The sequence below is a fragment of the Shewanella sp. ISS20 genome, from assembly GCF_056522965.1.
The window spans coordinates 1,556,620-1,614,290 of the sequence record NZ_JAWRZK010000001.1 but is presented as its reverse complement, the minus strand read 5'-3'; the positions used below and the strand labels follow the sequence as shown (position 1 = coordinate 1,614,290).

General features: G+C 41.4%; 55 protein-coding genes and 2 pseudogenes (1 of these 57 running past the window's edge). 52 read left to right on the top strand and 5 right to left on the bottom strand.

Annotated elements, in window-relative coordinates; translation table 11 throughout:
- From fliI to AC1HDP_RS07210, 26 genes are all read left to right on the top strand, one after another.
- Window positions 1–1,185 carry the 3' portion of a flagellar protein export ATPase FliI gene (gene fliI / locus AC1HDP_RS07335; protein ID WP_479638248.1) on the top strand. The gene continues 159 nt to the left of window position 1, outside the view, so only the last 1,185 of its 1,344 coding nucleotides appear in the window; its start codon lies off the left edge, out of view; its stop codon occupies window positions 1,183–1,185.
- Window positions 1,186–1,208: 23 nt separating this feature from the next.
- Window positions 1,209–1,655 carry a flagellar export protein FliJ gene (gene fliJ / locus AC1HDP_RS07330; protein ID WP_479638247.1) on the top strand — a complete coding sequence of 149 codons (447 nt, stop codon included), beginning with the start codon at window positions 1,209–1,211 and terminating at the stop codon, window positions 1,653–1,655.
- Window positions 1,656–1,924: 269 nt separating this feature from the next.
- Window positions 1,925–3,880, top strand: a complete 1,956-nt coding sequence (locus AC1HDP_RS07325; RefSeq protein WP_479638246.1) for a flagellar hook-length control protein FliK — start codon at window positions 1,925–1,927, stop codon at window positions 3,878–3,880.
- 100 nt (window positions 3,881–3,980) lie between these two features.
- Complete coding sequence (gene fliL / locus AC1HDP_RS07320) at window positions 3,981–4,511, top strand: flagellar basal body-associated protein FliL (protein WP_479638245.1); 531 nt, start codon at window positions 3,981–3,983, stop codon at window positions 4,509–4,511.
- An 18-nt stretch (window positions 4,512–4,529) separates the two neighbouring features.
- Complete coding sequence (fliM, locus tag AC1HDP_RS07315) at window positions 4,530–5,564, top strand: flagellar motor switch protein FliM (RefSeq protein WP_479638244.1); 1,035 nt, start codon at window positions 4,530–4,532, stop codon at window positions 5,562–5,564.
- Window positions 5,557–5,934, top strand: a complete 378-nt coding sequence (gene fliN / locus AC1HDP_RS07310) for a flagellar motor switch protein FliN (protein WP_479638243.1) — start codon at window positions 5,557–5,559, stop codon at window positions 5,932–5,934. The genes fliM and fliN overlap by 8 nt, the downstream gene beginning before the upstream one ends.
- Window positions 5,935–5,942: 8 nt before the next feature.
- Window positions 5,943–6,449, top strand: coding sequence for a flagellar biosynthetic protein FliO (gene fliO / locus AC1HDP_RS07305; RefSeq protein ID WP_479638242.1), 507 nt, complete (start codon window positions 5,943–5,945; stop codon window positions 6,447–6,449).
- Window positions 6,446–7,210, top strand: a complete 765-nt coding sequence (gene fliP, locus AC1HDP_RS07300) for a flagellar type III secretion system pore protein FliP (protein ID WP_479638241.1) — start codon at window positions 6,446–6,448, stop codon at window positions 7,208–7,210. Before fliO ends, fliP begins: the two co-directional genes overlap by 4 nt.
- 31 nt (window positions 7,211–7,241) lie before the next feature.
- Complete coding sequence (gene fliQ, locus AC1HDP_RS07295; protein WP_479638240.1) at window positions 7,242–7,511, top strand: flagellar biosynthesis protein FliQ; 270 nt, start codon at window positions 7,242–7,244, stop codon at window positions 7,509–7,511.
- Window positions 7,512–7,531: 20 nt separating this feature from the next.
- Complete coding sequence (gene fliR, locus AC1HDP_RS07290) at window positions 7,532–8,323, top strand: flagellar biosynthetic protein FliR (RefSeq protein WP_479638239.1); 792 nt, start codon at window positions 7,532–7,534, stop codon at window positions 8,321–8,323.
- A gap of 45 nt (window positions 8,324–8,368) precedes the next feature.
- On the top strand, window positions 8,369–9,499 hold the full coding sequence (flhB, locus tag AC1HDP_RS07285; protein ID WP_479638238.1) for a flagellar biosynthesis protein FlhB: 1,131 nt from the start codon (window positions 8,369–8,371) through the stop codon (window positions 9,497–9,499).
- A 130-nt stretch (window positions 9,500–9,629) separates the two neighbouring features.
- Window positions 9,630–11,729, top strand: coding sequence for a flagellar biosynthesis protein FlhA (flhA, locus tag AC1HDP_RS07280; RefSeq protein ID WP_479638237.1), 2,100 nt, complete (start codon window positions 9,630–9,632; stop codon window positions 11,727–11,729).
- 11 nt (window positions 11,730–11,740) lie between these two features.
- Window positions 11,741–13,255: a flagellar biosynthesis protein FlhF gene (gene flhF / locus AC1HDP_RS07275; RefSeq protein ID WP_479638236.1), complete on the top strand. Its 1,515-nt coding sequence runs from the start codon at window positions 11,741–11,743 to the stop codon at window positions 13,253–13,255.
- Window positions 13,256–13,259: 4 nt separating this feature from the next.
- Window positions 13,260–14,141 carry a MinD/ParA family protein gene (locus AC1HDP_RS07270; protein WP_479638235.1) on the top strand — a complete coding sequence of 294 codons (882 nt, stop codon included), beginning with the start codon at window positions 13,260–13,262 and terminating at the stop codon, window positions 14,139–14,141.
- Complete coding sequence (locus AC1HDP_RS07265; protein WP_479638234.1) at window positions 14,134–14,853, top strand: RNA polymerase sigma factor FliA; 720 nt, start codon at window positions 14,134–14,136, stop codon at window positions 14,851–14,853. Before AC1HDP_RS07270 ends, AC1HDP_RS07265 begins: the two co-directional genes overlap by 8 nt.
- A 34-nt stretch (window positions 14,854–14,887) precedes the next feature.
- Window positions 14,888–15,271 carry a chemotaxis response regulator CheY gene (gene cheY / locus AC1HDP_RS07260; protein WP_140933168.1) on the top strand — a complete coding sequence of 128 codons (384 nt, stop codon included), beginning with the start codon at window positions 14,888–14,890 and terminating at the stop codon, window positions 15,269–15,271.
- 14 nt (window positions 15,272–15,285) lie between these two features.
- The gene (locus AC1HDP_RS07255; RefSeq protein WP_479638233.1) at window positions 15,286–16,023 is read left to right on the top strand and encodes a protein phosphatase CheZ; all 738 of its coding nucleotides are present in this window, start codon (window positions 15,286–15,288) and stop codon (window positions 16,021–16,023) included.
- A gap of 15 nt (window positions 16,024–16,038) precedes the next feature.
- Window positions 16,039–18,198 carry a chemotaxis protein CheA gene (locus tag AC1HDP_RS07250; protein WP_479638232.1) on the top strand — a complete coding sequence of 720 codons (2,160 nt, stop codon included), beginning with the start codon at window positions 16,039–16,041 and terminating at the stop codon, window positions 18,196–18,198.
- Window positions 18,199–18,221: 23 nt separating this feature from the next.
- Window positions 18,222–19,430, top strand: coding sequence for a protein-glutamate methylesterase/protein-glutamine glutaminase (locus AC1HDP_RS07245; protein WP_479638231.1), 1,209 nt, complete (start codon window positions 18,222–18,224; stop codon window positions 19,428–19,430).
- Between the two features lie 34 nt (window positions 19,431–19,464).
- Window positions 19,465–19,980: a hypothetical protein gene (locus tag AC1HDP_RS07240; RefSeq protein ID WP_479638230.1), complete on the top strand. Its 516-nt coding sequence runs from the start codon at window positions 19,465–19,467 to the stop codon at window positions 19,978–19,980.
- A 22-nt stretch (window positions 19,981–20,002) separates the two neighbouring features.
- Window positions 20,003–20,794, top strand: a complete 792-nt coding sequence (locus AC1HDP_RS07235) for a ParA family protein (RefSeq protein ID WP_479638229.1) — start codon at window positions 20,003–20,005, stop codon at window positions 20,792–20,794.
- The gene (locus tag AC1HDP_RS07230; RefSeq protein WP_479638228.1) at window positions 20,778–21,779 is read left to right on the top strand and encodes a chemotaxis protein CheW; all 1,002 of its coding nucleotides are present in this window, start codon (window positions 20,778–20,780) and stop codon (window positions 21,777–21,779) included. Before AC1HDP_RS07235 ends, AC1HDP_RS07230 begins: the two co-directional genes overlap by 17 nt.
- A gap of 7 nt (window positions 21,780–21,786) precedes the next feature.
- Window positions 21,787–22,278, top strand: a complete 492-nt coding sequence (locus AC1HDP_RS07225) for a chemotaxis protein CheW (protein WP_140933161.1) — start codon at window positions 21,787–21,789, stop codon at window positions 22,276–22,278.
- A gap of 272 nt (window positions 22,279–22,550) precedes the next feature.
- Window positions 22,551–22,955 carry a DUF2802 domain-containing protein gene (locus tag AC1HDP_RS07220; protein WP_479638227.1) on the top strand — a complete coding sequence of 135 codons (405 nt, stop codon included), beginning with the start codon at window positions 22,551–22,553 and terminating at the stop codon, window positions 22,953–22,955.
- Between the two features lie 269 nt (window positions 22,956–23,224).
- Entirely contained in the window at window positions 23,225–24,004 is a 780-nt protein-coding gene (locus tag AC1HDP_RS07215; protein ID WP_479638226.1) for an MlaA family lipoprotein, read from the top strand.
- Window positions 24,005–24,135: 131 nt separating this feature from the next.
- Complete coding sequence (locus AC1HDP_RS07210) at window positions 24,136–25,224, top strand: response regulator (protein WP_479638225.1); 1,089 nt, start codon at window positions 24,136–24,138, stop codon at window positions 25,222–25,224.
- Between the two features lie 14 nt (window positions 25,225–25,238).
- Here the strand turns inward: AC1HDP_RS07210 and AC1HDP_RS07205 are convergent, their stop codons facing one another.
- On the bottom strand, window positions 25,239–26,744 hold the full coding sequence (locus AC1HDP_RS07205) for a peptide MFS transporter (RefSeq protein WP_479638224.1): 1,506 nt from the start codon (window positions 26,742–26,744) through the stop codon (window positions 25,239–25,241).
- 530 nt (window positions 26,745–27,274) lie between these two features.
- On the opposite strand from AC1HDP_RS07205, the gene AC1HDP_RS07200 reads away from it, so the two are divergent.
- From AC1HDP_RS07200 to galU, 24 genes are all read left to right on the top strand, one after another.
- A complete protein-coding gene (locus AC1HDP_RS07200) occupies window positions 27,275–27,853 on the top strand; it encodes a transcription termination/antitermination NusG family protein (RefSeq protein ID WP_479638223.1) in 579 nt (192 codons plus the stop codon).
- Between the two features lie 705 nt (window positions 27,854–28,558).
- Window positions 28,559–31,342, top strand: a complete 2,784-nt coding sequence (locus tag AC1HDP_RS07195; RefSeq protein WP_479638222.1) for an SLBB domain-containing protein — start codon at window positions 28,559–28,561, stop codon at window positions 31,340–31,342.
- A 279-nt stretch (window positions 31,343–31,621) separates the two neighbouring features.
- Complete coding sequence (locus tag AC1HDP_RS07190) at window positions 31,622–32,593, top strand: Wzz/FepE/Etk N-terminal domain-containing protein (protein WP_479638221.1); 972 nt, start codon at window positions 31,622–31,624, stop codon at window positions 32,591–32,593.
- 124 nt (window positions 32,594–32,717) lie between these two features.
- Window positions 32,718–33,125: a type VII toxin-antitoxin system MntA family adenylyltransferase antitoxin gene (mntA, locus tag AC1HDP_RS07185; RefSeq protein WP_479638220.1), complete on the top strand. Its 408-nt coding sequence runs from the start codon at window positions 32,718–32,720 to the stop codon at window positions 33,123–33,125.
- Between the two features lie 411 nt (window positions 33,126–33,536).
- Window positions 33,537–34,751 carry a GDP-mannose 4,6-dehydratase gene (locus tag AC1HDP_RS07180; protein ID WP_479638219.1) on the top strand — a complete coding sequence of 405 codons (1,215 nt, stop codon included), beginning with the start codon at window positions 33,537–33,539 and terminating at the stop codon, window positions 34,749–34,751.
- Window positions 34,744–35,154, top strand: a complete 411-nt coding sequence (locus tag AC1HDP_RS07175) for a four helix bundle protein (RefSeq protein WP_479638218.1) — start codon at window positions 34,744–34,746, stop codon at window positions 35,152–35,154. Before AC1HDP_RS07180 ends, AC1HDP_RS07175 begins: the two co-directional genes overlap by 8 nt.
- A 4-nt stretch (window positions 35,155–35,158) precedes the next feature.
- On the top strand, window positions 35,159–36,073 hold the full coding sequence (gene rfbA / locus AC1HDP_RS07170; RefSeq protein ID WP_479638217.1) for a glucose-1-phosphate thymidylyltransferase RfbA: 915 nt from the start codon (window positions 35,159–35,161) through the stop codon (window positions 36,071–36,073).
- The gene (gene rfbD / locus AC1HDP_RS07165) at window positions 36,070–36,969 is read left to right on the top strand and encodes a dTDP-4-dehydrorhamnose reductase (protein WP_479638216.1); all 900 of its coding nucleotides are present in this window, start codon (window positions 36,070–36,072) and stop codon (window positions 36,967–36,969) included. The genes rfbA and rfbD overlap by 4 nt, the downstream gene beginning before the upstream one ends.
- A gap of 35 nt (window positions 36,970–37,004) precedes the next feature.
- On the top strand, window positions 37,005–37,562 hold the full coding sequence (rfbC, locus tag AC1HDP_RS07160) for a dTDP-4-dehydrorhamnose 3,5-epimerase (protein ID WP_479638215.1): 558 nt from the start codon (window positions 37,005–37,007) through the stop codon (window positions 37,560–37,562).
- Window positions 37,552–37,971, top strand: a complete 420-nt coding sequence (locus tag AC1HDP_RS07155) for a sugar 3,4-ketoisomerase (protein WP_479638214.1) — start codon at window positions 37,552–37,554, stop codon at window positions 37,969–37,971. The genes rfbC and AC1HDP_RS07155 overlap by 11 nt, the downstream gene beginning before the upstream one ends.
- Window positions 37,949–38,419 carry an acyltransferase gene (locus AC1HDP_RS07150; protein WP_479638213.1) on the top strand — a complete coding sequence of 157 codons (471 nt, stop codon included), beginning with the start codon at window positions 37,949–37,951 and terminating at the stop codon, window positions 38,417–38,419. Before AC1HDP_RS07155 ends, AC1HDP_RS07150 begins: the two co-directional genes overlap by 23 nt.
- Window positions 38,412–39,515 (top strand): DegT/DnrJ/EryC1/StrS family aminotransferase, encoded by a 1,104-nt coding sequence (locus tag AC1HDP_RS07145; protein ID WP_479638212.1) that lies wholly within the window; start codon window positions 38,412–38,414, stop codon window positions 39,513–39,515. Before AC1HDP_RS07150 ends, AC1HDP_RS07145 begins: the two co-directional genes overlap by 8 nt.
- Window positions 39,516–39,528: 13 nt before the next feature.
- Window positions 39,529–40,317, top strand: coding sequence for a glycosyltransferase (locus AC1HDP_RS07140; protein ID WP_479638211.1), 789 nt, complete (start codon window positions 39,529–39,531; stop codon window positions 40,315–40,317).
- A gap of 6 nt (window positions 40,318–40,323) precedes the next feature.
- Window positions 40,324–41,574 carry an MATE family efflux transporter gene (locus AC1HDP_RS07135; RefSeq protein WP_479638210.1) on the top strand — a complete coding sequence of 417 codons (1,251 nt, stop codon included), beginning with the start codon at window positions 40,324–40,326 and terminating at the stop codon, window positions 41,572–41,574.
- Complete coding sequence (locus AC1HDP_RS07130; RefSeq protein ID WP_479638209.1) at window positions 41,558–42,727, top strand: glycosyltransferase; 1,170 nt, start codon at window positions 41,558–41,560, stop codon at window positions 42,725–42,727. The genes AC1HDP_RS07135 and AC1HDP_RS07130 overlap by 17 nt, the downstream gene beginning before the upstream one ends.
- Window positions 42,727–43,602 carry a glycosyltransferase family A protein gene (locus AC1HDP_RS07125; RefSeq protein ID WP_479638208.1) on the top strand — a complete coding sequence of 292 codons (876 nt, stop codon included), beginning with the start codon at window positions 42,727–42,729 and terminating at the stop codon, window positions 43,600–43,602. Before AC1HDP_RS07130 ends, AC1HDP_RS07125 begins: the two co-directional genes overlap by 1 nt.
- A gap of 363 nt (window positions 43,603–43,965) precedes the next feature.
- Window positions 43,966–44,823: a hypothetical protein gene (locus AC1HDP_RS07120; protein ID WP_479638207.1), complete on the top strand. Its 858-nt coding sequence runs from the start codon at window positions 43,966–43,968 to the stop codon at window positions 44,821–44,823.
- Window positions 44,816–45,856 carry an acyltransferase family protein gene (locus AC1HDP_RS07115; protein WP_479638206.1) on the top strand — a complete coding sequence of 347 codons (1,041 nt, stop codon included), beginning with the start codon at window positions 44,816–44,818 and terminating at the stop codon, window positions 45,854–45,856. The genes AC1HDP_RS07120 and AC1HDP_RS07115 overlap by 8 nt, the downstream gene beginning before the upstream one ends.
- Window positions 45,857–45,858: 2 nt before the next feature.
- Window positions 45,859–46,992 (top strand): NAD-dependent epimerase/dehydratase family protein, encoded by a 1,134-nt coding sequence (locus tag AC1HDP_RS07110; RefSeq protein ID WP_479638205.1) that lies wholly within the window; start codon window positions 45,859–45,861, stop codon window positions 46,990–46,992.
- A 17-nt stretch (window positions 46,993–47,009) separates the two neighbouring features.
- Entirely contained in the window at window positions 47,010–48,008 is a 999-nt protein-coding gene (locus AC1HDP_RS07105; protein ID WP_479638204.1) for a WaaS/CpsH family glycosyltransferase, read from the top strand.
- A gap of 3 nt (window positions 48,009–48,011) precedes the next feature.
- A complete protein-coding gene (locus AC1HDP_RS07100; protein ID WP_479638203.1) occupies window positions 48,012–48,965 on the top strand; it encodes an NAD-dependent epimerase/dehydratase family protein in 954 nt (317 codons plus the stop codon).
- Window positions 48,958–49,506 carry a sugar transferase gene (locus AC1HDP_RS07095; protein ID WP_479638202.1) on the top strand — a complete coding sequence of 183 codons (549 nt, stop codon included), beginning with the start codon at window positions 48,958–48,960 and terminating at the stop codon, window positions 49,504–49,506. The genes AC1HDP_RS07100 and AC1HDP_RS07095 overlap by 8 nt, the downstream gene beginning before the upstream one ends.
- Before the next feature lie 253 nt (window positions 49,507–49,759).
- Window positions 49,760–51,694: a polysaccharide biosynthesis protein gene (locus tag AC1HDP_RS07090; RefSeq protein WP_479639845.1), complete on the top strand. Its 1,935-nt coding sequence runs from the start codon at window positions 49,760–49,762 to the stop codon at window positions 51,692–51,694.
- Between the two features lie 44 nt (window positions 51,695–51,738).
- Complete coding sequence (galU, locus tag AC1HDP_RS07085; RefSeq protein ID WP_479638201.1) at window positions 51,739–52,623, top strand: UTP--glucose-1-phosphate uridylyltransferase GalU; 885 nt, start codon at window positions 51,739–51,741, stop codon at window positions 52,621–52,623.
- A gap of 208 nt (window positions 52,624–52,831) precedes the next feature.
- On the opposite strand, the gene AC1HDP_RS07080 is transcribed toward galU, so the two are convergent.
- Window positions 52,832–53,014, bottom strand: coding sequence for a hypothetical protein (locus AC1HDP_RS07080; RefSeq protein WP_479638200.1), 183 nt, complete (start codon window positions 53,012–53,014; stop codon window positions 52,832–52,834).
- Window positions 53,015–53,104: 90 nt separating this feature from the next.
- On the opposite strand from AC1HDP_RS07080, the gene AC1HDP_RS07075 reads away from it, so the two are divergent.
- A complete protein-coding gene (locus AC1HDP_RS07075) occupies window positions 53,105–54,109 on the top strand; it encodes a YecA family protein (RefSeq protein ID WP_479638199.1) in 1,005 nt (334 codons plus the stop codon).
- A gap of 35 nt (window positions 54,110–54,144) precedes the next feature.
- On the opposite strand, the pseudogene AC1HDP_RS07070 reads toward AC1HDP_RS07075, so the two are convergent.
- Window positions 54,145–54,371 (bottom strand): annotated as a pseudogene (locus AC1HDP_RS07070) (IS6 family transposase); the annotation flags it as partial.
- 481 nt (window positions 54,372–54,852) lie between these two features.
- Here AC1HDP_RS07070 and AC1HDP_RS07065 point away from each other — a divergent pair.
- Window positions 54,853–55,631 (top strand): annotated as a pseudogene (locus AC1HDP_RS07065) (IS3 family transposase).
- A 48-nt stretch (window positions 55,632–55,679) separates the two neighbouring features.
- Here the strand turns inward: AC1HDP_RS07065 and AC1HDP_RS07060 are convergent.
- Window positions 55,680–56,234: a hypothetical protein gene (locus tag AC1HDP_RS07060; RefSeq protein WP_479638198.1), complete on the bottom strand. Its 555-nt coding sequence runs from the start codon at window positions 56,232–56,234 to the stop codon at window positions 55,680–55,682.
- Window positions 56,235–56,248: 14 nt separating this feature from the next.
- Window positions 56,249–56,626, bottom strand: coding sequence for a hypothetical protein (locus tag AC1HDP_RS07055; RefSeq protein ID WP_140933116.1), 378 nt, complete (start codon window positions 56,624–56,626; stop codon window positions 56,249–56,251).
- Window positions 56,627–57,671 lie beyond the last annotated feature (1,045 nt).

The window sequence follows — 57,671 nt, the reverse complement described above, 5'->3', positions numbered from 1 at the left end:
GAAACTATGGCAGGCGAAATAGTGGCTGAAGTCGTGGGCTTTGATGATGATATTCTATACCTGATGCCCGTGGATGAACTGCGCGGAGTATTGCCTGGCGCTAGAGTTACCCCCCTTGGCGCCAAAGCGGGTTTACCTGTGGGTATGGCATTACTTGGGCGTGTGCTTGATGGTAGCGGCGAGCCCCTTGATGGACTTGGGCCATTAACCATTGAAAAACGAGTGAGTAGTCACACAGAAGCGATAAATCCGTTATCGCGGCGAGCTATTACTGAGCCACTTGATGTCGGCATTCGAGTCATCAATGCCATGTTAACTGTGGGCGTTGGGCAGCGCATGGGATTATTTGCAGGCTCAGGCGTGGGTAAAAGTGTGCTACTAGGCATGATGACCCGCGGCACTAATGCCGATGTGATTATTGTTGGGCTGGTGGGGGAGCGTGGCCGAGAAGTGAAAGAATTTATTGAAGAAATTCTTGGTGATGAAGGGCGCGCGCGCTCAGTCGTCATCGCCGCGCCTGCTGATACTTCGCCATTAATGCGTCTGCGCGCCTGCGAAACCGCTACCCGTTTGGCTGAATATTATCGAGAGCTAGGTTATAGCGTGTTGTTATTGATGGATAGCTTAACTCGGTACGCGCAGGCGCAGCGGGAAATTGCCTTGGCCGTGGGCGAGCCGCCCGCCACTAAAGGTTATCCGCCTTCCGTATTTGCAAAGTTGCCGCGTCTAGTTGAGCGCGCGGGTAATGGTAATGCCAGCGCTGGTGAAGGCGGGATCACCGCATTTTATACCGTATTAACCGAAGGCGATGATTTGCAAGACCCAATAGCCGATGCGGCTCGCGCCATTTTGGATGGTCACATAGTGCTGTCGCGCACCTTAGCCGATAGCGGTCATTATCCGGCCATAGATGTTGAAGCATCTATTAGTCGCGTGGCACCTATGGTGGTGAGTGAGCAACATCTTGAAGCTATGCGTAAAGTCAAACAAACCTACTCCTTGTACCAGCAAAACCGCGACCTAATATCCATTGGCGCTTATGCCCAAGGCAGCGATCCTAGGCTTGATAATGCCATACGGTTATTGCCGGCCATGAATGCTTTTATGCGCCAAAGCATGCGTCAAAGCGTCAATTTTGCTGATAGTCAATTAATGCTGACCCAATTAGCAGCTCAATGTAAGTAGTGGTCACTCAATAAAGGGAGAGTGTGATGAGTAAAGATCCACTGCTAACAGTGCTAAAACTGGTGACTGAAGCTGAGCAGCAGGCGGCCTTACAATTAAAAAGTGCCCAGCTTGAATGCCAAAAACGCCAACAGCAGTTGGCCTCTCTCAATCAATATCGCCTAGATTACATGCAGCAGTTAAAAAATAAACTCGGGCAAGATATTAGCGCCAATTATTATCATCAATTTCAGCGCTTCATTCGCCAAATCGATGACGCCATCGCTAATCAGCTTAAAACCATTACAGATGCCAATAATATTCGTGAGCATAGGCAGGCACATTGGTTGCAGCGCCAGCAAAAACGTAAATCGGTCGAGCAACTGCTGGATAAAAAAGCCCAGCAAGCTAATGCTAAGGCGCAGCGATTAGAGCAAAAGCAGCAAGATGAGTTTGTGGTTAATCAATACGCTAGACGCACTATTCGCTAATTACCCGACAGGCGAAAGCGTTAGAGTTTGACACGTTAACGCTTGCCGAACCTCATATTGGCTTATCTTGCCGTCGCTATTGTGAACTTGTCTCTTGCAATTCCTAAGTCTCTTAGTTTGTGGCATTGAAATTGCTTATAACTAGGTCAATAGGGAGTGGTTGCCGTTATTGTCACTGTGACTGTCATTGTGATTAAGGTTAACGCTCCCATGGAACTGGCCTGAGTAAATGCGGGTTAAGATTCAATCAAGGCTTGGCGGAGAATAGCATGCAGCAAAATCAATCTGTGTTTTTAGCGCCTGTAGTCACTACGGCAGTCAATGGCAGCTCAACTAACGCCAGTTTAGTCAATAGCGGCTCAGCTAATACGCGCAGTCAAGTGGCATCTAGCCGTGATAGTGATTTCTCCGCCGCGTTAACGGCCGCCGCCAATGCTAGGCAGCAAAGAGCTGAGCAGTTACAGCAAGAAAATACCCAAATGGCGGCTAATAATAAGCTTGCCGCTGCTCAAAGGGCGGCCAATGACAGCCGCAGAGATACCGCTAATCGCGACGCGGCAAGTAGAGATGCAACGCGCGCCCAGCAAACAAGTACTGACACGCCAAGAAATCCAGAGATTAAGCCTGTTAAAAATAGCGATACTAACACCGCATTAACCGATAAAACTAAACCGTTAAATCATGACGTTAATCAAGCTAACAAGCCGGCTGTCAGTCAAGATAAACACTTGCCGCTTGGCAAAAATTTTGGCCGTGACGATTTTATGACGCTGATGTTTAGCCAGTTAGGTATTGATGACTCAGCCCTTGATTCCCTCAATGTCAATCAATTAGCTGGGGCCGATGCTCGTTTAGATGGTGAGCTCAGTTTAGCGGTTGAAGAGCTTGATGCCTTACTGCAAGGCAGCTCTATACCTGAGGCAGAGCTTTCACTAGAGCAGCTATTAGCGCTGTCGTTGGAACATGAACAGCCCACAGACATAGATGCCAAAGTACTCAATGAACTTGCGGCCTTATTAGCTCAGTGGCAGCAAGGCAATGATAAAGAGGCATTACCGCCTGATTTACAGAATTTGCTAACCAATACTTGGGAGCAATTGCAGCAAGGGCAAGCACTTGAGTTATCAAGCAATGAGTTAGCGCAGTTCAAAGAGTGGTTAAGCACGCAAGGGCTGGAGGCTAAGGCATTGGATAAGCTTGATGCTCCTAGTTTGGCTGCCATGCTGCAACAAACCTTAGCCGCCTCTGGTGAGCCTTTGCCAAATACTGAACCTAAATGGCAAGCCGCGAAAGATGCGCTGGCTGCTACGGTTGTCAGTGGTAAGGACGTTAATAGCTTGGTACTGAGTGATGGCGCGAATCATCCTAAAACGGCGCTAACTAATAACGCCAATAGTCAGAAGGGCTATCAAGCTGAGCTATCAGCCAGCGCTACAGCGCAGTTACATGCCAATAGCCATTCAGCACTTAATCAAAGCCCACAAAGTCGCAGTAACATTTTAGGCGAGGGACTAGTGAATAGTGCGCCAAATGCTGGCGTTAATCTTGAGGCTCAATCGCCGCTAAATAGCCAAGGGAGCATGGCTTCACAACTTAGCAAATCACTATTAACGCCGCAAGATGCACCGCTAACCGATAAGCAAATGGCAAGTTTGTTAGCCGATGCAAAATTTCAAGTGGTTGAAAATGATCCTAAAACCATAAATGTATTACCAAGTACAGCTAGCGTAAGCCTGGATGCCACTAAAACCCAAAACGTAAGCCAAGTGCAATTATCGTTACGCCAGCATTTAGATCAGCAGCTGCAACAGCATGAAATGATTGAGCGCTTTGCGCCTGTGATGCGATCACAATTGCTGGCCATGGTGTCTCAAGGGATTGGGCAAGCGGAAATTCGTCTCGATCCGCCTGAACTTGGCAGCCTGTTAGTGCGCATTCAAGTGCAGGGCGAACAAACCCAAGTGCAGTTTGTGGCAGCCTCAGCGCAAACCCGCGACATGCTTGAACAAGCCATGCCGAAATTACGCGACTTACTCAATGATCAGGGCATGCAATTAGCGGACTCACAGGTGTCTGAACAAGGCAAAGAGCAACAGCAGCAAGGTAAGCAAGAAGGCGGCATTGAAGGACAAACCGATATGTTGACTGAACTTAGCAGCGCCGAGCTCGAAACAAGTTCAAATCAGACAACTAGTTATGCTCAGGGTATAGATTATTATGCGTAAACAGGTAATCTGTATTTGGTTATATGATTTAACAACTGATACTTATGCTTTACTTGCGTTAGCTGCTAACTATCAATGAGTGAATGTTAAGGGATTAACCATGGCTGCTGGACTTGAACTTGAAAACAAAGACCAACCTAAGGCAAAAAGTAAACTGCCGTTGATTATCATAGCGGCTGTGGTTGTGCTGTTAGCTATTGGTGGCGGCGCCTTCTTTTTCTTAAGTGGCGGTGAAGAGCCAGCCCCTGAAACCGCCGAAGCCGGCGCGGCGGCAGCCCCTGCAACTGATGCTGCCGCCGCGCCCGCTACAGGTGAAGCCTTTTATGTGCCTATGCCAAGACCCTTCTTATTTAATCTCGCGGTAGGCAGTCGTACCCGTCTGGTGGAAATTAAAGTGCAACTTATGGGGCGCGGCACTGAAGATGCAGCCCTAATTTCTAAACATATTCCCTTAATTGAAGATGCCTTGTTATCAAGCTTTAGCGCGGCCGAAGCCAGTAATCTTAGTACGCAAGCGGGTAAAGATGAACTGCGCACCGACGCGTTAAATAAAGTGCAAACCACAGTGCAAACTGTGACGGGTCGTAAGTTGGTGGAGCAAGTGCTCTTCACTGGTTTTGTCATGCAATAACCAAGATAAGGTCTGAGTGTGAGCGATTTATTAAGCCAAGACGAAATTGATGCCTTACTGCATGGCGTCGACGATGTAGAAGAAGATAGCCCTAGTGAGGCAGGGACAGGTCGTTCTTATGACTTTTCTTCCCAAGATAGAATTGTGCGCGGCCGTATGCCGACCTTGGAGATAGTTAATGAACGCTTTGCCCGTCACTTACGCATAAGCATGTTCAACATGATGCGCCGCTCGGTTGAGGTCTCGATTAATGGCGTGCAAATGCTCAAATTTGGTGAATACATTCACACCTTGTTTGTGCCTACCAGTCTTAACATGGTGCGCTTTAGCCCGCTTAAAGGAACTGGGCTTATCACCATGGAAGCGCGTTTAGTGTTTATTTTGGTGGATAACTTTTTTGGCGGTGATGGCCGCTTTCACGCCAAAATTGAAGGGCGGGAATTTACCCCCACAGAGCGGCGCATTATTCAGCTATTGCTCAAAATTATTTTTGAAGATTACAAAGATGCTTGGGCGCCGGTGATGGATACAGAATTTGAATATTTAGATTCTGAAGTGAACCCTGCCATGGCCAACATAGTGAGCCCCACCGAAGTGGTGGTGATAAGTTCATTTCATATTGAACTTGATGGTGGCGGTGGTGATTTTCACATCACTATGCCGTACTCCATGATAGAACCGATTCGCGAGATGCTGGACGCTGGTGTGCAGAGTGACAAGCAAGATACGGACATTCGCTGGTCGCAGGCGCTGCGGGATGAAATTATGGATGTGGATGTTGCCATTGAATCCACAGTAGTGAAAAAGGTCATCACCCTTAAAGATGTGATGGAGATGAAAGCGGGCGATATTATCCCAGTGGATTTACCTGAATACATGGTGATGGAAGTGGAGAAATTGCCAAGTTTTCGCTGCAAACTTGGGCAAGCAGGCGACAATTTGGCCCTGAAAATCTATGAAAAAATTCCGCGGCCAGCGCCTATGAAGAGTCAATTACAACTGATTACCAGAAAAGGCAAAGCGAAAGAACTACAAGGTGATACTCATGAGTAATGATATGGATGATTGGGCCGCAGCAATGGCGGAGCAAGCGGATGAAGAAGCGAGTGCAGTGGTGCTTGATCAGTTTAAAGATGAGTCAGCGCCAATTACAGCAGAAGAGAAAGCCAAGCTTGATAGCATCATGGATATTCCTGTAACTATCGCTATGGAAGTTGGTCGCAGTTTTATTTCCATTAGAAATTTACTGCAGCTAAATCAAGGCTCAGTGGTGGAGCTTGATAGGGTAGCCGGCGAGCCATTGGATGTCATGGTCAACGGCACCTTGATTGCCCATGGGGAAGTGGTGGTCGTTAACGATAAATTCGGTATTCGTCTTACCGATGTGATTAGCCAAACCGAACGGATTAAAAAACTCAAATAAGGACAATCATGTCAGGATTTATAGCGCTGGCGAGCAATGCCTCTGATACCGCAACTAAGGTTGCTGGCGATGGGGCAAGTAATGTTGCAAGCAATGTGGCGAATAATGTGACGAGCAGCGCCGCCACTGGCATAAGCCAAGCAGGTGTCACCAGTGCTGACCCCACATCGATAGCGACCATGGCCAGCATGGCAGGCGGTTTAGTGGTGGTGTTAGTGGTGATTTTTGTCCTGGCCTGGTTAGTGAGGCGCTTAAATTTAGTGCCTGGCCAGCATGGGTTAATCAAAACCATAGCAGTCACGCCCTTAGGCCAAAAGGAAAAATTAGTGCTGATGGAGCTTGATGGTCAGCAATATTTATTAGGGGTTACAGCGCACAACATTAGTTTGCTCGATAAGTTGGCAGAACCTATTAATCACACCCCTATTAACTTTGCTGAAAGGCTAAAACAAGTAAAGCAAGCTAAGCAAGGCGCAGGTTCTGTGCATGTACGGCGCGAGGATCCTGCGCTATGAGACTGGCAGCCATTACTAGGCTCAGCCTATGGTTGCTGCCTCTGCTGTGGTTAAGTCCAGCTTTATGGGCAAGTGATGGCATTTTACCTGCGGTTACTGTCACTCAAGGGCCCGATGGCTCGAGTCAATATTCAGTCACTATGCAAATTTTATTGCTAATGACAGCCATGAGCTTTATTCCGGCCATGGTGATTATGTTGACCTCATTTACTCGCATCATAGTGGTGCTGTCTATTTTGCGCCAAGCCATAGGGCTGCAACAAACGCCTTCAAACCAAGTGTTGATTGGTCTTAGCTTATTCATGACGTTTTTTATTATGACGCCGGTGTTTGATGAGATTTATGCAAAAGCCGTGACCCCTTATATGGATGGCACGCTTAATATTGAGCAGGCTTATCAGCAAGGAAAAGATCCACTCAAAGCCTTTATGCTGGCACAAACTCGTGATACCGATTTAAAAACCTTCATAGATATCGCAGGTTACGACAATATCCCATCGCCCGAAGCCACCCCAATGCAAGTGATAGTGCCGGCCTTCATTACCAGTGAATTAAAGACGGCGTTTCAAATTGGTTTCATGCTGTTTATTCCGTTTCTGGTGTTGGATTTAGTCGTCGCCAGTATCTTAATGGCCATGGGCATGATGATGCTGTCGCCCATGATAGTGTCTTTACCCTTTAAGATTATGCTGTTTGTGCTGGTGGATGGTTGGAGCTTAGTCATGGGGTCGCTCGCTACCAGTTTTGGCTTAGGTAACTAATAGTGGCGGCGTTATTGCTTAAGGAGAAATTATGTCACCTGAGATGATGGTGGATATTTTCCGTGAGGCCTTAGGCGCCATAGTGATTATGGTTTCTGTGATAGTTGTGCCAGGGCTAATTGTCGGCTTAGTGGTGGCCGTGTTTCAAGCGGCGACCTCAATCAACGAACAGACCTTAAGTTTTTTACCTCGTTTATTAGCCACCTTGTTCGCTCTGATGTTTTTAGGCCATTGGCTAATACAAACCATGATGGATTTCTTTATTGAAATGGTGCGGCGCATTCCTATGGCCATAGGCTAACTCAAGGGTAAAGGCTGAATGTGGATATTTTATTTAGCAGTATTAATGCGACCTTAGCTGCCTATGTCTGGCCGCTGTTTCGCATTTCTAGCATGTTGATGGTGATGGTGGTGTTTGGCGCCACCACAACCCCAAGACGAGTGCGATTATTACTCGCTATGGCCATTACCGTTGCAGTCGCGCCTATGCTGCCCCCTATGCCAGATATTCAGTTATTTTCATTTCCCGCTATTTTTGTGAGTGCTCAGCAAATTTTGATTGGGGTCGCGACCGGGCTGGTATCGATATTAATGGTGCAAATCTTTGTGTTGGCAGGGCAAATTATCGGTATGCAAACATCCTTAGGTTTTGCTTCCATGGTGGATCCAGGTTCAGGCCAGCAAACCCCTGTGGTGAGTAACTTTTTCCTATTATTAAGCACCTTAATATTTTTAGCTGTTGATGGGCATCTGTTGATGATCCGCATGCTCATTGCGAGCTTTGAGACGATTCCAGTGTCGACTAGTGGCATTAATATTGAGCGTTATCAAGACTTAGCCCTGTGGGGCAGTTATATGTTTGGCGCGGCGCTCACTATGTCCATTTCTGCCATAGTGGCCTTACTCCTGATTAACATTGCTTTTGGCGTGATGACGCGGGCATCGCCGCAACTCAACATTTTCGCCATTGGTTTTCCTATCACCATGATAAGTGGTCTAGTGATTATTTGGTTAACCCTTGAGCCCATCATGGCGCATTTTCATCAAGTCTGGGCGGCGGCTCAAGTGCTTATGTGTGATTTATTGGCGCTGCAATGCCAAGTTAACCCTTAAAACGCCGTAAGTCTTGGCAGTGTAATAGTCAGTGGAGCAGGGATAATGTCTGAAGACAGCGGTCAAGAAAAAACCGAACAACCCACATCGAGGCGCCTAGAGCAGGCGCGCGAAAAAGGGCAAATTGCCCGCTCTAAAGAATTAGGTACTGCGGCGGTATTATTGGCCTCGGCCATAGGGCTTATCGTGACTGGGCCTGCTATTGCCCAAGGGCTTGCCAATGTTATGGCGGCGACCTTTAGTCGCACCCGCGCCCAAATATTTGATGCTAATGCCATGTTTAATATTTGGAAAGTGGTGGTATCTGAGCTCGCTTGGCCAGTGGCAAGTTTTATTTTGATGCTGACTGTGGTTGCCATCATTGGCAATATTTTACTTGGCGGCTTTAATTTCTCGACCCAAGCCATGATGCCTAAGGCCAGTAAGATGAGCCCTATGGCTGGCTTTAAGCGAATGTTTGGAGTGCAAGCTTTAGTTGAACTGGGTAAAGGATTAGCTAAATTCGCTGTGGTGGTCGCCATGGTGTATTTACTATTAAAATTTTACTACGGCGATATTTTACAGCTGTCACGTGGCCATTTACCCAGCAATATGCGTGATGCCATGGATTTACTGGCGTGGATGTTTTTACTACTGTGTAGCTCATTGATCCTTATCGCCGCCATCGATGTCCCCTTTCAGATGTGGCACCATAACAAGCAGCTTAAAATGACGCTGCAAGAGATTAAAGATGAATACAAGGACACTGAAGGTAAGCCAGAAGTAAAAGGTAAAATTCGGCAAATGCAGCGCGAGATTTCCCAGCGCCGTATGATGGCAAAAATCCCTGAGGCGGATGTGATTATGGTGAACCCTGAGCACTACGCGGTGGCGCTTAAATACGATGTCAAACAGGCGGCCGTGCCTTTTGTGGTGGCCAAAGGCAGTGATGAGATTGCCTTTAAAATTCGAGAAATTGCTAGGGCTTACAATATTCCTATCGTATCAGCGCCGCCGCTCACTCGCGCTATTTATTACAGCACTAAGCTTGATCAACAAATCCCCGATGGATTGTTTACCGCCGTGGCGCAGGTGCTCGCCTATATTTATCAGTTAAAGCAATTCCAGCAAGGTAAAGGTCGCAAACCCACGCCCATTCCCGCCAATCAACCTATCCCTGATGAGCTTAAGCATTAAGCGGCCAATAGTCTGTTTAAGCTTGTAAACGGGCTATTGGCGACTCCAACAAATGACTAAACACAGTTGGCGTAATCCTTGCTGAGTGAGATGACTCTCGCTCGCAGCGTCAAAGTTCAGGCAGCTTGTTATGGATATGAAAGCCACGTTTGGTCAAATAAAGCAAATTAAGCCAGCGCATATGCGCGGCATTGGCACGCCGGCGCTGGTGTTAGCAGCGCTGGCGATGATAGTGCTACCCATGCCGCCGCCGCTGTTAGACATCTTGTTTTCCTTTAATATTTCGCTCGCATTAGTCGTGCTATTGGTGGCGATTTACACCAATCGACCGTTAGATTTTGCCGCCTTCCCAACGGTATTGTTAGTCGCCACCTTATTAAGACTGGCGCTTAACGTAGCATCCACCCGTGTGGTGTTACTTGAAGGCCATAATGGCCCTGCGGCTGCCGGTAAAGTGATTGAGGCCTTTGGTACTGTGGTCATAGGCGGTAATTATGCCGTGGGCTTAGTGGTGTTTTTAATCTTAATCATAATCAACTTCTCGGTAGTAACCAAAGGTGCGGGCCGCATCTCAGAAGTAAGTGCTCGCTTTACCTTGGATGCTATGCCTGGCAAACAAATGGCCATTGATGCAGATTTAAATGCGGGCTTAATTACTCAAGAGCAAGCCCGGACTAGGCGCCAAGAAGTGACTCGTGAAGCCGACTTTTACGGCGCTATGGACGGCGCGTCAAAATTCACCAAAGGAGATGCCATTGCCGGCATTATTATTCTGTTTATCAACATAATAGGCGGCTTTATTATCGGCATGATGCAGCACGGCTTAAGTTTTGGTGAGGCGGCTGAAATCTACACTTTACTAACCATAGGTGATGGCTTGGTCGCGCAAATTCCAGGGTTATTATTATCCATTGCTGCCGCCTTAATGGTGACTCGCCAAAATGAAGCGGGTGACATGGGACAGATGATGATTGGCCAAATGTTTGACAACCCAAAGGCGCTCGCCATTGCCTCGGCAGTGATGTTGATTATGGGCATAGTGCCTGGTATGCCGCATTTAGCTTTTATCAGTTTTGCAGGGTTAACCGGTGGCATAGCTTGGCTGCTTTATCGTAAGCAGACGCGAGCTAAAGCGTTAGCGGCAGAAGCGGCGATGACTGGCCCAGTTGAGAGCGAAAATAAAGGGCCTAAAGAGCTGAGTTGGGATGATGTGCATCATGTTGACACTATTGGGCTTGAGGTTGGCTATCGACTCATCCCGTTAGTGGATAAAGGCCAAGGCGGCGAATTGCTTGGGCGCATTAAAGGCGTGCGTAAAAAGCTGTCACAAGAATTGGGTTTCTTAATTCCTGCGGTGCATATTCGCGATAATCTTGATTTATCACCCAATTCTTACCGCATAGCCTTAATGGGCGTCACTGTGGGTGAGGCTGAAATTCGCCATGATTGCGAGCTGGCCATCAATCCTGGCCAAGTGTATGGCAAGTTAGATGGCACACCGACTCGCGATCCCGCCTTTGGATTAGAAGCGGTATGGATTAACCCCTCACAGCGCGAGCAAGCCCAAACCTTAGGTTACACAGTCGTGGATGCTGCCACCGTAGTGGCCACTCACTTAAGTCAGTTATTGCATAATAACTCGTTTAAATTATTGGGTTATGAGGAAGTACAACAACTGCTGGATATGCTGGCCAAGCTGTCACCTAAGCTGGTGGATGGCCTAGTGCCAGATGTCATGTCTTTAGGCTCAGTGGTTAAAGTGATGCAAAATTTACTGAATGATGGCGTCTCTATTCGTGACTTAAAGACCATAGTGCAAACCTTACTTGAGTATGGCACTAAGAGTAATGATACCGAAGTGCTGACGGCTGCTGTGCGTATCGCCTTGAAACGCATGATAGTTCAGGAAATCTCCGGCCCAGAATTAGAAATCCCCGTCATAACCTTGGCGCCAGAGTTGGAACAGATGTTGCATCAGTCAATGCAAGCGTCTGGCGGTGAAGGTCCAAACATTGAGCCTGGACTGGCAGAACGGATGCAGCAGTCATTGGCCGATGCGGCGCAACGACAAGAGATGGTAGGGCAACCTGCAGTGTTATTAACCTCGGGCATGCTTAGGTCGACCTTATCTCGGTTTACTAAGTACACAATTCCTAATTTACGGGTGATTTCGTATCAAGAAGTCCCCGATGAGAAACAAATTAGGATAGTCGCCGCTGTCGGTCACTAGAGGACATTTAATTGAAAATTAAACGATTTTTTGCAAAAGATATGCGCAGCGCCTTAGCTCAAGTGAAAGATACTTTAGGCTCAGATGCTGTGATCATGTCTAACAAGAAAGTCCCTGGCGGCATAGAGATAGTGGCAGCTGTGGATTACGACGAACCTAAAGCAAATATCGCAAGCTCAGCGCCGCAGTCATTGGCTAAGACCTTGTTTGCCAATGCGAATACTGTTGCTAATGCGCAGGCTCCAGCGCGCGCACTTAGCGATGATACTGTATCTCTTGGCACGCAAGCTAATGCACAAAGCGCCCAAGCAAGCATACGCGCCAGAAATCAGTCAGCCACAGTGGCAGCGCCAAAACCTCTGCTGCGTCAACCGTTAGCGCCTGAGCAGCAAGCGCAAGTGAGTGATGGCGATAGCCTGCAGGCATTACTGGCAAAGCAGCATGCAAAATTGCAGCAAGTTAATCAAGAAGCGGCACCTGAGTTACCCGCGTGGGCGCGCGGATTAGAGCAAGCGGCAAAATCTAATGTCGCCGCTAGTTTAAGCGCGCATTCAAATAAAGCATCAAATTCACGCACTAAACGCAAAGCCGATAATCATGAGGCCACAGACATAGTGGCCATGCGTGAAGAATTAAGCTCATTGCGACATTTATTGACGCATCAGTTGTCATCGTTACTGATGGATAAAAAACAGCGTCAAGATCCTGTGGGCGCTATGCTTGAGCAAAATTTGTTAGAAGCGGAATTTTCGCCCGCACTTGCTGCTAAATTAGCTAGTTTAACTCAGCATTATTCTCCTGCTGAGCTTGTGCATGCATTGCCACAAAGTTTAGCCAATATGTTAAATAATCAGGGTGATGATATAGTTCATCGCGGCGGTATAGTGGCATTTGTGGGGCCAACTGGGGTTGGTAAAACCACCACCTTAGCCAAATTGGCCGCGCGTTTTGCTGCCAAGCATGGCAGTGATAGCGTGGGCTTAATTACTATGGATCATTATCGCATTGGCGCCTTTGAACAATTAGCCACCTATGGCAAGATTATGGGGTGCCCTGTGAAGCAAGCTCATGATATTAATGAGTTAGAGCAAATACTATATCAATTTAAAAATCGAAAATTAGTGTTAATTGATACGGCGGGTATGGGGCAAAGGGACATGCGACTCTATCAACAATTGGATACGTTAGCCGCTAATAATCGCCTCCCAATCCGCAGTTATTTAGTGTTATCAGCCACTTCTCAGCGTAAAGTAATGGAAGAAGCCGTACGACATTTTCAGCGCATTCCATTGGCTGGCGCCGTGTTAACTAAAATGGATGAATCTGTTTCCATCGCAGCAGCATTGTGCACCTTAATTGCCAATAGCTTACCATTAAGTTATGTCACTGACGGTCAAAGAGTACCCGAAGATATGCAGGTAGCCGACACCTATGCCCTCGCTAAGCAGGCCTTAGCTGGACTCAATGTGTCAGCACAAGAATTACAAGAAACCTGGTCAGATTCTATGGCCTATGCATTTGAGTAAAGTTATGACTCCTGATCAAGCAAGCGGTTTACGCAAAATGAATCAACCTATGAATGAGAAAGTAAAAGTTATTGCGGTCACAGGCGGTAAAGGCGGTGTGGGTAAAACCAGCGTCTCAATCAATACTGCGGTGGCTATGGCTGAAAAAGGCAAGCGGGTGCTGGTGCTTGATGCCGACTTAGGATTAGCTAACGTCGACGTTATGCTCGGAATTCGCGCTGAACGTAATTTATCCCATGTGTTATCCGGTGAAGCCGAGCTTGACGATATTATTGTTCGCGGCCCTAAAGGCATAGGCATAGTGCCGGCAACCTCTGGCACCCAAGGCATGGTGGAGCTCACTCCTGCTCAGCACGCTGGGCTTATTCGCGCCTTTAGTGAAATGCGCACTCAATTTGATGTGTTAGTGGTCGATACTGCCGCCGGCATTTCTGACATGGTGCTAAGTTTTTCCCGCGCCGCACAAGATGTCGTCGTGGTGGTGTGTGATGAACCCACGTCAATCACGGATGCTTATGCTTTAATTAAAATTTTAAGCCGTGAGCACGGAGTGTTCCGCTTTAAAATTGTGGCCAATATGGTCAGAACTTTACGTGAAGGAATGGAGTTGTTTGCTAAGCTTAGTCGTGTCACGGATAGATTTTTGGATGTCGCCTTGGAGTTAGTCGCGACCATACCTTTCGATGAAAATCTACGTAAGTCAGTCCGCAAACAGAAATTGGTTGTGGAAGCTTATCCTAAATCTCCCGCGGCAATTGCGTATCAAGGCTTGGCAAACAAGGTCATCAGTTGGCCGGTGCCGACTCAGCCTGGTGGGCATCTTGAGTTTTTTGTTGAACGATTAGTGCAGCGACCAAATTATCAAGAGGATAGGGCGAGTGAATAAAGCAGCCGCATATTCCGGCATCCATGATAAGACCAGCATAGTTGAACAATATGCGCCGTTAGTGAAACGCATCGCCCACCATTTGTTGGCGCGTTTACCTGCATCGGTTCAATTAGATGATTTATTACAAGCCGGAATGATGGGGTTGCTGGAAGCATCGTCAAATTTTGATAGTAGCAAGGGTGCGAAATTTGAAACCTTTGCCGGCATCCGTATTCGCGGTGCCATGTTGGATGAAATTCGCCGTGGCGACTGGGTTCCACGCTCAGTGCATCGCAATAATCGTCTAGTTGCCCAAGCCATTGAAACACTAGAACAAGCCTTAGGTCGAGATCCTTCTGATATAGAAATTGCCGATAAACTTGCTATGCCGCTAGATGAGTACCATCATATTCTTAACGATGTTTCTACAGGAAAAATCATAGGGATAGAAGATCTAGGCGGAACGACTGATTTTTTCGCTCCGGATGCTAGTGTCGATGACGGTACGTTTGAGTCTTTAGCGCAATCACAATTTCAAAGCGCTCTAGTTCATGCCATTACGTTGTTACCCGAAAAAGATGCTTTAGTTTTATCGCTTTATTACGATGAAGAACTGAATTTAAAAGAAATAGGAGCCATACTTGAGGTGAGTGAGTCACGAGTTAGCCAGATCCACAGTCAGGCAATGCTTAGGTTAAAAGCCAAACTCAAACAATGGACACAATTATAAATACTGACGGAGCAGTAGCTCACCGGAGGAAGCCTTGGACAAGAACATGAAAATTCTTATCGTGGATGACTTTTCGACCATGAGACGGATCATTAAAAACTTGTTGCGTGATCTAGGATTTAATAACACACAGGAAGCCGATGACGGTTCAACCGCGCTGCCTATGTTGCAAAAAGGGGACTTTGACTTTGTGGTCACAGATTGGAACATGCCGGGAATGCAAGGTATTGATTTATTAAAGGCGATGCGTGCTGATGATAAATTAAAAACCATTCCGGTATTAATGGTGACCGCAGAAGCTAAGCGTGAACAGATTATTGCAGCGGCGCAAGCCGGAGTAAATGGCTATGTGGTTAAGCCTTTTACCGCCGCTACCCTCAAAGAAAAACTGGATAAAATCTTCGAACGTCTCGGTTAAGCAAAGGATATGCTATGCAGGATGCAACCACCGGGCTAATCAACCTTGAGCAGGCCCACCAACTTGTGGCAATGCTTAGTGATGGTCAACAACAATTGGCTGATGATTTTATTCGGGAACTAGCTCAACCTCTGCAAAAAGAATTATTTGATGAAGTGGGGAAGCTCACCCGTCAGTTGCACAATTCTCTAGCCGATTTTCAACTCGACAGTCGTTTAACTGCTTTGGCACATACAGACATTCCCGATGCCAAAGAGCGCTTAAATTATGTCATTCAAATGACAGAACAAGCAGCTAACAAGACTATGGATGCCATTGAAATAGCCTTACCAGTTGCAGACACACTATTGACGAGTCTTGCGAGCGTTAAGCCTGCTTGGGAAAGGCTGATGCGCCGAGATATTGATTTGACCGAATTTAAAAGTTTGTGTCATGACGTTCAACATTTTATGCAGCACACGGAAGAAAATACTTTACGCTTAAAAGAGTTATTGAATCAGGTATTGATGGCTCAGGATTTCCAAGACTTAACTGGGCAAATGATCCGCCGAGTCATAGATCTCGTTCGTGAAGTAGAAAACAACTTAGTTTCGATGTTAACCGTGTTTGGTGACCTACCAGATACAAGGGATAAATCATCGCAACTATCAGGGATTGAAGCCGAAGGCCCAATAATGAATGCAGATGTTCGTCAAGACGCGGTTGCAGGTCAAGACGAAGTGGATGATTTGCTTTCAAGTTTAGGTTTTTGATAAGGAGTTAAGTCAATGTCTTTTGATGTGGATGAAGAGATCCTTCAGGATTTTCTAATTGAAGCGGGCGAGATTCTAGAACTACTGCAAGAACAGCTAGTAGAACTCGAAAATAACCCTGACGACACGGATTTGTTGAATGCTATTTTTCGCGGATTCCACACGGTAAAAGGTGGCGCTGGCTTTTTAAGTTTAAATCCCATGGTGCAAGTTTGTCACCAAGCCGAAAATACCTTTGACTTATTGCGCAATGGCAAACGTAAAGTGACGTCAGAATTAATGGATATCATTTTACAATCCGTTGATAGCATTAATCATATGTTCTCTCAAACTCAAGCAGGCCAAGAACAAGAGTCAGCTTCTGCTGAATTACTTGGCGCTTTAACCCGTCTTGCTAATGGTGAAGTCTTAGCGGGTGAAGAGGGGAGCCCAAGCCACAGCGCTAGCCATGCTGCCGCAGAAGTTATTGACGAACCTGCTCCGCCAGAAGCGGCACCAACGTCGATTCGCGGTGATGGCACCATTGATGATATCAATGATGGTGAATTTGAAAGCATGTTAAATGCGCTGCATGACGGTGAGGCTAACGTCAATACCAATGAGGTCAATACGCCAAGCGCAGCGCCTATTTTCGACGGTTTTGGTTTTGATGATGAACCAAGTACTAGCAGCAATGATGACATCACAGATGATGAGTTTGAAGCATTGCTTGATAAGCTGCATAGCAACGAAAAACCGGCCGAAGTTAAGGCTATGGTTGAAACCGATGAAATTACTGATAGTGAGTTCGAGCGTTTACTGGATGAATTGCACGGCAGTCATGGCGCGCCGAAAGCGATTGAACCTGCGCCAGCTGTTACTAAAGCGGTTGCTGCAACGCCAGCTCCAGCAAAAGCGACTCCATCTCCAACACCAACATCTTCTATTGTACCTCCTGCGGCTAAAGCGCCTGCAGTCGTCCCTAAGGAAGCGCCAGCCACTGCCGCAAAATCTGCGCCACAAGCTGATACTACCCTAAGGGTCGATACCGCCAGACTCGATGAAATTATGAATATGGTCGGCGAGTTAGTGCTAGTGCGCAATCGCTTGGTAAGCCTTGGCGTGACCCGTGAAGATGAGGAAATGTCAAAGGCCTTAGCCAATCTTGATTTAGTCACTGGAGATTTGCAGGGCGCGGTTATGAAAACCCGCATGCAGCCGATTAAAAAAGTATTTGGACGTTTCCCACGGGTTGTACGCGATTTAGCGCGCACTTTAAATAAAGAAATCGATTTAGTCATGGTGGGGGAAGAAACTGACTTAGATAAAAACTTGGTTGAAGCGCTAGCAGACCCGTTAGTGCACTTAGTCAGAAACTCAGTGGATCACGGCATTGAGATGCCAGATGTACGGGTTGCCAATGGCAAACCTAAAACCGGCACAATTACGCTGTCAGCGAGCCAAGAAGGCGATCATATTCTACTTAAAATTGAAGATGATGGCGGCGGTATGGATCCCGCTAAGCTTAAAGAGATAGCCATTAAGCGTGGCGTTCTTGATGAAGACATGGCTGAACGAATGTCAGACAGAGAAGCTTACAATCTGATTTTTGCGCCAGGGTTCTCAACCAAAACCGAAATCTCTGATATTTCTGGCCGTGGTGTGGGTATGGACGTGGTTAAGACCCGTATTACCCAACTTAACGGTACAGTGAATGTGGATTCGACTAAGGGTGTTGGCACAGTTCTTGAAATTAAAGTTCCGTTAACCTTAGCTATTATGCCTACCTTAATGGTGGAAGTCGCGACGCAAGTATTTGCCTTGCCACTGTCGAGCGTGAACGAAATTTTCCATCTCGATTTAACTAAGACCAATGTGGTCGATGGTCAAATTACTGTGGTAGTGCGTAATCAAGCTATCCCGTTATTTTATCTCGAAAGCTGGTTGAAACCGCGCACTAATTTTAAACATGGTGATAAGAAACATGGGCATGCCGTAATAGTGCAATTAGGAAATCGCTTAATTGGATTTGTGGTCGATGCTTTAATTGGCCAAGAAGAAGTGGTGATTAAACCTTTGGGTAAATTATTACAAGGAACCCCTGGTATGTCAGGGGCAACTATTACCTCAGATGGCGGCATTGCACTAATTCTTGATGTGCCAGGAATGTTGAAATATTACGGTAAGAAACAATAACTAAACGCCAAATAAGGATTTTAATGGCTATTAAAGTATTAGTTGTCGATGACTCTAGCTTCTTTCGTCGTCGGGTAAGCGAGATTGTCAATCAAGATCCTGATTTGGAAGTCATTGGTACTGCCAATAATGGCATGGAAGCCGTTAAGTTGGCGAAAGAGTTAAAGCCTGATGTCATCACTATGGATGTGGAAATGCCGATAATGAATGGCATTATGGCGGTGCGGGAAATTATGAGCTGTCAGCCTGTGCCCATTTTAATGTTCTCATCCCTAACTCATGATGGCGCAAAAGCAACCTTAGAGGCGTTAGATGCTGGGGCGCTTGATTTCTTACCTAAGCGTTTTGAAGATATCGCTACCAATAAGGACGAGGCAGTGCTGTTATTGCAGCAACGCATCAAGGCCATTAGCCGTCGCCGAGTGACGCGGGTTATATCCAGCAACCGTAGCGATAGTCCTGTAAAAACTGAGCATTTAGGTGCTTTTCAGCAAGCAAAATCCAGTTATGAAGCGAGATCTAATAATGACGTCAGCGTTGGCAATGACAACAAGGCCAAACAGGATATCAAAGCGTGGGGAGTTAGTAGTGCAACTCATGCCAGTTTGGCTAAAGATACGCCGCCGCGGACCACCAAAATTAGAGGCTCAGGCAAGCAATATCGATTAGTGGCAATAGGAACGTCGACCGGAGGTCCAGTAGCGCTGCAAGAGGTATTAACCTCTTTACCTGCCAATTTTCCGCATCCGATTTTGTTAGTTCAACATATGCCAGCGGCCTTTACGCCAGCATTTGCAAGTCGTTTAAATAGCTTATGTAAGATTGAAGTCAAAGAAGCTGAAAATGGTGATGTGTTACGCGCAGGCTGCGCTTATTTGGCCCCTGGCGGCATGCAGATGTTACTTGAAAAAGACGGTAATCTTGGCCGCCTAAAAGTGTTACCTGGTCCCAGTGAATTGAATTATAAACCGAGTGTCGATATTACCTTTGCCTCGGTGGCAAAAATTATCGGCAGAGACACATTAGCGCTGATTTTAACCGGTATGGGTTCAGATGGCCGCGATGGTTCAAGGTTGATAAAAGAAGCCGGCGGCGAAATATGGGCGCAAGATGAGGCCAGTTGCGTGGTGTATGGCATGCCGCAAGCTGTTACTAACGCTGGATTAAGCAGTTATTCATTGCCGCTTGCTGATATCGGCGAGGCGATAATAAAAGAGACGGGTCGTGGCTAGCTCAAATACCAAGAGTTCAGATAAAAGCTTAACAATGTGGTCAGTAATATTAATTGAACTGGCCATAGTCCTGTTATTGCTGCTGTTTAGTTGGCAGCAAGGGCAAATTCGGCAGCAATTAACCCAAGATGTGCAGCGTTTGCAGGCAACGCAAACCTTAATCGTGGTAGGTAATGAGCAAGCGCAAGATTTTGCGACTTGGTTAAACAACAATCCAGAGCAAATTCAAACCTTATTGGCGGCCCAAGATGTTGACTCTGCAAGTGCTGAGCCCACGTTGGCCAAAAAGCCTGAAACAAAGCCTGAAGCCAGTGTCGCCGTTAATGTAGTCGCTAGCCTAGATGCAAACTCAATAACTAACCATAGTGATGAGCAAACGTCAGTATCAAGTAAGCAAGCACTAACTATGCCTAAAGCGCCATTAAAGCAGACGATTTTGGTAAGTCCAGCAACTCAGTCGGTTGAATTGTCAGAAGATGAACATGGGGTTAAAGTGCTGTTGTTGCCTCATGGTGGCATTCGCGTTACCACACGACAAGATAATCAATAATAAAAAATTGTTGGGAGAAAATGTGAAAGTTTGGACCATAGCCAACCAAAAGGGCGGGGTGGGGAAAACCACGACCGTGGTAACTCTTGCGGGCCTGCTAAATCAGCGCCGACAAAAGGTGTTATTAATAGATACCGATCCGCATGCCTCACTGGGCTATTACCTCGGGATTGACTCTGAAGAGGTGCCAGGCTCCTTGTATGATCTTTTTATGGCCAATAAACCATTGACTCGTGAGCTTATTTGCGAGCAAATCGTGCCAACATTAATTAGTGGTATCGATTTATTACCTGCCACTATGGCCTTGGCGACACTTGATCGCGCACTTGGTCATCAAGAGGGTATGGGGTTAGTGTTAAGAGACCTTTGCCGTTTATGTCAGCATGATTATGACTATGTCTTGATTGATTGCTCGCCAGTACTGGGTGTGCTAATGGTCAATGCATTAGCGGCTAGCGATCATATCATTATTCCTGTGCAAACCGAGTTTTTAGCCATTAAAGGACTTGAGCGGATGATTAAAACTATGAAAATCATGGGGCGCTCAAAATCCATCGACTATAGCTTTAGCATAGTGGCGACCATGTATGATAGACGCACTAAAGCAGCGCCTTTAGCATTAGAGACTTTAAGTCAGCATTATCATCAGCATCTGTGGTCTGATGTTATCCCTGTGGATACAAAATTTCGTGACGCAAGCTTAGCGCACTTACCAGCTTCTCATTACGCACCTACTTGCCGTGGGGTTGTAGCCTATGAGAGATTAGTTGAATACTTATTCGCTGGAAATTTACAACATGCCCAAGTCAGTTGATGAAACCGTCCTCGGGTATTTCAATGTATTGCTGGCGGAGCCCAAAGCGGCAAGCATAACCTCGGCTAAAGTGATTGAAATTCAAGGGTTAGCGAATATATCTGCCACTAAAGCGAGTGTTGGCAGTACTGCGCCAACTGCAAAAATTGATGACAGCTATGATGACTATGACGATTTTGATGATGTGGTCACTAAGCAGCTTACTAAAGCGCCTTACCAATGGATTAAATCGTCACTAGAAACTAAGTATCCCTTTGCACCTACAAGCCGCGAGCAGATGTTAGATAAATCGGCACTGGAAAAGCTACTCGCGCCATTATTTCAGGCGAACACTATCGAGGCGGTCGCTCAATCCAGCCAAACCATTAATACTTTATTGGTAGCAGATAAACAGGATATCGAACTTAATCCAATCAGCAGCGAGCCATTTGTTGAAACTCGATTAACTGAAAGCGCATTTACACAAACAGAATTAGCAACTCAAACTGGGATGTCGCCACCTAACAACATAAAAGATTTGGCAGAAGTACTCGAAAATGAATTTCAAGTACTATTCTTTAAAGTGGCTGGTCTGTTGTTAGCCGTGCCTTTAGTGAATTTAGGCGGCATAGTTAGATTAGAGCGAATGAATCATATTATTGGAAGGCCAAGTTGGTATTTAGGTGTGCAGCTTCATCGCAGTCGCCAAGTCAACGTAGTGAATACTTGCGCTTGGGTGATGCCAGAAAAATATGATAATAACTTAGCTCAAGGCATAAGTTATCAATATGTTGTATTATTAGAAAACAGTAACTGGGGAATAGCGTGCGAATCTTTAGTTAATGCAGTAAAAATTGATAAGTCACAAATTAATTGGCGCAATAAACCCGGCAAACGACCATGGTTAGCCGGTGTAATTCGGGAGCAAATGTGCGGCATTTTAAATGTGCCAGTATTAATACAAATGCTCGATGCCGGTTTAAGTTGTCAGGATCCGTTAGGCTGAGGTAATTATGTCAGAAACAAGTAGTGTAGCAGCCTTCGCTGCCAAGGATGATGCAGTTTTACAATGGGTTACATTTCATTTAGATAATGAGACCTATGGCATTAATGTTATGCAGGTTCAAGAGGTACTGCGTTACACAGATATAGCCCCTGTGCCCGGTGCTCCCCATTATGTACTTGGAATTATTAACCTGCGTGGCAATGTCGTGACTGTCATTGACACTCGTTCCCGTTTTGATTTACCTCCGTCAGCGGTTGATGACTCAACCCGCATTGTGATTATTGAGGCTGAAAAACAAGTGATAGGCATCTTGGTTGATAGTGTGGCTGAGGTTGTTTATTTACGCCGCAGTGAAATTGATAATGCCCCTAATGTCGGTACTGAGGAGAGTTCTAAATTTATTCAAGGTGTCAGTAATCGAGATAACGAATTATTGATTCTGGTAGATTTAGATAAGCTACTTTCTGAAGATGAATGGAACGAAGTGCAAGAAATTTAATTCAGTGCTTACTCAGAGCGCCAACTAATGTGTGGCGCTTTTTATTTTACTCTCTTCCATTTTTATCAGCCATACCATTTGTTGATTATCTTAGCCTTACGCTTATTTCAATGATTAGCCATTAGCCGTCATAACTCATCCTGGTGCTGGAATAATCACAGTTTCAACAGTTGCAATCTTGGCGTACATTTTGCTGATTAGTAATAATCACTAAGTGTTGACGCCAAGCGCTTATTAAATTTTGTCTGAGCGAGTTATTATAAGGAATAATCATGGAGGAATTACTGGTAATGGTAGCTGTAATGGCTAGTACTCTGGCATTTTTTTTCGTCATAGGGTTAGGTTGGTATGTCAAAAAACTCAGCCATAGAGTTGATGCGTTAGGAAAAATTATCAAGGCCAGCGACAAGCACAGGGAAGAGTTAAAGCGTGAGGTTATTGAATTGCGAAGTGGGACTATAGGCGTTGGTCGGCGGGTGATTGAGCTTGAAAATAATATTAGCCAGCAAGCCGCTAAACTAGAGGAAACCCAAGAGCATGATCCTAAAGCGCGCCTCTATTCTAGAGCCACTAAAATGGTGTCCTTAGGGGCGGATGTAAATGAGCTAATGATAGAGTGTGAGCTTCCCAGAGCCGAAGCAGAGTTGTTATTAAGGCTACATAGACAAGATGTCTGATGATTTAGTCTAAGTAAAATAATGGTAGAAATAGTGTGGCTGCTTAAAGTTAATCATTTAAAAATTCAAAGACATAAGTATGAAACTTTGGTTATAAGGGTAATTTACATTTTATCTTTCTTTTGTGTTGCCAATGGCTAGCGTCTTGGTATCCTATCACGTCATAATTTTGGCACTGCTTAAACTAACTCGTAAAATTCACCTTATACTTAAGTTTAGCACTGCACTTTACGTCATTTTATTTATTCAGTATTGATGGTGAAACCGAAATGAAACGATTGACCTTAGGTTGGGTCTGGGTGTCGTTATCAACAAGCTTATGTGTTGATGCTATTGCCAGTGAAACTCCAATCGTTGTGACTGAACCAGTTGCAACAGTAGTTTACAATGACCCAAGAGACCCATTTGAATCCTTCAACCGGGCGATGTGGCATTTTAACTATCAATATCTTGACTATTATTTGTATCGCCCGATTTCTCATGGCTATAAAGACTATGTGCCGTCACCGGTAAAAAGCGGTATCAATAATGTAGTTAATAATCTTGAAGAGCCGGCGAGCTTAGTCAATAACACCCTCCAAGGTAAATTTGGCTGGGCTGCAAATGCCGGTGGCCGATTTGTGATTAACTCAACAATCGGTCTGCTGGGAATGGTGGATGTTGCTGGCATGATGGGAATGCCGCGTAAGCAGGATGATTTTAGTGAAGTGTTAGGTTTTTATGGCGTGCCTGATGGCCCCTATTTAATGGTGCCAGTGCTTGGCCCTTACACTACTCGGGAAATATCCTCTGATTGGGTGGATGATCTCTATTTTCCACTATCAGAACTAACATTTTTACAGTCAGCGCTTAAGTGGGGCTTTAAAAATCTTGATGCTCGAGCTCAAGCGATTGATCAAGAAAGATTAGTGGATAATGCGCTCGATCCCTATACCTTTGTAAAAGATGCCTTCTTCCAACATACTAACTATAAGGTGTATGATGGAAATGTTCCAAAAAATCAGGATGATGACAAACTTCTTGAAGAGTATTTGCAGGAGCTTGATTAATCAATAACATGCTTATCACAACAAGAGCTATACCGCTAGCCGTTAGCGTTAGTGTTGGCTCTTGTATATGCAAATGACGGCTTAGTCGATGGCTGCTACTCTTAAGAAGCGATGAACTTAAGGGCTATGATATGTCGTTAAAAGATGTGACCGTGTTACTTGTAGAAGACGACCCAGTATTTCGAAAACTGGTCTCGGGCTTTCTTAGCAATCGTGGAGCCGAGATTATTGAAGCTGAGGATGGCGCTTTCGGCTTACAAGCATTTGAACATCATAATGTTGATGTTGTGCTTGCCGATCTCAGCATGCCCAATATGGGAGGCCTTGAGATGCTCAAGGCTATACATAAAATTGATCCTGCAGTGTGTTCCATTGTTATTTCTGGTAATAATGTAATGGCCGATGTCATTGATGCGCTTCGAATAGGTGCTAATGATTATTTAGTTAAGCCTGTAGTTGATCTATTTATGATTGAAGCGGTTATTAAACAGTACTTACAGCCGTTTCATGGTGCGAATGACATTGCTGAACTTAATCAGCTATCAATGTTGGAATTGTCAGAAAATCTCGCCTTATTACAAAAAAACACCGCCGCTGCGATGCATGTACAACAACAACTATTTCCCGCCAGCGTCATTGAATATCCTAATGCTAGAGTGCAGTACAGCTTGTTTAATGCCAGTGAGATTAGCTCGTATTTTATTGACTCAGCTATGGTCGATAATCGCTACATGGTTATGTATATGGCGCATTTTTATCCTGAAGATAATCCCGCGGCATTTGCGAGTGTGTTGCTACGAAGTTTTATTAATTTCAAGTTGAAAGAATATCGCAATAACCTTAGCAAAATGGTCATCGAACCCGGTCAAATGTTGATGTATTTAAATGAGCGGCTATTAAAGTCGGGTTTAGATATAGTGACGGATATGATTTATATCAGCTTAGATGTCGAAAGCTTTAGAGCGCAAATTTGCCAGGCTGGCTCTGGTTTACGTTGTTATTTAAGAAATCAAGATGGCTTGACTCCATTAGCACTAGCTGATTCCATGTCATTAGGCTTACTTGATTGGAGTAAGCCCAGTTCACAATTTCGCACCTTATTACCTCACGAAAAACTTTGCATTAGTAGTCTTTATCCCATACATCAACGTTTATTATTGGATGATGATTTTACTGGTTTACAAAGTAATGCCGATATTCCGGCTGGCGGTTTTATTTAAATTAGATAAGAATATTAGCGTTTAATTGCTTCATGCTCAGCAGTTACCGCTATCTCTTGCTCTAATATGGCTTCTTCACCGTGAATCTTTGATTCAGCACCATGCATCCAGTCAACTAATTTATCAGCCATGAAATAAAGTACTATGGATGAAATGGTGGCCGTAATGGCAATACCGGCAAAGATTGACATAGCGTTAGCTAACTGTTCTTCTTTACCACCACCGTGGCCAATCATAGAGCCTACAAAACCTGCTACATAGTTAGCCATAGCGATGAATAGGAACCAAGCACCCATCATCAGCGATGCAATGCGCAGCGGGGCTAATTTAGTCACCATAGATAAACCAATGGGTGATAAACACAATTCACCCATGGTATGGAAGAAGTAAGCTCCCACTAACCACCACATGCTCGATTTAGCGGTTGGGCTGCCTTCCATTTCTACTACAGCGCCAATCATAAATAAGAAACCAATGGCGAGTAAAAATAAACCTAAGGCAAACTTAACTGGTGAATTGGGTTCACGCTTGCCTAAGCGAATCCAAATCGATGCTACTACTGGAGCAAATAATACGATGAAAATAGCATTAAGTGATTGGAAGTAGGTGGTCGGAACTTCCCATGTGCCAATATAACGGTCAGTAAATTCGTTAGTAAATAAGTTCATCAAACCACCGGCTTGCTCAAAACCAGCCCAGAAGATGATAGTGAACAGGCCTAGCACCATAATGACCTTGATACGGTCCCGTTCGATTTTAGTCAGTGGCTCTTTACGCACATTACCCAGTTTTTCTTGACGTTCACGCTCCAGTCTTGCAGCAGGCACTCTACCTATATCACCTAATAACTTTTGGGCGAATAAGTATTGAATGACCAGTGATAACAACATACCAATACCAGCGCAGAAAAATCCGGCTTGCCAGTTGTTAACCATTATTTCTTGGCCGTTAACGATTTCAGTGTGGCCGAAATTGGTATAAGCCCAAGCAACTACAAATCCTGACAAGGCCGCACCTAAGTTAATGCCCATGTAGAAGATAGTAAAAGCACCATCGCGTCTATGGTCACCTTCTTCGTAAAGATCGCCAACCATAGTGGAAATATTTGGTTTAAATAAGCCGTTACCTAATATTAATGTGCCTAAGCCAATGTAAAACATAGTAGTTTCGGCGCCAGGGAACCAGGCATGTGGCGCAGCTAAGGTAAACTGGCCCGCGGCCATTAACGCACCACCAAAGTAAATGGCTTTGCGCTGTCCGAGATAATTATCAGCAAGCCATCCACCGATCAGCGGGGTTAAATATACTAACGCAGTAAAAGTACCATAAAGTGATAATGCATCAGCTTGTGTCCAGCCTAGACCCCCTCCGCCTTGTTTAGCTACTTGATCAACCAAATACAGCACCAAAATGGCACGCATTGCATAATAACTGAACCGTTCCCATAATTCGGTAGTAAACAGTAGGAACAAGCCTTTAGGATGGCCTAGCATAGTTCCCTGAGGTTTTGTTACGCTCATTAAATTCACCTTCAATTTGTGATTATCTCATAGCATTGGCTACGAAAGGCGCGCTCTGATTTAGTATTGTCCTTGCTTCACTAGTCAAGATTGGTGAAGTGGCTTTAGAGTCAACGCTGCTGTTTATTGTATTGTTTTATTGTAAAAGCCTTTAAATGCAAAAAAGCCTATCTTATATACCCTTTAAACTTGATAAAAGTCAACGTACAGCCTAAACGGCATTTAGGTAAAATCTAGATAATTTATCTGTAATGGAAAATAGCCTTGACCTTTAACGCCGCTAGGTTGGGTAAAACCGTTCAGATTTGGGGCAATGTAGGCGAATAGCGTGTGATTGTGTGATCTGAAGGAGACTCTAAAGGTGGATTAAGTAATTTTCATCACAAGGAGAGTCAAGGTTGGCGGCGCTTAGGTCACATTTGTCGCATAAATAAGGCAAGCAATAACCTTAGTAGTATTGCTATCAGGTGATGTTTTGGTATCATTCCGCGCAGAAATGGATGTCACTTTGTCAGCGAAAGAGAATTGTTATGAAAGCTTGGTATTTGCTCTATTGTAAACCACGAAATGAAATTAGAGCTCAGCAAAATCTTAGCTTACAGCACATCGACACTTACTTGCCCATGGTTCAACAGCAATCAAAAAATAGCCGTGGCAAGCTCTCTATAAAATCAGTGCCATTATTTCCTGGTTATCTTTTTGTTCGGTTTGACCCCGAAGTTACCGCTGCCTCGATGATAAGAAATACTCGAGGTATTGCTGCTATTGTCGATTGCCGCGAAAAAATGCAGCCATTATGTCATTTGGTTTACAGCGTAAAACGGCAAGAGCGCCTGTTAGGGGTGATTGACTTGACTGACGGCGTTCAATCCGTTGTCCATTCGCCTAACGAAGAACCTGAAGAAATACCGCATGAATTTAGCCAAGGCGAAATGGTTGAATTTATCGATGGACCCTTTAAATCGCTTACCGGTATTTTTGAGCAACAAGACGATAAAGCACGGTGCATCATACTGATGGAAGTGCTCGGTAGATTGCAAACCATTAAAGTGGCTAAGCAAGTGTTAACGCCAATAGTGCTTCCTCAAACCGTTGAGAAATCTCATTAATCAAAGATGAGGTGTTTGGTGGCTATGTACTGTTGTAGTACCAACGTAAAACCGATTTCTCTGAGTAAGCTTTTGTCAAATTTTCGTTTTTAGTGTGTGCGATGAAAAGTGGTTGAATTAGCCGCTAACAGAACAGTGAAAACGATAAATAGCTGCAGTTAATTTGCTTTATTGCTATAATTTTTCGCCTTGTGAAATGCTATTTCGATTAGTGACATTGGCCGATGCTTAACCAAGCTAAATTGAAGTGAAATTTGCATTAAATTTAGAAGTCAATAATAAATCCCAGTTGATGGGGGGCAATTTAGGAGCCGCAACCTATGGGCGGTAGCGTGTAAAAATTGCGTGCCATTCAAGAATATACTTATATAATCCCAGCTAAAACAGTCACTTATCAAGAATCCAAAGCTTGCAATATCGTCATTGCAATAAATCAAATAAGTAAATTACCAAGTCATACAGTAAGTGAGACTGGTGATGTTTACCTGATAAAACGAAATGCCTCTTAATGGTTTGGCGTGTCAGTGGTTGATTTAAGTCTTTGTAGCAAAATTTCCATTTAGCTTCTTTGTTGATCAACAATGGTCTTATTGACTCATTAACCTAGCAATCTCAAGACTAAAGTGACTGTCTAAAAGTTAGACACTAGTTTAGCTTCCTTCTTAATCGAGATATTAAATTTGTTTATTTTCATGGAGATATCGGGTGTACAGAACTTATAAAAAACTCATCATTGCCGGCGTAGCAACGCTGTTACTGATGACGGGGCAAGCACAAGCAGTAACCCCATCACCACAGATGATCGAGCAATTTAAAAAGCTCCCGCCAGCCGAACAAGAACGTGTTGCCAAGCAATATGGGATAGATCCCTCTATGCTAAACGGTTCTGGCAGTCGTGCTAATCAAACCATGGAAAATCCGAATTTAATTAATGCTCGTGGTCAACAAAACGGTAATGGTCAATTTGATCAAGCAGACTTTCAGCAGAGTGATATCGACAAAAAGAATAAGAAAAAAGAATTTGATTTTGAAGAAGGGCAAGATAAACAAGAACTAAAACGTTTTGGCATTGAACTTTTCGCCGGAGAGCCCACTACCTTTGCTCCGGTATCTGATGTGCCTGTACCATCAACTTATGTTATTGGCCCAGGCGATCACATCAAAGTTCAACTCTACGGTAAAGAAAATAAAGAGTTTGATTTAATGGTTGGCCGTGACGGTAGCGTAGAGTTCCCAGAACTTGGCCCTATCAGTGTTGCGGGTTTAACCTTTGCTGATATGCGTGAATCACTGACAAAACGTATTGATAAACAAATGATTGGCATGGAATCGAACATCACCATGGGTGAGTTGCGCTCGATTCGAATTTTTGTCGCCGGTGACGCCTATAAGCCAGGTTCTTATACAGTATCGAGCTTATCGACAGTGACTCAAGCGCTATTTGTTGCTGGAGGAATTAACGATATTGGCTCTTTGCGTAATATCCAGGTAAAGCGTGATGGTAAGCTAATCGGACGATTTGATTTGTACGATTTGCTGATGTTTGGTGATGCATCAGGTGATATACGTTTGCAATCAGGTGATGTGGTTTTTATCCCAGCAGTATCTGATTTAGTGCGAGTGAACGGTGAAGTTCGTCGCCCTGCTATTTATGAAATTAAAGCAGGTGAAACGTTAGGTGACGTGATAACTATGGCTGCTGGCTTGAAGGCTGGCGCTTATCCCAAAAGCAGTTCAATTGAACGTTATAATACCGATGGTTTACGTTCTATCAAGAATGTTGACTTAACTGCTGATGCTGGTCGTGCAGTAATGGCACAAAATGGTGATTTCGTTCGCGTTAAAACAGCATCCACTCAGTTTGAATCGGCCATCACTATGGTTGGCGCAGTCGTGCGACCTGGTAAATATCAATGGCATGCAGGAATTCGCGTCAGTGATTTGATCCCATCACTGTGGGGCGATTTGACTATTAGTGCCGATCTTGATTACGCCATAGTGGTGCGCGATGTTGATCAATTTGGCAATGTTGAAGTATTGCAATTTGCGCCTGGTCTTGCGGTTGCTGCTAAAGGAAGCGATCAAGATCTCGTGCTACAGGCAAGAGATAAAATTATCGTTTTCAATTTTAACGATGAAACCCAAAATCGTTATCAACTGAATAAGCTGGTAAAAGACAGAGTTGAAAAAATCACCGACTTAACCGGTGATAGCATGATAGGCACAGATTTATTTAAAGCCGGATTTGCCCAATTACAGCAGCGTGAGATTAATCAGCGTAATGAAATTGGTGGTGTAGTTTTAAATGATAAACAAGTTGGCATGGATGCTGAGCAACAAAAACTCATCACAGGTGAAGTTAACCGCATGCTGGCTAACTTGTTTGAAGATGATGATTTAATCAAACTTAGCGGCCAGATGAATCGCGGTGAATTGCTTTATCCGGTCATTATTAAGCTTAACAGTCAAGGACGCGCCGGTAACGGTGTACAAATTGTTGCGGTAAATGGTGAAGTTCGCTTTCCAGGGGTATATCCATTGACGGTTAACGGTAATGTTAAACAGTTAATTACTGCTGGCGGTGGCTTAAAAGAAGGCGCTTATACTGAGCGAGCTGAATTAACTCGTACCAAGGTAACGGCTGCCGGTTCTCGGATTGAACACAAGACGGTTGCATTATCTGAAGTGCTAAGCGGCAACAATGAAGCTAATACTGTGCTTGAAAGTCGTGATATTTTAACTGTGATGACAACGCCTGATTGGCAGGAATACCAATCAGTAGAAATTCGCGGTGAAGTAAAGTTCCCTGGGGTTTACAACATTCGCCGCGGTGAGACACTAGAAGATGTGATTAATCGTGCCGGTGGTTTTACTGAATATGCGTATTTGCCTTCCGCTGTTTTTGTGCGTGAATCAGTGCGCAAACAAGAGCAATTAGAAATTAAAAAGCTTGCCGACCAATTACGCCGAGATATAGCGACCCGTGGTGTATCGAAAGACGGTAATGTAGTTAATTACAGTGACGCGCAGTTAATGCTGACTGACCTTGAAAATATCAAAGCGGTTGGTCGTCTAGTGGTTGATTTGCCAGCGATATCAGTTGGCGTTAAACAAGCAGATATTCAGCTTGAAAATCAAGATATTCTATATATCCCATCAACCGTGCAAACTATTGCTGTTATGGGTGAAGTTCAGCATGTCGCGACCCATAGATTTAAAGGTGGGTTAACTGTTGATGATTATATTGGGATGTCTGGTGGTGATCGTCGCCGCGCCGATACAGCGCGCACCTATGTAATTAAGGCTGATGGTAGTGTGATGATGCCAAGTGGTTCATTCTGGTACAGTAACCGCGATGAATTAATACCAGGCGATACTATTATTGTACCACTTGATACTGAGTACAAAGACAATCTGACTTTATGGTCACAAATCACACAAATTATCTACAATAGTGCTGTGGCATTCGCGACAGTGGCTAACCTATAAATAATTTGAATCACAGAGTAGATGCTATCTGCTCTGTGATTGTTAAATTGTTTGAGTTAGAACTTATAATAAATTTCAATGTGTATTTAACTAAGTATCTTTAGATTAATAAAAAATCTAGGACGTTGATATTAGTTTTAATTTAAATTATTAAGCAATTAATTTTAGAGACTATTGATGTTGGTGAGTATTTAACTCTGATCAATTATCAATATTTTGCTATTCCTAATCGCTAAATCTCCTACTGTTAAGCATACAGAATTTCGAGTCTAAATATTAATGACCAATCAACTACAACAAAAATGCCAAGATGCTAATTTTGCCAATATGCAGCAAACTAACGATGATGAAATTGATTTGCGCGAACTATTCTCTGTCATCTGGCAAGGCAAATGGTTAATTATTGCTGTAACAGCCGTATTCGCCATAGCTGCAGTGGTATTTGCCATCATGCAACCGAATATTTATAAAGCCGAAGCTTTATTAGCCCCTGCAGAAACTGAGCAAAGTGGTGGCGGTTTGTCTGCATTAGCCGGTCAGTTTGGTGGCTTAGCCAGTATGGCGGGGATTAACTTAGGGGGTGGAAGCAGCGACAAAAGTCAGCTGGCTATTGAAGTCATGAAATCCCGGCAGTTTATTGGTGATTTTATTAAAAAGCACCAAATACTGCCAGAATTAATGGCCGCAGAAAAATGGGACATGGCTAACAATACTGTGGTTTACGACCCTAAGCTGTATGACGCCAATACCAACACTTGGGTGCGAGAAGTAAAAGCCCCATTTAAGCCAGAACCTTCATTGCAAGAGGCTTATAAAGCTTTTATTAAAATAATGGCAGTCAATAGTGCCAAAGACACTGGCATGGTGACAGTGTCGGTTGAAAGTGTTTCGCCTTATGTGGCTAAACAATGGGTTGACTGGTTAGTTGAAGACATTAATGAAGTGATGAAAAAGCGCGATGTGATGGAAGCAGAACGCGGCCAAGCCTTCTTAGAACAACAATTACGTGAAACCAAAATTGCCGATATGCGTTCCGTGCTTTACCAGTTAATGGAACAAGCTCAAAAAACCATTATGTTTGCTAACGTACGCGAAGAATACGTATTTAATACCATTGACCCCGCCCTAGTACCAGAAGAAAAGGCTAAGCCAAAACGCGCTTTAATTTGTGTGTTAGGCACCCTCCTTGGCGGCATGCTAGGTGTGATGTTAGTACTGGTTAGACATTTTGTTAGAAAAGAGCAAAACTAGAATCTAGAACGGCCTTCGGCCTCTTGGACTCAGCAAAAAGCGCTGCTGCTAGGACGCTCGTAAGCTCGCTCTAGGACCTATAACCGCATGCTCTAGGCCCTATCAACAATAAGATAAATTCATAATGGCTTCGAACGATTTACTGCCTTGTATTAAACAACTCGCCGAGCAAAACTCTGACATTGCTGCTGTTTGGTTGTATGGTTCACGAGCACAAGGGCGAGCTAGGCAAGATAGCGATTATGACTTAGCCATTGCGTTTAATGATTTTTCGCTCGATGCCTTAGCACGCTATGTGCGTCCACATAGTTTGGCGCTCGATTGGGCTGGCAAATTACAGTTGCCGGAGCAGCAAGTCTCTTTGGTAGATATTAACCAAGCACCTATCTATTTGGCATATCAAATTATCGACACTGGACAGCTAATTTATAGCGATGGTAGCGCTAGAGCGTGGCAAGAAATATCGCGTATCAATAGCTTATTTGAATACCAGCAGCGTGAGGCGCAGCTAGATAAGGGCTATAGCGCCTAGACCCTAGACTCTAAAAGTCGCGAAGCGACGCCCTATAAGGGCGAAGCCCGTTCTGGAACCTTGGTACACGATTATTTAAACATCGATGTGAACATCATCCGCTTAATAGTGGCGCAAGGCCGCTATCAAACCCTAAGCGGATTTTGCGACAAAGCAACAGATTTTTTACGTGGGTGTTAGGTTTTAATTTTGCTTTTTTCGTTGCCTATTGGAACAGTTTGAAGAAAGCAGTAAAACCTAGGCTTTACAAGGGCTGGCGCTTACTTGGAAATAAGAGCAGCTGTCTCAAAATGGATGAAAAGTGTCTCAGCTTAGTTTGGAAGGCTGAGTTTAAAAGTGAAAAATTTTGTGTTTGTCCCCCCTTTATTGACCATCAAAATGGTTAAGTTCAACAATTATTGGTAGTAAATAATGAAAATACTCGTTACAGGTGGTGCAGGGTTTATTGGCTCAGCAGTGGTTCGTCATATCATTAGCAATACCCAAGACTGCGTTATCAATGTCGATAAACTGACCTATGCCGGTAATTTAGAATCACTGGCGAGTGTGGCGGCAAACGAACGTTATGCTTTTGAGCAAGTGGATATTTGTGACCGTGCCGCCCTTGACCAGGTATTTACCAAGCATCAACCGGATGCGGTAATGCATTTGGCGGCAGAGTCCCATGTTGACCGCTCGATTACTGGCCCAGCTGATTTTATTCAAACCAATATAGTGGGGACTTACACTTTACTTGAAGCCGCCCGCCAGTATTGGTCTGAGCTCGATGCTGAGCGCAAAGCAGCTTTTCGTTTCCACCATATCTCAACCGATGAAGTCTATGGCGATTTACCACACCCAAACGATAATGCTGAATGTTTAATGGTGAATGATGAATTAAACCATTCAACACTCAACATTCAACATCCAACATTGCCTCTTTTTACTGAGACCACACCCTACGCCCCAAGTAGCCCGTACTCTGCATCTAAGGCAAGTTCAGATCACCTTGTGCGTGCTTGGTTAAGAACCTATGGCTTACCAACCATAGTCACCAACTGTTCAAACAACTATGGGCCTTATCACTTTCCTGAAAAGTTGATCCCGCTGGTTATCCTAAATGCCCTCGAAGGCAAGCCATTACCTATTTATGGTAAAGGCGATCAGATACGCGATTGGCTATATGTCGAAGACCATGCTCGCGCTCTCTATAAAGTAGTTACCGAGGGTAAAGTTGGTGAAACCTACAATATTGGTGGCCATAACGAAAAACAGAATATTGAAGTAGTCAAAACCATCTGCGCGATCCTCGATGAACTCGCTCCAATGAAAACCAATGCTGAATGCTCAGTGTTGAATGGTGAGTGTAAAGACAACTCAACACTCAACATTCAACATTCAACATTGACTGCTGCGCAGCCGACTTATTCATCACTCATCACTTATGTTACCGACCGCCCTGGCCATGACCGTCGCTATGCGATTGATGCAAGCAAAATGAGTGCGGAGCTTGATTGGCAGCCACAAGAAACTTTTGAAACGGGTCTACGTAAAACGGTTGAATGGTATCTTACAAACCAAGAATGGTGTCAACACGTACAAGATGGCAGTTATCAACAATGGATTGAGCAGCAATATAATGCTTAATGTTGAATGCTTAATTGTGATGAGTGAGCGTGAAACCATGGTTGAAAATCAGGTGCTCGATAAAGCGTTTCAATTTGCCGTTCGAGTAGTCAAATTGAATCAATATTTGGTTAAAAAACATAAGGAATATGTACTTGCCAAACAGTTGCTACGCGCTGGCACCTCGATTGCAGCCAATGTTAATGAAGCACAAGCCGCTCAAAGCCATGCTGATTTCATCGCCAAAATGGCCATTGCCAGCAAAGAGGCGAGAGAAACCCAATATTGGCTCAAGCTGCTATGTGCCACGGATTACCTCAATGCTGATGATGCGCATGTCATCACCCTTTTAGCGCAATCCGATGAGCTAATCAAAATCATCACTCGCATTGTTAAAACCGCCCAACAGAATCAAAAGAAGTAAAAACATGGAACACAACATTCAACATTCAACATCCAACACTCAACACAATACCAAAGGTATCGTGTTGGCTGGCGGCTCAGGTACTCGCTTGTATCCACTCACTCGCGGTGTATCAAAGCAATTGTTACCAATTTATGATAAGCCAATGATTTATTATCCTTTATCTACGCTTATGTTAGCGGGCATTCGCGATATATTGGTTATCACTACCCCAGAAGATAACGAAAGCTTTAAACGCTTGTTAGGTGATGGCTCCGATTTTGGTATCCGCTTGCAATTTGCAGTACAACCTAGCCCTGATGGCTTGGCGCAAGCCTTTATTATTGGCGAAGAGTTTATTGGCAACGATGCAGTCTGTTTGGTGTTGGGCGATAACATCTTCTACGGCCAATCATTCAGCAAAACCCTGAGAAATGCTGCGAACCGACTAACAGGGGCAACCGTTTTCGGTTATCAAGTGAAAGATCCCGAACGTTTTGGTGTTGTTGAATTCGATGCTGAAATGAAGGCGATTTCTATTGAAGAAAAGCCTACAAGGCCTAAGTCAAATTATGCAGTTACCGGACTTTATTTTTACGATAACAAAGTAGTTGAACTGGCAAAAGAGGTTAAACCGTCGCATCGAGGTGAGCTTGAAATCACTACGCTTAATGAGATGTATCTCAAAGCGGGCGAATTAAATGTTGAGCTGCTCGGTCGTGGTTTTGCGTGGTTAGATACCGGCACTCATGAAAGTCTGCATGAGGCATCCTCCTTTGTACAAACCATTGAGCATGTGCAAGGGCTAAAAGTCGCCTGTTTAGAAGAGATTGCCTTCCGTAATGGCTGGTTAACTAGCGACGAATTACGCGAACTCGCGAAACCCATGCTTAAAAACGAATATGGCAAGTATTTAGCGCATTTGGCGGATAAAGCATGAAAATCCTTATTACCGGTAGTAATGGCCAAGTAGGCAGTTGCCTTGTTAAGCAACTAAGTAAAATGCCAGAAATTGAGTTTTTGGCAGTAGATCGCGAGCAACTCGATATTACTGACCGCGAAGCAGTAAACAAACTGGTAAATGAGTTTAAACCAAACGCTATTATTAATGCGGCAGCACATACCGCAGTTGATAAAGCAGAAGATGAAGTCGAACTGTCTTACGCTATTAATCGTGATGGCCCACAGTTTTTAGCTGAGGCTGCTGAAACTATTGGCGCCACAATACTGCATATCTCCACCGACTATGTGTTTGCCGGTGATAAACACGGTGAGTATGTTGAGACCGATGCAGTTACTCCACAAGGGGTATATGGTCAAAGCAAACTCGAGGGCGAACGTGCAGTTGCCGCTGCTTGCCAACGGCATATCATCTTGCGTACAGCTTGGGTGTTTTGTGAGACTGGCAATAACTTCGTTAAAACCATGCTCCGCTTAGCACAAACCCGTGATGAACTAGGTGTGGTGAGCGACCAATTTGGTGGCCCCACCTATGCCGGTGATATTGCAGCTGCGTTAATTGTCATGGCCAAGGCACTCTATGCCGGTAGCGAGCAATATGGGGTGTATCATTTTTCTGGCATGCCACATGTAAGTTGGCAGCAATTCGCGGTTGAGATCTTCAAGCAAGCCAAGGCGCAGGGGCTCTTGAATAAAGAGCCAAGCAAAGAGGGGCATAAAGAGATGCAGGTAAATGCAATTACCTCAGATCAATACCCAACTCACGCCAAACGCCCAGCCAACTCCAAACTCAATTGCCAAAAAATAGAGCAAGCGTTTGGCATCCAGCCCAGCGATTGGTTGTCAGCGCTAAAGAATCTAGCTAGCTACCAGTAAGCAAATTTAACATTCAACATTAAGCATTTAACATTATGTTAATCATCGATACAAAAATTCCAGATGTAAAAATCATCGAACCAGCAGTCTTTAGCGATGATCGTGGTTTTTTTTATGAGAGTTTTAATCAGCTAAAGTTTGAAACTGCAGTCGGATACCAGGTTAATTTTCTTCAAGACAACCATTCTAAATCGAGTAAGGGTGTATTGCGCGGATTACACTATCAACTATCTCCTCATGCCCAAGGTAAACTAGTGCGTTGTGTTGTTGGAGAAGTTTTTGACGTTGCAGTCGATATACGTAAAAACTCAATGACTTTTGGACAGTGGGTTGGCGTGCATCTATCAGCAACAAATAAACGTCAATTGTGGATCCCTGAAGGTTTTGCCCATGGCTTTGTGGTTTTAACTGATGTCGCTGAGTTTGTTTATAAAACAACAAATTATTATCATCGTGAAAGTGAAGGTGCAATCATTTGGAATGATCCAGAGATTAATATTGAATGGCCAATCCTAGATGTTCTGTTATCGGAAAAAGATAAAAACGCACAACTTTTTTCACAATTCAAACAGGTTCTAGAACATGAATATTAAGCTAATTCCACTTCAAGCACATGGTGACGATCGTGGCTCTTTAATTGCGTTGGAAGAAGGAAAAAACATTCCGTTTTCAGTTAAGCGTGTCTATTATCTTTTCAATACAAAAGAAGGAGTTAGGCGTGGTTTTCATGCTCATAAAACCCTTAAGCAGGTTGCAATTGCAGTGCGAGGGTCATGCCGTTTTTTATTGGATGATGGGCAAGAACGTATAGAAGTTTTATTGGATAATCCTGCAGAAGGTTTACTTATTGAATCCTTTATGTGGAGAGAAATGTTTGAATTTTCAGATGATTGCGTATTAATGGTCCTAGCTGATCAATTATATGATGAGTCTGATTATATTCGTAACTATGCACAATTTTTAGAGGCCTCACAAGATAATGTTTATTCATCCACTCAGTGATGTACAAGCAACTAAAATTGGCAAAGGTACTCGAATTTGGCAATTTGCAGTTGTACTCAATGGTGCTAAAATTGGGCAACATTGTAATATTTGTGCCCATACATTAATTGAAAATAATGTAGTTATTGGTGATAACGTAACTATAAAGTCAGGTGTCTATCTCTGGGATGGTATTACGATTGGTAATAATGTGTTCATTGGTCCTTGTGCCTCTTTCACTAACGATAAAATGCCTCGTTCAAAAGTTTACCCAGCAGAATTCTCAAGTATAAGGATAGAAGATTATGCTTCTATTGGTGCCAATGCGACTATATTACCTGGTATTAAAATTGGTAAATATGCAATGGTTGGTGCTGGAGCTGTAGTAACTAAAAATGTGCCTGACTACGCTATTGTCGTAGGTAACCCAGCAAAATTAATTAAATATATAGAGCAGCAACATGATTAACTTTCTCGATCTAAAAGCAATCAACAATCAATATCAATTAGAGCTTAAAGAAGCTTGTGCTCGAGTTATTGATTCTGGCTGGTATATCATGGGTAATGAATTATCTCAATTCGAAACCGAATTCGCAGATTATTGCGGAACTAAATATGCAATTGGAGTTGCTAACGGTTTAGATGCTCTAATCCTAACTATTCGCGCATGGAAAGAATTAGGAAAACTGAAAGCCGGTGATGAGGTTATCGTTCAAGCAAATACTTATATTGCTTCAGTTCTAGCTATAACAGAAAATGATTTAGTGCCAGTATTGATAGACCCAAATCCTTTAACATATAACCTAGAACCAGAAAGTGTTCGAAAAGCTATTACTTCAAAAACAAAATTAATATTACCAGTTCATCTTTATGGTTTGATTTCTCCTATGCCTGAGATCATGGAAATAGCAGCAGAATATGATCTTTTAGTGTTAGAAGATTGTGCTCAATCTCATGGTGCAGAAATTAACGGTAAGCGTGCAGGGAATTGGGGACACGCAGGTGGATTTAGCTTCTATCCAGGAAAAAATCTAGGGGCATTAGGCGATGCTGGAGCTGTCACCACAAACGATCAAGATCTAGCTGAAACGATCAATGCATTGCGTAATTATGGTTCTCAAAAAAAATATGAAAATATATACAAGGGCGTAAATAGTAGATTAGATGAAATTCAAGCAGCTATGCTGAGAGTTAAATTATGCTTCCTTGAACAGGAAACTAATCGTAGACGTCTTATTGCAAAAAAGTATTTGAATGAAATAAAGAACCCGTACTTGAAATTACCTGATTGGAATTTAAGTAATGAACATTCTTTTCATTTGTTCGTGATTCGGACAGATTTTAGAGATGAGCTGTGTAGTTATTTAAATGAAAGTGAAATTCAATATGTAATACATTATCCTATTGCACCTCATAAACAAGAATGTTATCTAGACCTTAGACATACAAATTTAGAAATCACAGAAAGCCTAGAGTCAGAAGTTATTAGCATTCCAATTAGTGGAACTTTATCGGCTAATGATATCAATGTAATTATTACAACCCTTAATAAATTCAAACAATAAAGAAACAAATCATATGTTGCTAAGTGTGGTTCTTGCGGTCAATAAATATGATGACTACCTTCCGTCTGCCATTAATAGTATTCTTAATCAATCATTCTCTGATTTTGAGTTTATTATTGTTGCAAACAATTGTAATGAAATGCTTTGGGATTATTTGATTACTGAACAAGAGAAAGATAAAAGAATTAAATTATTTAGAACATTTCTCGGGCAATTAGTTTTTAACCTTAATTTTGGGGTTAATGTATCTAAAGGTAAATATATAGCGAGAATGGACGCTGATGATATTAGCTTACCTCTAAGGTTTGAAAAACAAATTGATTTTTTAGAGAATAATCTCGACGTTAACCTATGCGCAACGAATTTTAGCCGTATTGATGAAAATGGAGATATCATTGCTGAAGCTTGCCAGACGGTTTTCACAAACAATGAAATTAGACAAAGTTTGCCAAAATATAATCCAATTGTCCATCCGTCCATAATGTTCAGGAAAAATGATTTCTTACAGCGCAAAGGTTATTTATGGTCTGACTGGGCAGAAGATTATGAATATCATCTCAGATGTTTAAGGGATAATAGTTATGTGTTTTATTCTTTGAAAGATATATTGCTATATTATCGAGTATCATCCACTCAAATGACCGCGCAGAATAATGGACGTAATAATTATGCAAATGAATGCGCATTATTATTTCGTGAGTTTATTCTCAATGATAAATATATATTTCTTTTTAGAATCGCCAGACTAAATTTAAGTTTAAGGAAAGTGAGAAAGTTGCTACTCAGTTACTTTCGGAGTTAATACGAAATGAAGAGTATTCATTTATTCAATCTATCTTGGGCTTTTGTTGAGAAGTTAATAACAATAGTATTGACATTAATAACTACGGGCGCAATTTCAAGGTATTTCGGTGTTGAGCTATTTGGTGCATATCAGTATTCATTATCAGTATTGTTTATTGTTACTGCATTGACATGGCTGTGCCCTGCCGAAGCTTTATTCTCGAAGGTTACTACTCAAGGGATGTTAAATAATAATGTTATTATAACATCAATCATATATAGACTTGTTATTTCAATAATAGTTTGGATAGGTTGTAGTGTTTATACTTTTATTTTTGTTTCCTCAGAGTATCAGTTTGGTTTTATTCTTATTCTTACCTTTTCAGTTCTTTATTCTGAACCATTAGGTGTTTTTAGATTTATTTTAGAGTGCCAGGGGAAATATCATTTAACAGCAAAAATAAGAATCACATCTCTTCTTATTAGAGTGTTTTTAACATTAATTTTTATATATGCTGCATTGAACCCAGTACTAGTTATTGTACCAATTATAATCGAAACTGTTATTGTTTGCTTCTTTTGTTATTACTTCGCAAGAAGGCTAGACAAGAATATTAATCTCAGCATTGTAAATTTTGACATTTCAATTGCAAAAGGTTTCTTAATCGATGGTGCTAAGCTTTGGTGCGGTTTACTATGTATGAGTCTTTTTTTGAAATTAGATAGACTTATGCTGCAAGGACAAATATCTGAACAAGATTTTGGCTTATATACTGCGGCATTTAGTGTGCTTGAACAAGTTACATCGTTGTCTACTGTAGCAATTAGTGTATTGGGGCCTATTTTTATCTATCGTGCTGTTGGTAATGAATTAAAAAATAATACGTTAAAACTCTCAGTGATAATGTTTCTTGTTGGAATGATAGCCACAACATGCATGTATTTTATTTCTGGACACTTTATTAAGTTGGTGTATGGCAAACAGTTTTTTGAATCTGTTGTAATTTTCAAAATGATTGTCTATGTGATACCTATTGTATTTTTAGATTCAAGTCTTAATGTATACATGATAAAAAATAAACTTTATTTATTGTTTTTCAGTAAGTGGATGATAGTACTTATATCAAGCTATGCGGTTTTGAGCTTTAATTTATCAACATTAGGTTGGCAAGCTGGTATATATGGGTATTATACAGGTTTTATAATAGCTGTTTCTGTTTCTTTAATTTGTTTCTTACATCCTAAACTAAGGTGCAAGAGTGACTGTGATAAATAATATAAAACAAATTGTAAAAAAAAATAAATTTTTATTGAATTTATATGAATCTTATGTTCAAAAGGATATAGTCAATTTATTTTCACGTAATTATACTAAAAAGGTGCTTATCAGTTATAGTGTATATCATTTTAAAACCGAAGGTTACGTAAAACATTCTAATTATAATGAATCACTTATCATCGCTGAGATTTTTGATGAACTAGGTTTTTGTGTTGATGTAGTAAATAATCATAAGTTGACTAAAAGAGACCTTACTAAATATGACATAATATTTGGCGAAGGTTTACCTCTATATCAAGCGGTAAATTTATCTAATCCTCCTAAAACTATTTATTATGGGACTGGCTCTCATCCATTTCATTGTACTCAGCAATCATATAAGAGGCTAATAGAGTTTTATCATAAATATTTATGTATAGCTTTATCGTCTCTGCGTACAAGCGATCAACGTTGGGGTTTAGCTGCATCAATATCGGATGTAGTCATCTGTATTGGGAATGAGGTTACTAAAAATACCTTCTTAGAAAATGGTTCTAGAGAAGTATTTATTATAGATCCAACTTACATTCATCGTACGGATGCATTAGGTATTGGAAAGTATAAGCAGTTTCAGAACTGTAGAAATTCAATGCTTTGGTTTGGAAGTTATGGCTTACTCCATAAAGGTTTAGATTTAGTTGTGGATGTTTTTAGAAACAACCCAGAATGGACATTACATATTTGTGGATACACTTCAACTGAAAAATATTTACTTGAAGTATTAGACTTACCAAGCAATGTGATCAATCATGGCTTTATTGATGTGTTGGGCGATGAATTTAAAAATATAGCACATCAGTGTGGTTTTGTTATATTGCCATCGTGTTCTGAAGGGATGGCTACATCTGTTATCACTGCTGTTGCTAATGGAGCGATGATACCTGTTGTATCTAAAGAGTGTGGTTTCGATGTTGGGAATGATGGGTTTATTATTGAACTTAATATTGAAGATATACAAAGGCAGTTGATTTCTTTGAATGAAATTTCTGACAATAAGCTAAAAGATGTTGCTTTAACTGCTCAAATTAATGCCATAAATAAGTTTACTACTAACAACTATCGTTCTCGCTTAAAAAGTTTATTAATAAATATCACAGAAGAAGTTAGATAATGAAACCTCTAATAAGTATTATCATTCCTATTTTCAATCATTCAAACTTTATAGAAGAATGTTTAGATTCAATTTTATACTTAGATTATAATAATATTGAAGTCGTTTTGTGTGACGATGGATCAACTGATGATTCATATTCAAAAGCAAAAAAATGGATGGCTAGAAATACATCAATTAATACAAGGCTACTATCACAGTCAAATCAAGGTGTTTGCAAAACATTAAATCGATTAGTTAGTGAGTCTAATGGCGTATATATTATAATTTGTGCGAGTGATGATACTTTGACAAAAGATAGCCTTTCTTTGAGGTATAATATTTTTTTAGAAAATGCCAATATCCTGGCTGTAATTGGTGATGCTAATTTAATCAATGAAGATTCTGAGATTGTAAGCAAATCTGCTATGAAGTCACTTTTTTCAGCAAACTATAATAATTTACATTCTAGAATTTCTAGAGAACTAATATTACGTTGGTCTGTTGTTGGTCCAACTCTGATGATAAGACGTACCGCATATGATCTTGTTGGTTTCTATGATGAAAACTTATTGATTGAAGATCGTGAGTTTTACTTAAGATTGTTAAATATCAATGGTCTTCTCTTTTTGAATAAACCTGTTGCTAATTATCGAGTGCATACAAATAATGCAAGTCGAAAAAATGTAATCTCTAAATTAATGGTTGCAAAGCAGGTTGCTATTTCAAATTTGAAACATAGTCATGAATTTGATTTTATTAGTAATTTATTTTTGAAATCACACGCGGTTGATTTGTTTCTTGTGAATCTCGGCTGTAATTGTATTGTATTTTATTTTTTGTTTGTTTTCAAAGGAGTTCGTCGGGTTGTATTTAAACCTTTTAGATACTTCTGAGATATAGATATGGAATTTTTTTCTTTTGTTTTCTCAGTATTTTCTGCTTTAATGATTATAATTACTGTTAGTAGAGATGTTAGACGTAATAATTATAACGTCGTTCTAAATCCATTTTTTTGGTCACAGATATATCTGTTTTTCTATTTGGTCTTGCCTTCATTTTTTGTTTTCGATATAAATAAGTACTTTAACTGGAGACTTGAACTGTCTGATATCATCTTATCTAATTTGCTTATACTAATATTTACTCTCATAATATCAACCTTTTACACCTTTTGTCAGTCATCTAATAGAATACAAAATTATAATTCAAGTTGTGGTACTTTAATAACTTGTTTGTGGTGGTTGATTTTTATCTACTTGACGATCGTTTCATTTATTACGATTGTGAGTTTTGACTTTACACAAGTCTTTCTTTATGATGGCGAAGTAGAGGATAAATTTAAATTAAAGAATATCGCGTATTTTTGTATACTTATTTCAGTGTTTACATTTTTTAAGAATAGAAACTTTGTCTATTTTATACCATCGTTGCTAATTATATTGCTAGATGTGATTAATGGTTCTAGAACTATTGCTTTTATTGCGTTGGTTCCAATAGTTATATCGGTTTGTATTCATAAAAAAACTTTGTTTATAATTCCGGGCATGATTTTATTCAGTCTAATGCTTTTATTAGGAGTATTACGGAGTGATAATGTTGTTGGTGGTGTTCCTTGGTATTTGAATGCTATTGGTGAATTTAGAGAAACGTATATAACCTTGCCATTGTTTATTTCTCAAGTTGAATATGTTGGGCATGGTACGATTCTAAATTTGATAGGATCAGTATCCATTGGGCTTTTGTATATGTTCCGAGCTGACATTTCAGAATTGTATATTTTTGCTGGTAATTATATGGCCTTAATCATTAATCGGGGTTATGGCTTGGGCGCTAACATTTTGATTGAAAGTATCTATTATGGTTATTTTACCATGTTCTTGACTTTAATTGCTTTTCCATTGCTTTTACTTTCTTTTAAAAAACTTATCGATAGAAGTACGATATCAGTTGCAGTTGTATTTACCTCAGTAGTTGTTATTTTCTTACGTTTAACATTCAGGGAAGGACTATACCCCAGTTTAGGTGTTTTATTTCTTATTAGTCTTTTTTATATATTGCCGACATTTTACTTTAGAAATATTGTTTTTGCTAAATGTGGGAGGCGTTTTGAATAATTTAATTTTAAAAATTAATTCATCTATATGTATTCGACGGCAAAGAAATTTCAACAACTTCGATTTTCTAAGGTTATATTTAGCTCTAGCTGTTTTATGGCATCATTTTCATTATTTAGTAGGCCAGAGTTCAATTAATAGTGTTTTCAATGTTTTTGATCCAGAGACTGCTGTTCGATGTTTTTTTGTTATCAGTGGTGCATTGATTTGGAAGAGTGCTAAGCAAACCTCTAGTGCGTTATCATTTTTCTACAAAAGATTTTTTAGGATTTTCCCAGCTTATATCACAGTAATTATGATTTCTTCAATGATTTCTTTTTTCCTGTTTGATGCAAGTTTTAAATCCGTTTTTGATTATTTTGTATGGAATGCGACTACTTTAAACTTTATTCAACCTTGTATTGGTGATGTATACATTAACCATGTTTCATGTGCCCAAAATGGTTCTCTGTGGACAATTAAAATTGAGGTTTTATATTATATTTTTGTCCTAGTTTTATTTTATATTTTTAGTGGCAAGTCTTTCAAGATTTACTTTTTCACAGCTTTATTATCCTTTTTGTTACATGTTGTAGTTATATACTATGGATATTTGAATATCTTAAGCAATCTAATAAATCAATTACCTTTTTTGCTATTTTATTTCTTTTTGGGTTCGTTTTTAAATGACTTTTATTCTAGTTTAAAATCAAACTTAAATTTGTTAATATTTATTGTATTTTCTTATCTATACTATCTTGATGTTTTTTTCTATCCATTTTTTATAGTTTCATTTGTATTTCTAATTGCATATGCTCTTCCATTTAATCTTAATGTTAATCGTTTTGGTGATGTGTCTTATGGAATCTATATATATCATTTTCCAATAATTCAATTATTTGTTAGCATAGGTTTGTATAGCAGTTTTACTACAATTGAATCATTGTTATTTACTTGTTTACTTGTATTTTTTATTTCTTATCTTTCATGGTTTTTTATAGAAAAACCAAGTTTGAATTTTGCAAAAAAATTAAATAATTCACAAAAGGCTTAATTATGAAACGCATTTTAATTACAGGTGGTGCTGGCTTTATAGGTTCAAATTTATCGTTAAAGTTAGTCGAACTTGGTCATATAGTGACAGTTCTTGATAACTTATCACCTCAGATTCATGGTGATGATCCTGAACTATCACCACTTTATCTTTCGATTAAAGATAAAGTTAATTTTATCCATGGAACTGTTGAGTCACAAAGTGATTGGTTAACTGCACTTCAAGATATTGATACTGTTGTACATCTTGCTGCAGAGACTGGAACTGGTCAGTCAATGTATCAAATAAAAAAATATTCTGACGTTAATGTTGGTGGAAGTGCTATTTTATTAGATTTAATCGCTAATCAACCACATAATATTACTAAGATGGTCATTGCTTCATCTCGTTCTATATATGGCGAGGGTAAATACTCATGCGCCCAACATGGATTAGTTTATCCTATAGCTCGTAGGTCAGAAGATATGAAGTTAGGTGACTTTTCTGTAAAATGTCCGATATGTAATTTAAGTGTAGATCTGCTTGCTACCGATGAATCCAGTAAAATTCATCCATCATCAATATACGGTGTAACAAAACAGGTTCAAGAGCAGATGTTCATGATCACTGGCCAAAGCATTGGTGTTCCGACAGTTGCTCTACGATTCCAGAATGTTTATGGTGCAGGTCAATCATTATCAAACCCTTATACTGGTATTTTATCGATATTTTCAACCCGAATTAAGAATGGCAATAATATAAATATCTTTGAGGATGGTCTTGAAAGTAGAGATTTTATTTATATTGATGACGTTGTCGAATCTATTGTACTTTCCATTTTCAATGACAATTCTAATTTTCAGGTTTTTAATGTTGGATCTGGTATTTGTACAGATGTACTTACTGTTGCCAGAACACTGAAAGATATTTACAAATCTAATTCAATAATAAATGTTACTGGTAATTATCGTGTTGGTGATATACGTCATAATTTTGCTGATTTGTCTTTGATTAAAGAGAAGCTAGGGTTTGAACCTAAAATAGATTTCTTTACTGGAATAAATAAGTTTGCTTCTTGGGTTAATGAGCAAAATGTTCAGGTTGATTTATATGACCAATCGATCGCTGAAATGAAAGCAAAAGGTTTGTACAAATAATTTAATTAGGTTTAATCATGCTTGCAGGAAAAAAAATTCTATTTATTGCACCTTCATTTTTTGGGTATGAGAAAGATATCGCAGATGAATTATCATTGTTAGGAGCGGATGTCGATTATTTTGATGAACGTCCGTTCAATTCTTCTTTAGCTAAGATTTGTAATCGACTGAATTTCAAATTCTTCATTAAAAAAAACATATCAAAATATTATAATGATATTTTGTTTAAAAGCGAACACAAGGATTACGATTTCCTTTTTGTAATTTCGCCTGAAACTTTGGATAAAGCCTTTATTGACAATCTCAAGTTGACTAATACAAAAATCATTACAGTGCTATATATGTGGGATTCACTACGAAATAAAGCTAATGCTAGAAAAGTCATATCTTCATTTGATAAAGTGTTTACCTTTGATTCAACAGATATTAATGTAGGAACTGATATAGAGTTCTTACCACTTTTTTATAGTAGTGACTTTATGGTATCAACTTCCGATGAAATGAAATCTAGATATTATGTGTCTTTTATTGGTACCGTTCACAGCGATAGAGCTAAATTAGCTAAATCCATAATTGAGCAATATCAAGCGAAAGGTTATGAAACCTTCAGCTTTTTTTATTGCCCTAGCAAGCTTCTTTTTATACTGAAGAAATTTTTTACAAGAGAATTTGACTTTATATCTTTTTCTGATGTGTCATTTACACCTATGTCAAAAAAAAATATCAGAGATGTATTTTTAAGTTCTGATTCAGTTCTAGATATTCAACATCCAGATCAAACTGGTTTGACTATGAGAACGATTGAGATTTTAGGTTTACAAAAAAAGCTAATTACTACAAACACAAACATAATTAATTATGACTTCTTTGATAATAATAATGTACTCGTTATTGATAGGAATGCACCGGTATTACCTGAATCATTTCTTTTAAATAGATATGAGTCTCCACCTAATAATGTATATGTTCGGTATTCACTTCAGAGTTGGGTTAGAACAATCTTCAAAAAGGTATGAGCTTTGTATAAAAAAAAATCAGTGACTATAGATTCTAAAAGTGTTTTATTAACTGGCCCTACTGGATTTATAGGTTCTTATGTTAATAGTCTACTTGGTTATGAATGTGCTATTGCTACTAGGGAGTTGACTTGTAATCTAAAGAACCCAAGACAGTGTACTTTATCAGATCTTATTTCAACAAATAAATCATCATTATTTAAAAATGTTAATGTCGTTATACATTTAGCTAATTTAGCTCATTCTTCTGTTTATGATGCTTTAGAATTGCAAACTGTAAATGTTGATTTTACATTAAGTTTAGCAAGAAATGCAGCTAAACATAACGTGCAGCGTTTTGTATATGTCAGTTCGATTGTAGTCCATGGTAATAATAATTCACGATGCTACCCAAAAAGCAAGGTTAGCCCGATAGGGATATATGCACAGTCTAAATATAATGCTGAACTTGGCTTGAAGAAAATTGCTGATGAAACTGGTCTCGAAGTCGTTATAGTTAGACCAACATTGGTATATGGTCCGGACGCTCCTGGTAACTTTGGGATGTTGACAAAATTAGTTAGGAAGTTATCAGTGCTTCCATTTGGGGCTGCATATAATCGCCGAGATTTTATTGCTGTTCAAAATTTGGCGGATTTACTACTTACTTGTGCCTATCATCCTGATGCATCTGGGCATATTTTTCTAGCTAGTGACGGCGAGACAATTTCTATTAAAGATTTTGTAAATGCAATTGCTGATGGATTAGATAAAAAAGTTTATCAATTAGCAGTACCTTTATGTTTAATGCGTGTTGCTGGATATGTAACTGGTAATGCCGCTAAGTTCGAACAGTTATTTGGAAATTTAGAAGTGGACTCATCAAATCTAAACAAAATTTTAGGTTGGTTTCCTCCATATACTATAAAGCAAGCTATGGCTACTTTACGCGATGCAGGTAATAATTATAATGCTTAGATTTATTGATTTATTATTGGCTTTTTTGGGTTTATTATTGTTATGGCCAATTTTATTAGTAGTTACAGTTATTGGATTGTTCGACACAGGGAGTCCAATTTTTATTCAGACGCGTATAGGGAAAAATAAAAAACCTTTCAAATTGATTAAGTTCCGCACTATGCCCGTTGATACAATATCTATCGCAAGTCATTTAGTCAGTAACACATCGATAACTATATTCGGAAATTTCTTACGGAAAACTAAGATTGACGAATTACCCCAACTTATTAATGTTTTGAAGGGGGATATGAGTTTAGTTGGTCCACGGCCTAACTTATTTAACCAAGAAGAGTTGATTACTGAACGTGAAGCTTTGGGTGTTTATAATGTACTTCCTGGTGTTACGGGTTTAGCACAAGTTCAAAATATTGATATGTCTACTCCAAAACTTTTAGCTGAGACAGATAGACAGATGATAGATACTTTAAATATTAATAAATATTTTAAATATATCTTGATGACAGTGTCTGGTAATGGTTCAGGCGATGCAATTAAGTAAGCTAATAATTTACTTTGGGGATGAATCACATGCTCGTTAGTGAGGGTGAAGATCTTGAATCTGGAGTCGTTTGCCTTTTTAAAACATGTATTATTGAGTCAGTATGCTTGTGTCTGGGTATTTCTTTGTACTGAAGTCTATATGCTTTAGATGCGTAACTTCTGCTACACTAGCTTTCTTTCAGGTTAGTCAGATTCGTTAATGGCGAAACATCATGGCTAACTTTACCAATGTTAATTTCCCGGAGCAAAAAATGGAATGTTTGCAGTTCTTATTTTCGTTAACACGGTCCCAAAAACGCGCAGTTAGTGTCGTCATTGATTCAGCGTTTTTGGTGCTTGCATTTGTTTTCGCTCTACTGGTACGAGTCGACTCATTCGATGTATTAGTCCATGTTCAATATTGGGGACTTATTGCGTTAACCATTCCAGTGAGCATTGCAGCCTTTGTAAGATTAGGCCTTTATCGTGCTGTGCTGCGTTACATGGGCTCGCAAGCTTTCTTGGCTATTCTTGCTGGGGTTGGTATTTCAACCATAGCATTAGTTCTGTTTGCTTATTATGGAAACATTAACTTACCTCGTACGGTACCAATTATTTATGCTGCGTTTGCCTTGGTTTTAGTTGGTGGCCCCAGAATTATTATGCGTTCATTAGTCGTTGAAGGGATGAATCGTAAGGGAGAGCCAGTGATAATTTATGGCGCTGGCGTAAGTGGCCGTCAAACTGCTAACGCACTGTCTCAAAGTCATGAGTATCACCCCATTGCCTTTATTGATGATGATGAAAACTTGCAAAAAACAGTTATTCAAGGCCTACATGTCCATGCCCCACAAGAGTTACGTAGACTTATTAAGCAAAAAGCAGCGACTCGTGTATTGTTAGCTATCCCAAGCGCATCGCGATCACGCAGACAAGATATTATTAACCAGCTTGAACCGTTAATGGTTAAAGTCATGACGTTACCTGCAATGGCTGATCTCGTTAGTGGCGATAAGTTATTTAGTGATGTCAAAGAAGTGGATATTGAAGATCTTCTCGGGCGTGATAGCGTAGCCCCAAGACAAGATTTGTTAGCTGCCAATATTACCGATAAAGTGGTGATGGTTACAGGTGCTGGAGGCTCCATTGGCTCTGAGTTATGCAGGCAGATTTTAATACAGTCACCAAAAAAGTTAGTGTTGTTTGAACTATCTGAGTTTGCTTTGTACTCCATTGAACGGGAACTTATTGCGACGGCCAATGATTTAGGGCTTAACGTTGAAATATTTCCTATGTTGGGCTCAGTACAGCGTGAGCATCGAGTGTTGGCAGTAATGAAAGCCTTTAAGGTGCAAACTGTTTATCATGCCGCAGCGTATAAACACGTGCCTTTGGTTGAGCACAATGTGGTTGAAGGGGTACGCAATAATATCTTTGGTACCTTGTATACCGCTCGCGCGGCTATTGCAGCCAAGGTTGAAACCTTTGTGTTGATCTCAACCGATAAAGCGGTGCGCCCTACCAACGTCATGGGTACCACAAAGCGAATGGCTGAATTGGTGTTGCAAGCCTTGTCTAAAACTCAGTCTAATACCCGCTTTTGTATGGTTCGCTTTGGAAATGTGTTGGGTTCATCTGGCTCGGTAGTGCCATTGTTTCGAGCTCAAATTGCTAATGGTGGCCCGGTTACCGTCACTCATCCTGAAATCACTCGTTTCTTTATGACGATCCCTGAAGCCTCACAGTTAGTTATTCAGGCAGGAGCTATGGGCAAGGGCGGCGATGTATTTGTGCTGGATATGGGTAAATCGGTAAAGATTGTCGATTTAGCCGCTAAGATGATCCGTTTAAGCGGTTTTTCTGTACGTGATAGTCATGCTCCTGAGGGGGATATTGAAATCCAGTTTAGTGGATTACGTCCAGGTGAAAAACTGTATGAAGAGTTACTCATTGGTGATGATGTCACAGGCACTGATCATGAGCGTATCATGACGGCGAATGAATCATTTTTATTTTGGGCTGATCTCGAGCGCATTTTGAGTAAACTCGATACCGCTTGTCATGAGTTTAATCATGAACAAATCCGTGAGATTTTACTCGCAGCTCCTACAGGCTTTAATCCTACCGATGGAATCTGTGACCTTGTGTGGAAACAGAAGCTTAACTATGAAAAAACCATAGCTAAAGTGGTTAATCTGGTTTCTTAACTAATCAATGTGATTGGTTATTTTTTGATTTTAATGGATATAAAATGAAAGTAGTTATTCCCGTTGCTGGTCTTGGCACTCGTATGTTACCTGCCACTAAAGCTATACCTAAAGAAATGTTACCTTTAGTTGATAAGCCATTAATTCAATACATAGTGGATGAATGTGCTCGGGCTGGGATCAACGAAATCGTACTGGTAACTCATGCCAGTAAAAATTCGATTGAAAACCACTTTGATACTTCTTACGAATTAGAAGCGCAGCTGGAAAAGCGGGTTAAGCGTCAGTTACTTGATGCAGTACAAAGCATTTGCCCTAAAGGCGTCACCGTTATTCATGTTCGTCAAGGTGAAGCCAAAGGGTTAGGCCATGCGGTGTTGTGTGCCCGCCCTGTGATTGGTAATGAGCCATTTGCAGTCGTGTTGCCGGATGTGATTTTAGATGAATACACAGCCAATCAATCAAGTGAAAACTTAGCGGCAATGCTGGCGAGATTTAAGCAGAGCAACGCTAGTCAAATTATGGTGGCGCCTGTTGCTCCGCAAGACGTCAATAAATACGGAATTGCTGATTGCCAAGGCGAAGGCTTATGTGGTGGCGAGTCAGTAAAAATTCATCGCATGGTTGAAAAACCTAAGGTTGCTGAAGCGCCATCGAATCTAGCTGTGGTTGGTCGCTATGTACTTTCTGAAAGTATTTGGCCTTTGCTAGAAAAAACCCCTTTAGGTGCTGTCGATGAAATCCAACTGACAGATGCCATTGATATGTTGATTGCGAGCGAAACAGTTGAAGCTTTCCATATGACAGGTAAATCTCATGATTGTGGCGACAAACTTGGTTATATGACAGCGTTTGTTGAGTATGGTCTGCGCCATCCACAATTTGCGCAAGACTTCAAAACGGCTGTGGCTAAGTTAGTGCAGGTGTAAACCTGGCAATCCAGACGCCAATGACTTAACTAGCCTTAATGTCTGCAATCTTAAGCTAAATGGTGGATTAAGAACCAACAGTTACATTGCTAGATTGTTTGATAAGCAGTTAATATACACCAAGCCCGATAGCTTCAATCGGGCTTTTTTTTACTTTTTTGTTCCTGATGGACGACAGCGTTACAGATTTACTTACGCAATTAGCTTATTAGGCCAAGCCTTCACTTTGCATCAATGAATCAAACGCCTGACCATCAGTCCTTGAAGCATTGGCGACATAAGGCGCATAAACCACAAACAGTAGCCTGGTATCACTGTGGTCTAGCAACAATGTCGTTTCAATTTGTTGGATAATCGGCGCCAGTATTAAGCAATATGATGCCGTTTTCATCACTACCTATTGATAGTGCTGGTGCTAGATTGATAGCCTCTTTATATTAATGGGTTATAAAAAAGCGCTGAAGAATAAGAGAGGTAACTAATGACACTCGGTCGTAATGATTCTTGTCACTGTGGAAGTGGTAAAAAGTATAAACGCTGTTGTATGGATAACGCGTCTAAACAGCATGCGCAAGTATTTGATGATGTTGAAACTATGCTGGCGATGAATCCACATTTGTCCCTCGATGAACTCAACGTCGCGTTGCAACACAAAGTACAGGATCGCAATAACCACCCGCATCCAGATTTTTGTGGCGTGACGCCGATGCAAATGACTAACTGGCTCTATGCGCCTTTTGATGAATTGCAGTGGGTGTCCATCAGTACGCCAGACGAACTTTCTTTTAGCCCGGTAATGCGCTATTTAGCACTGATCCTTGATGAAGCCATGCAAAATGAAGGGAGTATTAAAGCAACCACCAAAGGCAACTTACCGACTAAATTAGTTAAACAAGCCAGTGAGTTATTACCTGAGTTTGCCGTTTCTCAATTCTCAATAAATATTAGTATCAGTGAGTTTGCAGGCAGTAATGAAGACAAATTTAATGCCTTGCACTACACACGAGTCTTGGCTGAAATTGCCGGCATTATTTACCGACGCAGCGGCCGTTATCATGTTAAAAAGTCAGCGGCAAAACAATATCAGACTCAAGGTATACACGCATTTTTCAAACCTATGCTAGAAGCCGCAATCAGCAAATATAACTGGGGGTACTTAGATAGCTTTGAATACGATGTGGATTTACGTACGTTTTGGTTGTTTATGTTGTGGCGCCTACAAAGCCATAGCAGTGTGGATAAACTTATTGAAGAGGTCATAACAGCTTTCCCTGATCTGTTGCTGGCACCCTCAGCCGACGATTACTTCTCCCCTGAAAAGAATTTGAGTATGGTCATTGAATCGCGATTTATTAAGCGCTTTCTACAGTTCTGGGGATTTATTATTATCGATCCAAGTCGTTATTTACACGATGAATCTATCGCCAAAATAGTACAGCTCCAGCCATTGTTAAGGGACACTTTTCAATTCAGCATAAATTCGTAAAGGTCATCGCGAGCGCATATCAATCAGTTTCATCACATCCGCCAAGAATGTGATACTTGGCGTTTTATCTTCCTGAATATGACTTCGAGTTGCGGTGCATATTTGAGAACCCAAGGGTTCAAGGTTGAGTGGTCAAAATGGATATTTCGCTCAGTTATATCTCCTCAACTTCCCAGTAACTGAGTTTGTAGGCCAAATAATAGCGAAGGGCCTGCATGATGATATCCGATGGATAATGTCGCCCAGAGAAGTTAAGTATCATGCCGTGGATGCTCCAAATTAATGCCTGAACATCATCAACACTTTAATTTACTTGGTCAACTTTGCGACAGAACCGCTGGAAAGACTCACTCGCTCAGGAAGTACGCTAAACGTGGATGGAAACCGTCAAAGTGCCGCAGTCAGAGCTATTGAACGACTAAACGGAATGGATGCTCAGAAATTACGCCAGGAGGCGATGGAAGAAATTTCGGTGAATAATTGATTTGATTATTCACCGTATCCGTGTGTGCTAAATTGTTGTTTGGTTCGGGATGGCCTGAAATAAGAGGCCATCCTTTTTGCTCACAGGAATAGTTACTTTACTGCTAACTAACTATCGAGCCGCAAGTTTTCTTGTATTTCATCTATCAGTATTTTTGGTACATCCCATTCCTCAGCAAGCTGACGCCAAGTTTGTTCTGGTCTAATCCCATCGGACACTTAATTTTGAGACACTATGGTCAATAAATTAAGAGGTCTATATGAGTCTGAAGAAATCACATAAGAGTTACCCGCAGGCATTTAAAGATGAAGCCGTCTTGATGGTGCTAGAACAAGGTTATAGCGTTGCCGATGCGGCAAAGTCTCTTGGAGTTAGCACGAGCTTGCTTTACAACTGGAAGGAAAAACACGAAGCCCTGCAACAAGGCACCGCCTTCGACTCAAAGCAACCCAGCGACGCGCTTACAAGGTGACGACACAGCGAAAACACTCAGATGCTGTGGCTGATGACCTGCTAAACATGAACTTTAACCCAGTATCGGCTAATGAGGTTTGGGCGGGTGACGTGACCTATTTAAAGACAGGTGAAGGTTGGATGTATTTGGCTGTGGTGATGGATTTATATTCACGCCGGATTGTTGGGTGGCACATAGACAAACGCATGACTACAGATTTGATATCCAAGGCATTAATAAAAGCCTACAACCTGCGCCAACCGGCCAGAGGGCTGGTATTTCACCGTGACCGAGGTTCGCAATATACCAGTAAGCAGTTCGGCAGGTTGCTATCGAGCTATGGTATTCAAGCCAGCATGGGTGATGTGGGTGCATGTTGGGATAATGCCGTTGTTGAGCGTTTCTTTGGTAGCTTGAAACACGATTGGATTTTTAAAGTTGCTCAACCAACAAGGGATTTTATGAAGCAAGATGTGACGGCTTACATTAAATATTACAACTTGGAGCGACTTCATTCTGCTAATGACGATCTGTCACCTGTAGAGTTTGAGAATTCTCAAGTAAAAGTGTCCATTTTGGGTTGACCAGTACAGAAACTGAAGGTCAGTGAATACCGACCTTCACTGTGGTGATTATCGGGTTGATGTTGATCCAACACAGTTCATGGTAAATGTTGATGTCATGTTGTAATTACCCGCAGTGAGCAATGCGCCATTGAGAATATGTGGCGCATGGGGATATAACGTCATTACTAAGCCAGTAATTTTATCACTACCACCAAGGATGGCTTCTACTGTATCTTCCAAAATGACCTTCTCGTTGGATGGCTGGATAGAGCCAGGCATGCCGTCAGCGTCGGTAGCTGTGGTGATTTGGCTAACGTTGGCCACCCAAACTGTTTTCTTTTTTTCAATTACCGCACCCTTGCCAGAGTTTGACACGGAGATCTTAAAATTAGTATTGAAATTCGATGTTGCAGTGATAGCTACAGTATCCTCAGCGGTGTTTTCGCCGAAAACAAATTCAGTCGTGTCATCTGTCATGATAAAACCACACAATTCTGGAACTTCGTGTACAACCGTTAGAGAACTGCCAACTTGATTGGATCCCCCTGGCGCGATATCGTTAATGGCGGCAGCGTTAAAAGAGGCTGCAATGATCAGCATAGTAAGCATTGATTTAGTCATGATAATTACTCTAATTAATGGATGTTGAGTGGGTTTGGAATATTTAAGCTACGCAAGTTTTGTTGTTGTTTTAATATTGCGAGTTCTTCTTTTAATCGTTGAAGTTCTAGCTTTTGAAACTCAACTTCATTGTTATACATGGCTGAGCAATCAAGCCTTTTACTGCCGCCAAAGTTAATGCTAATACCAACTTTGGCGCCTTTATCTTCAACTGGTAAATTACCGTAGTAACGATTACTTTCTTCTGAATAGACATCGGCGGTCAGATTGATGTGGCCTTTACTATTACTTTGACATTCAGCGCCAGAAGCGGTTCTTACTCGGTCGTAGGCTGCAGTGCTAAAGCTTGCTGCAAGTATGAGTAGGGATAATATGTTTTTACAGTAGTACAAACTTGCGTTCTCACAGTATTGGTAAGGTTGTCAGATAAAGTACAAATTTCATTGATCGCAACCTTATCTTTTAAGTTGCGTACTAAGGTTTTAAGTTTCACTGATTCATGGGCTTTTAAACAGTAACGCTCAGGTGTTGGTTGGTTATTCTGTAATTTGACGTAGCACATGGGCTTGTTGTACATATTGGTTAATGTATTCTCTACTTGTGTAATTTCACTCAATACATTTTGTTTAATTTCACTAGGGTATTGGCTGTGTGCATTTACATGTAAGCTAAGCAATACGATTAACCCTGCTACTAATCTTTGTATACACATTGTTGCTCATGAATGGCTAATCAAACCGGCATGATAGAAGGTTAAGTTAAATTAATCAAGGTGATTACTAATTAATAAATAATTAGTCTGAAGTGTGGCGAATATTAATTGTAAATACATAGTCGTTATAATCAACATTTATATTCTGAAAATTATTGTTGGTATATTTAATCATCATTTAGTGTCGAGTCTATACTATTATCTCGCTACTCATCTGTTGTTGTCATATATAATATTGTTCTCTTATTGTGCTCAAGGTAATAAATTATAAGGCAGGCGTTGGCTTTGTTGTTGTCGAATATCGGTTGTGATAGTTGCTTGGTTGCTCGTTGTTTTTATTTTTGGTAGGCAGATGCCATCGATCGTCAAGTTATTGACGGGCTTATAATGGCGCTGGCAATATTGTTAATATCCCTCGTGGTTGAGTTAAGGGTTCAATCCGGGAATTTTGAAGGTGCACTCAGGCTTTGTCCTGGGCTTAGCCATGCAACCTCGGGTGGTTAACATGGTTGCTGCCACAAGCGGCACAGGGCGAACATTTCATCATCGGTGTTTGCCATTTATTCTGACTCAGATGAACGATAAATTACGCCGACGAATAAGTGTTGGAACATTGATTAACCATAGCGTTTAATCACGTGGTTATTGGGCGCTCAAAGTGTTCTTTTAGTGGCAGCGTTGTGAGAAGAGTGAGGTGTTACTGTGACATGGCAAATGATAAACTG

Bases quoted from the DNA above. Each gene is read 5' to 3' on its own strand.
- AC1HDP_RS07325 (WP_479638246.1), top strand. From the start codon at position 1,925: ATGCAGCAAAATCAATCTGTGTTTTTAGCGCCTGTAGTCACTACGGCA.
- fliL (WP_479638245.1), top strand. From the start codon at position 3,981: ATGGCTGCTGGACTTGAACTTGAAAACAAAGACCAACCTAAGGCAAAA.
- fliN (WP_479638243.1), top strand. From the start codon at position 5,557: ATGAGTAATGATATGGATGATTGGGCCGCAGCAATGGCGGAGCAAGCG.
- fliO (WP_479638242.1), top strand. From the start codon at position 5,943: ATGTCAGGATTTATAGCGCTGGCGAGCAATGCCTCTGATACCGCAACT.
- fliP (WP_479638241.1), top strand. From the start codon at position 6,446: ATGAGACTGGCAGCCATTACTAGGCTCAGCCTATGGTTGCTGCCTCTG.
- fliQ (WP_479638240.1), top strand. From the start codon at position 7,242: ATGTCACCTGAGATGATGGTGGATATTTTCCGTGAGGCCTTAGGCGCC.
- flhB (WP_479638238.1), top strand. From the start codon at position 8,369: ATGTCTGAAGACAGCGGTCAAGAAAAAACCGAACAACCCACATCGAGG.
- flhA (WP_479638237.1), top strand. From the start codon at position 9,630: ATGGATATGAAAGCCACGTTTGGTCAAATAAAGCAAATTAAGCCAGCG.
- AC1HDP_RS07270 (WP_479638235.1), top strand. From the start codon at position 13,260: ATGACTCCTGATCAAGCAAGCGGTTTACGCAAAATGAATCAACCTATG.
- AC1HDP_RS07255 (WP_479638233.1), top strand. From the start codon at position 15,286: ATGCAGGATGCAACCACCGGGCTAATCAACCTTGAGCAGGCCCACCAA.
- AC1HDP_RS07250 (WP_479638232.1), top strand. From the start codon at position 16,039: ATGTCTTTTGATGTGGATGAAGAGATCCTTCAGGATTTTCTAATTGAA.
- AC1HDP_RS07245 (WP_479638231.1), top strand. From the start codon at position 18,222: ATGGCTATTAAAGTATTAGTTGTCGATGACTCTAGCTTCTTTCGTCGT.
- AC1HDP_RS07240 (WP_479638230.1), top strand. From the start codon at position 19,465: ATGTGGTCAGTAATATTAATTGAACTGGCCATAGTCCTGTTATTGCTG.
- AC1HDP_RS07230 (WP_479638228.1), top strand. From the start codon at position 20,778: ATGCCCAAGTCAGTTGATGAAACCGTCCTCGGGTATTTCAATGTATTG.
- AC1HDP_RS07225 (WP_140933161.1), top strand. From the start codon at position 21,787: ATGTCAGAAACAAGTAGTGTAGCAGCCTTCGCTGCCAAGGATGATGCA.
- AC1HDP_RS07220 (WP_479638227.1), top strand. From the start codon at position 22,551: ATGGAGGAATTACTGGTAATGGTAGCTGTAATGGCTAGTACTCTGGCA.
- AC1HDP_RS07215 (WP_479638226.1), top strand. From the start codon at position 23,225: ATGAAACGATTGACCTTAGGTTGGGTCTGGGTGTCGTTATCAACAAGC.
- AC1HDP_RS07210 (WP_479638225.1), top strand. From the start codon at position 24,136: ATGTCGTTAAAAGATGTGACCGTGTTACTTGTAGAAGACGACCCAGTA.
- AC1HDP_RS07205 (WP_479638224.1), bottom strand. From the start codon at position 26,744: ATGAGCGTAACAAAACCTCAGGGAACTATGCTAGGCCATCCTAAAGGC.
- AC1HDP_RS07200 (WP_479638223.1), top strand. From the start codon at position 27,275: ATGAAAGCTTGGTATTTGCTCTATTGTAAACCACGAAATGAAATTAGA.
- AC1HDP_RS07190 (WP_479638221.1), top strand. From the start codon at position 31,622: ATGACCAATCAACTACAACAAAAATGCCAAGATGCTAATTTTGCCAAT.
- mntA (WP_479638220.1), top strand. From the start codon at position 32,718: ATGGCTTCGAACGATTTACTGCCTTGTATTAAACAACTCGCCGAGCAA.
- AC1HDP_RS07180 (WP_479638219.1), top strand. From the start codon at position 33,537: ATGAAAATACTCGTTACAGGTGGTGCAGGGTTTATTGGCTCAGCAGTG.
- AC1HDP_RS07175 (WP_479638218.1), top strand. From the start codon at position 34,744: ATGCTTAATGTTGAATGCTTAATTGTGATGAGTGAGCGTGAAACCATG.
- rfbA (WP_479638217.1), top strand. From the start codon at position 35,159: ATGGAACACAACATTCAACATTCAACATCCAACACTCAACACAATACC.
- rfbD (WP_479638216.1), top strand. From the start codon at position 36,070: ATGAAAATCCTTATTACCGGTAGTAATGGCCAAGTAGGCAGTTGCCTT.
- rfbC (WP_479638215.1), top strand. From the start codon at position 37,005: ATGTTAATCATCGATACAAAAATTCCAGATGTAAAAATCATCGAACCA.
- AC1HDP_RS07155 (WP_479638214.1), top strand. From the start codon at position 37,552: ATGAATATTAAGCTAATTCCACTTCAAGCACATGGTGACGATCGTGGC.
- AC1HDP_RS07150 (WP_479638213.1), top strand. From the start codon at position 37,949: ATGTTTATTCATCCACTCAGTGATGTACAAGCAACTAAAATTGGCAAA.
- AC1HDP_RS07145 (WP_479638212.1), top strand. From the start codon at position 38,412: ATGATTAACTTTCTCGATCTAAAAGCAATCAACAATCAATATCAATTA.
- AC1HDP_RS07140 (WP_479638211.1), top strand. From the start codon at position 39,529: ATGTTGCTAAGTGTGGTTCTTGCGGTCAATAAATATGATGACTACCTT.
- AC1HDP_RS07135 (WP_479638210.1), top strand. From the start codon at position 40,324: ATGAAGAGTATTCATTTATTCAATCTATCTTGGGCTTTTGTTGAGAAG.
- AC1HDP_RS07125 (WP_479638208.1), top strand. From the start codon at position 42,727: ATGAAACCTCTAATAAGTATTATCATTCCTATTTTCAATCATTCAAAC.
- AC1HDP_RS07110 (WP_479638205.1), top strand. From the start codon at position 45,859: ATGAAACGCATTTTAATTACAGGTGGTGCTGGCTTTATAGGTTCAAAT.
- AC1HDP_RS07105 (WP_479638204.1), top strand. From the start codon at position 47,010: ATGCTTGCAGGAAAAAAAATTCTATTTATTGCACCTTCATTTTTTGGG.
- AC1HDP_RS07095 (WP_479638202.1), top strand. From the start codon at position 48,958: ATGCTTAGATTTATTGATTTATTATTGGCTTTTTTGGGTTTATTATTG.
- AC1HDP_RS07090 (WP_479639845.1), top strand. From the start codon at position 49,760: ATGGAATGTTTGCAGTTCTTATTTTCGTTAACACGGTCCCAAAAACGC.
- galU (WP_479638201.1), top strand. From the start codon at position 51,739: ATGAAAGTAGTTATTCCCGTTGCTGGTCTTGGCACTCGTATGTTACCT.
- AC1HDP_RS07080 (WP_479638200.1), bottom strand. From the start codon at position 53,014: ATGAAAACGGCATCATATTGCTTAATACTGGCGCCGATTATCCAACAA.
- AC1HDP_RS07075 (WP_479638199.1), top strand. From the start codon at position 53,105: ATGACACTCGGTCGTAATGATTCTTGTCACTGTGGAAGTGGTAAAAAG.
- AC1HDP_RS07060 (WP_479638198.1), bottom strand. From the start codon at position 56,234: ATGACTAAATCAATGCTTACTATGCTGATCATTGCAGCCTCTTTTAAC.